Source organism: Thermosynechococcus sp. HY596 (genome assembly GCF_030518715.1).
Classification (GTDB): Bacteria; Cyanobacteriota; Cyanobacteriia; order Thermosynechococcales; family Thermosynechococcaceae; genus Thermosynechococcus.
In genome coordinates, this window is record NZ_CP130346.1 from 393,752 (window position 1) to 450,690 (window position 56,939).

57 protein-coding genes (2 of these 57 running past the window's edge) are annotated in these 56,939 nt (G+C 53.9%); 36 read left to right on the forward strand and 21 right to left on the reverse strand.

Annotation, left to right across the window (positions count from 1 at the left end; translation table 11 throughout):
* A protein-coding gene (locus QYC28_RS01990; protein WP_149817701.1) for an ABC transporter substrate-binding protein crosses the window boundary here: on the forward strand, positions 1-324 show its 3' end. 1,425 nt of this gene lie to the left of the window's left edge; 324 of the gene's 1,749 nt are visible here — the last part of the coding sequence; its start codon lies off the left edge, out of view; it ends in the stop codon at positions 322-324.
* Here the strand turns inward: QYC28_RS01990 and mazG are convergent.
* A complete protein-coding gene (gene mazG / locus QYC28_RS01995; protein WP_310834796.1) occupies positions 321-1,442 on the reverse strand; it encodes a nucleoside triphosphate pyrophosphohydrolase in 1,122 nt (373 codons plus the stop codon). The genes QYC28_RS01990 and mazG overlap by 4 nt on opposite strands.
* A gap of 139 nt (positions 1,443-1,581) precedes the next feature.
* Here mazG and hslO point away from each other — a divergent pair, with 139 nt between their 5' ends.
* Entirely contained in the window at positions 1,582-2,481 is a 900-nt protein-coding gene (gene hslO / locus QYC28_RS02000; protein ID WP_149817703.1) for an Hsp33 family molecular chaperone HslO, read from the forward strand.
* A 26-nt stretch (positions 2,482-2,507) separates the two neighbouring features.
* On the forward strand, positions 2,508-3,881 hold the full coding sequence (locus QYC28_RS02005) for a 1-acyl-sn-glycerol-3-phosphate acyltransferase (RefSeq protein ID WP_149817705.1): 1,374 nt from the start codon (positions 2,508-2,510) through the stop codon (positions 3,879-3,881).
* A gap of 6 nt (positions 3,882-3,887) precedes the next feature.
* Here the strand turns inward: QYC28_RS02005 and QYC28_RS02010 are convergent, their stop codons facing one another.
* The 6 genes from QYC28_RS02010 to QYC28_RS02035 all read right to left on the reverse strand — a co-directional run bounded on the left by QYC28_RS02010 (position 3,888) and on the right by QYC28_RS02035 (position 8,852).
* The gene (locus QYC28_RS02010) at positions 3,888-4,574 is read right to left on the reverse strand and encodes a 1-acyl-sn-glycerol-3-phosphate acyltransferase (protein WP_286649818.1); all 687 of its coding nucleotides are present in this window, start codon (positions 4,572-4,574) and stop codon (positions 3,888-3,890) included.
* A gap of 122 nt (positions 4,575-4,696) precedes the next feature.
* The gene (locus QYC28_RS02015) at positions 4,697-5,263 is read right to left on the reverse strand and encodes a DUF2808 domain-containing protein (protein ID WP_149817709.1); all 567 of its coding nucleotides are present in this window, start codon (positions 5,261-5,263) and stop codon (positions 4,697-4,699) included.
* 150 nt (positions 5,264-5,413) lie between these two features.
* Positions 5,414-5,695: a hypothetical protein gene (locus QYC28_RS02020; protein WP_149817711.1), complete on the reverse strand. Its 282-nt coding sequence runs from the start codon at positions 5,693-5,695 to the stop codon at positions 5,414-5,416.
* Positions 5,696-5,760: 65 nt separating this feature from the next.
* Positions 5,761-6,546: an HAD family hydrolase gene (locus tag QYC28_RS02025; protein ID WP_149817713.1), complete on the reverse strand. Its 786-nt coding sequence runs from the start codon at positions 6,544-6,546 to the stop codon at positions 5,761-5,763.
* Positions 6,547-6,581: 35 nt separating this feature from the next.
* Positions 6,582-7,280 carry an FxLYD domain-containing protein gene (locus tag QYC28_RS02030; RefSeq protein ID WP_190278163.1) on the reverse strand — a complete coding sequence of 233 codons (699 nt, stop codon included), beginning with the start codon at positions 7,278-7,280 and terminating at the stop codon, positions 6,582-6,584.
* A gap of 120 nt (positions 7,281-7,400) precedes the next feature.
* The gene (locus tag QYC28_RS02035) at positions 7,401-8,852 is read right to left on the reverse strand and encodes an ATP-dependent DNA helicase RecQ (RefSeq protein ID WP_302679752.1); all 1,452 of its coding nucleotides are present in this window, start codon (positions 8,850-8,852) and stop codon (positions 7,401-7,403) included.
* Positions 8,853-9,027: 175 nt separating this feature from the next.
* Between QYC28_RS02035 and QYC28_RS02040 the strand changes: the two genes are divergently transcribed.
* Both QYC28_RS02040 and QYC28_RS02045 read left to right on the forward strand, forming a co-directional pair.
* Positions 9,028-9,501: a hypothetical protein gene (locus QYC28_RS02040; RefSeq protein WP_149817717.1), complete on the forward strand. Its 474-nt coding sequence runs from the start codon at positions 9,028-9,030 to the stop codon at positions 9,499-9,501.
* 397 nt (positions 9,502-9,898) lie between these two features.
* Entirely contained in the window at positions 9,899-10,429 is a 531-nt protein-coding gene (locus QYC28_RS02045; protein ID WP_149817720.1) for an NYN domain-containing protein, read from the forward strand.
* A 57-nt stretch (positions 10,430-10,486) separates the two neighbouring features.
* On the opposite strand, the gene petD is transcribed toward QYC28_RS02045, so the two are convergent.
* Both petD and petB read right to left on the reverse strand, forming a co-directional pair.
* Positions 10,487-10,972, reverse strand: coding sequence for a cytochrome b6-f complex subunit IV (petD, locus tag QYC28_RS02050; protein WP_011056640.1), 486 nt, complete (start codon positions 10,970-10,972; stop codon positions 10,487-10,489).
* A gap of 106 nt (positions 10,973-11,078) precedes the next feature.
* The gene (gene petB, locus QYC28_RS02055) at positions 11,079-11,726 is read right to left on the reverse strand and encodes a cytochrome b6 (RefSeq protein WP_011056639.1); all 648 of its coding nucleotides are present in this window, start codon (positions 11,724-11,726) and stop codon (positions 11,079-11,081) included.
* A 190-nt stretch (positions 11,727-11,916) separates the two neighbouring features.
* Here petB and QYC28_RS02060 point away from each other — a divergent pair, with 190 nt between their 5' ends.
* From QYC28_RS02060 to nusB, 9 genes are all read left to right on the forward strand, one after another.
* Entirely contained in the window at positions 11,917-12,258 is a 342-nt protein-coding gene (locus QYC28_RS02060; protein WP_190278164.1) for a hypothetical protein, read from the forward strand.
* Positions 12,259-12,400: 142 nt separating this feature from the next.
* A complete protein-coding gene (locus QYC28_RS02065) occupies positions 12,401-13,687 on the forward strand; it encodes an ABC transporter substrate-binding protein (protein ID WP_149817722.1) in 1,287 nt (428 codons plus the stop codon).
* Positions 13,688-13,689: 2 nt separating this feature from the next.
* The gene (locus QYC28_RS02070; protein ID WP_149817724.1) at positions 13,690-14,181 is read left to right on the forward strand and encodes a YajQ family cyclic di-GMP-binding protein; all 492 of its coding nucleotides are present in this window, start codon (positions 13,690-13,692) and stop codon (positions 14,179-14,181) included.
* 13 nt (positions 14,182-14,194) lie between these two features.
* Positions 14,195-14,734, forward strand: a complete 540-nt coding sequence (locus tag QYC28_RS02075; RefSeq protein WP_149817726.1) for a DUF2854 domain-containing protein — start codon at positions 14,195-14,197, stop codon at positions 14,732-14,734.
* Positions 14,735-14,903: 169 nt separating this feature from the next.
* Positions 14,904-16,859, forward strand: a complete 1,956-nt coding sequence (gene dnaK, locus QYC28_RS02080) for a molecular chaperone DnaK (RefSeq protein ID WP_302680052.1) — start codon at positions 14,904-14,906, stop codon at positions 16,857-16,859.
* Positions 16,860-16,876: 17 nt separating this feature from the next.
* Positions 16,877-18,010: a molecular chaperone DnaJ gene (gene dnaJ, locus QYC28_RS02085; protein WP_190278165.1), complete on the forward strand. Its 1,134-nt coding sequence runs from the start codon at positions 16,877-16,879 to the stop codon at positions 18,008-18,010.
* A 43-nt stretch (positions 18,011-18,053) separates the two neighbouring features.
* Complete coding sequence (locus QYC28_RS02090) at positions 18,054-19,163, forward strand: M48 family metallopeptidase (protein WP_149817731.1); 1,110 nt, start codon at positions 18,054-18,056, stop codon at positions 19,161-19,163.
* 33 nt (positions 19,164-19,196) lie between these two features.
* Positions 19,197-19,868 (forward strand): DUF502 domain-containing protein, encoded by a 672-nt coding sequence (locus QYC28_RS02095; RefSeq protein ID WP_149817733.1) that lies wholly within the window; start codon positions 19,197-19,199, stop codon positions 19,866-19,868.
* A 24-nt stretch (positions 19,869-19,892) separates the two neighbouring features.
* On the forward strand, positions 19,893-20,531 hold the full coding sequence (gene nusB / locus QYC28_RS02100; protein WP_149817734.1) for a transcription antitermination factor NusB: 639 nt from the start codon (positions 19,893-19,895) through the stop codon (positions 20,529-20,531).
* Here nusB and QYC28_RS02105 read toward each other — a convergent pair.
* Complete coding sequence (locus QYC28_RS02105; RefSeq protein WP_149817736.1) at positions 20,510-20,944, reverse strand: hypothetical protein; 435 nt, start codon at positions 20,942-20,944, stop codon at positions 20,510-20,512. The genes nusB and QYC28_RS02105 overlap by 22 nt on opposite strands.
* 258 nt (positions 20,945-21,202) lie before the next feature.
* Between QYC28_RS02105 and QYC28_RS02110 the strand changes: the two genes are divergently transcribed.
* Entirely contained in the window at positions 21,203-21,436 is a 234-nt protein-coding gene (locus QYC28_RS02110; RefSeq protein ID WP_149817738.1) for a hypothetical protein, read from the forward strand.
* Here the strand turns inward: QYC28_RS02110 and aroB are convergent.
* From aroB to QYC28_RS02130, 4 genes are all read right to left on the reverse strand, one after another.
* Positions 21,433-22,539 carry a 3-dehydroquinate synthase gene (gene aroB / locus QYC28_RS02115; protein ID WP_302679753.1) on the reverse strand — a complete coding sequence of 369 codons (1,107 nt, stop codon included), beginning with the start codon at positions 22,537-22,539 and terminating at the stop codon, positions 21,433-21,435. The two genes, QYC28_RS02110 and aroB, sit on opposite strands and share 4 nt — an antisense overlap.
* Before the next feature lie 46 nt (positions 22,540-22,585).
* Positions 22,586-23,851 (reverse strand): AmpG family muropeptide MFS transporter, encoded by a 1,266-nt coding sequence (locus QYC28_RS02120; RefSeq protein WP_149817742.1) that lies wholly within the window; start codon positions 23,849-23,851, stop codon positions 22,586-22,588.
* A 56-nt stretch (positions 23,852-23,907) separates the two neighbouring features.
* A complete protein-coding gene (locus QYC28_RS02125) occupies positions 23,908-26,508 on the reverse strand; it encodes a glycogen/starch/alpha-glucan phosphorylase (RefSeq protein ID WP_302679754.1) in 2,601 nt (866 codons plus the stop codon).
* A 163-nt stretch (positions 26,509-26,671) separates the two neighbouring features.
* On the reverse strand, positions 26,672-27,103 hold the full coding sequence (locus tag QYC28_RS02130) for a hypothetical protein (protein ID WP_149817747.1): 432 nt from the start codon (positions 27,101-27,103) through the stop codon (positions 26,672-26,674).
* 116 nt (positions 27,104-27,219) lie between these two features.
* Between QYC28_RS02130 and murA the strand changes: the two genes are divergently transcribed.
* On the forward strand, positions 27,220-28,539 hold the full coding sequence (gene murA / locus QYC28_RS02135) for a UDP-N-acetylglucosamine 1-carboxyvinyltransferase (protein ID WP_302679755.1): 1,320 nt from the start codon (positions 27,220-27,222) through the stop codon (positions 28,537-28,539).
* Here the strand turns inward: murA and QYC28_RS02140 are convergent.
* The 4 genes from QYC28_RS02140 to QYC28_RS02155 are packed head-to-tail and all read right to left on the reverse strand — an operon-like array spanning position 28,495 to position 33,435.
* Positions 28,495-29,067: a hypothetical protein gene (locus tag QYC28_RS02140; protein ID WP_302679756.1), complete on the reverse strand. Its 573-nt coding sequence runs from the start codon at positions 29,065-29,067 to the stop codon at positions 28,495-28,497. The genes murA and QYC28_RS02140 overlap by 45 nt on opposite strands.
* The gene (locus QYC28_RS02145; RefSeq protein ID WP_149817752.1) at positions 29,067-29,696 is read right to left on the reverse strand and encodes a class I SAM-dependent methyltransferase; all 630 of its coding nucleotides are present in this window, start codon (positions 29,694-29,696) and stop codon (positions 29,067-29,069) included. The genes QYC28_RS02140 and QYC28_RS02145 overlap by 1 nt, the downstream gene beginning before the upstream one ends.
* Entirely contained in the window at positions 29,693-31,501 is a 1,809-nt protein-coding gene (locus tag QYC28_RS02150) for a proline--tRNA ligase (RefSeq protein ID WP_302679757.1), read from the reverse strand. The genes QYC28_RS02145 and QYC28_RS02150 overlap by 4 nt, the downstream gene beginning before the upstream one ends.
* A gap of 53 nt (positions 31,502-31,554) precedes the next feature.
* Positions 31,555-33,435 (reverse strand): hypothetical protein, encoded by a 1,881-nt coding sequence (locus QYC28_RS02155; protein WP_302679758.1) that lies wholly within the window; start codon positions 33,433-33,435, stop codon positions 31,555-31,557.
* A gap of 244 nt (positions 33,436-33,679) precedes the next feature.
* Here QYC28_RS02155 and QYC28_RS02160 point away from each other — a divergent pair, with 244 nt between their 5' ends.
* The 5 genes from QYC28_RS02160 (at position 33,680) to QYC28_RS02180 (ending at position 39,395) form a co-directional block, all read left to right on the forward strand.
* Positions 33,680-34,618 carry a DMT family transporter gene (locus QYC28_RS02160; protein ID WP_399375234.1) on the forward strand — a complete coding sequence of 313 codons (939 nt, stop codon included), beginning with the start codon at positions 33,680-33,682 and terminating at the stop codon, positions 34,616-34,618.
* Positions 34,619-34,680: 62 nt separating this feature from the next.
* Positions 34,681-35,466, forward strand: a complete 786-nt coding sequence (cpdA, locus tag QYC28_RS02165) for a 3',5'-cyclic-AMP phosphodiesterase (protein WP_302679760.1) — start codon at positions 34,681-34,683, stop codon at positions 35,464-35,466.
* 69 nt (positions 35,467-35,535) lie between these two features.
* Positions 35,536-37,221: a B12-binding domain-containing radical SAM protein gene (locus QYC28_RS02170; protein WP_302679761.1), complete on the forward strand. Its 1,686-nt coding sequence runs from the start codon at positions 35,536-35,538 to the stop codon at positions 37,219-37,221.
* A gap of 117 nt (positions 37,222-37,338) precedes the next feature.
* Positions 37,339-37,683, forward strand: coding sequence for a helix-turn-helix transcriptional regulator (locus QYC28_RS02175; protein WP_149817764.1), 345 nt, complete (start codon positions 37,339-37,341; stop codon positions 37,681-37,683).
* 80 nt (positions 37,684-37,763) lie between these two features.
* Positions 37,764-39,395 carry a CTP synthase gene (locus QYC28_RS02180; protein ID WP_149817766.1) on the forward strand — a complete coding sequence of 544 codons (1,632 nt, stop codon included), beginning with the start codon at positions 37,764-37,766 and terminating at the stop codon, positions 39,393-39,395.
* Here the strand turns inward: QYC28_RS02180 and QYC28_RS02185 are convergent.
* Positions 39,378-39,638, reverse strand: a complete 261-nt coding sequence (locus tag QYC28_RS02185; protein ID WP_286626411.1) for a FeoA family protein — start codon at positions 39,636-39,638, stop codon at positions 39,378-39,380. The two genes, QYC28_RS02180 and QYC28_RS02185, sit on opposite strands and share 18 nt — an antisense overlap.
* Positions 39,635-41,812: a CHASE2 domain-containing serine/threonine-protein kinase gene (locus QYC28_RS02190; protein WP_302679762.1), complete on the reverse strand. Its 2,178-nt coding sequence runs from the start codon at positions 41,810-41,812 to the stop codon at positions 39,635-39,637. Before QYC28_RS02190 ends, QYC28_RS02185 begins: the two co-directional genes overlap by 4 nt.
* 384 nt (positions 41,813-42,196) lie before the next feature.
* On the opposite strand from QYC28_RS02190, the gene QYC28_RS02195 reads away from it, so the two are divergent.
* From QYC28_RS02195 to QYC28_RS02225, 7 genes are all read left to right on the forward strand, one after another.
* The gene (locus tag QYC28_RS02195; protein WP_149817772.1) at positions 42,197-43,237 is read left to right on the forward strand and encodes a LysR family transcriptional regulator; all 1,041 of its coding nucleotides are present in this window, start codon (positions 42,197-42,199) and stop codon (positions 43,235-43,237) included.
* A 106-nt stretch (positions 43,238-43,343) separates the two neighbouring features.
* Positions 43,344-43,613, forward strand: coding sequence for a 30S ribosomal protein S15 (gene rpsO / locus QYC28_RS02200; protein ID WP_149821602.1), 270 nt, complete (start codon positions 43,344-43,346; stop codon positions 43,611-43,613).
* Positions 43,614-43,618: 5 nt separating this feature from the next.
* Positions 43,619-44,083, forward strand: coding sequence for a PAM68 family protein (locus tag QYC28_RS02205; protein WP_149817774.1), 465 nt, complete (start codon positions 43,619-43,621; stop codon positions 44,081-44,083).
* A 152-nt stretch (positions 44,084-44,235) separates the two neighbouring features.
* Complete coding sequence (locus tag QYC28_RS02210) at positions 44,236-44,793, forward strand: methanogen output domain 1-containing protein (RefSeq protein WP_302679763.1); 558 nt, start codon at positions 44,236-44,238, stop codon at positions 44,791-44,793.
* A gap of 34 nt (positions 44,794-44,827) precedes the next feature.
* Positions 44,828-45,850, forward strand: a complete 1,023-nt coding sequence (locus tag QYC28_RS02215; RefSeq protein ID WP_149817778.1) for a diguanylate cyclase domain-containing protein — start codon at positions 44,828-44,830, stop codon at positions 45,848-45,850.
* Between the two features lie 147 nt (positions 45,851-45,997).
* Entirely contained in the window at positions 45,998-47,146 is a 1,149-nt protein-coding gene (gene petH, locus QYC28_RS02220; RefSeq protein WP_149817780.1) for a ferredoxin--NADP reductase, read from the forward strand.
* Between the two features lie 203 nt (positions 47,147-47,349).
* Positions 47,350-47,634, forward strand: coding sequence for a hypothetical protein (locus tag QYC28_RS02225; RefSeq protein ID WP_149821604.1), 285 nt, complete (start codon positions 47,350-47,352; stop codon positions 47,632-47,634).
* On the opposite strand, the gene QYC28_RS02230 is transcribed toward QYC28_RS02225, so the two are convergent.
* Complete coding sequence (locus QYC28_RS02230; RefSeq protein WP_302679764.1) at positions 47,631-48,977, reverse strand: isochorismate synthase MenF; 1,347 nt, start codon at positions 48,975-48,977, stop codon at positions 47,631-47,633. The two genes, QYC28_RS02225 and QYC28_RS02230, sit on opposite strands and share 4 nt — an antisense overlap.
* Positions 48,978-49,135: 158 nt before the next feature.
* Between QYC28_RS02230 and msrB the strand changes: the two genes are divergently transcribed.
* From msrB to QYC28_RS02270, 8 genes are all read left to right on the forward strand, one after another.
* Positions 49,136-49,540, forward strand: coding sequence for a peptide-methionine (R)-S-oxide reductase MsrB (msrB, locus tag QYC28_RS02235; RefSeq protein WP_302679765.1), 405 nt, complete (start codon positions 49,136-49,138; stop codon positions 49,538-49,540).
* Positions 49,540-51,720, forward strand: coding sequence for a GAF domain-containing protein (locus QYC28_RS02240; protein ID WP_302679766.1), 2,181 nt, complete (start codon positions 49,540-49,542; stop codon positions 51,718-51,720). The genes msrB and QYC28_RS02240 overlap by 1 nt, the downstream gene beginning before the upstream one ends.
* Positions 51,721-52,006: 286 nt before the next feature.
* Positions 52,007-52,576 (forward strand): cell division protein SepF, encoded by a 570-nt coding sequence (locus tag QYC28_RS02245; RefSeq protein ID WP_286626422.1) that lies wholly within the window; start codon positions 52,007-52,009, stop codon positions 52,574-52,576.
* Positions 52,551-53,372, forward strand: a complete 822-nt coding sequence (proC, locus tag QYC28_RS02250; protein ID WP_149817791.1) for a pyrroline-5-carboxylate reductase — start codon at positions 52,551-52,553, stop codon at positions 53,370-53,372. Before QYC28_RS02245 ends, proC begins: the two co-directional genes overlap by 26 nt.
* Positions 53,373-53,378: 6 nt before the next feature.
* Positions 53,379-53,636, forward strand: a complete 258-nt coding sequence (locus QYC28_RS02255; RefSeq protein WP_190278169.1) for a hypothetical protein — start codon at positions 53,379-53,381, stop codon at positions 53,634-53,636.
* Positions 53,629-54,519, forward strand: a complete 891-nt coding sequence (gene dapA, locus QYC28_RS02260; RefSeq protein ID WP_302679767.1) for a 4-hydroxy-tetrahydrodipicolinate synthase — start codon at positions 53,629-53,631, stop codon at positions 54,517-54,519. Before QYC28_RS02255 ends, dapA begins: the two co-directional genes overlap by 8 nt.
* A gap of 59 nt (positions 54,520-54,578) precedes the next feature.
* Entirely contained in the window at positions 54,579-56,324 is a 1,746-nt protein-coding gene (locus tag QYC28_RS02265) for a ribonuclease J (RefSeq protein WP_302679768.1), read from the forward strand.
* A 356-nt stretch (positions 56,325-56,680) separates the two neighbouring features.
* Positions 56,681-56,939 carry the start of a hypothetical protein gene (locus QYC28_RS02270; protein WP_302679769.1) on the forward strand. 4,577 nt of this gene lie beyond the right edge of the window, so the window shows 259 of its 4,836 coding nt (coding positions 1-259); it begins with the start codon at positions 56,681-56,683; its stop codon lies off the right edge, out of view.

Sequence of the window (56,939 nt, forward strand, 5' to 3'; positions counted from 1 at the left end):
CGCGTGGATGGCCTTTTGCATACGTTCAATCAGCAACCGGCCCCCAACCAACCGCCGATCACGGGTCGAGTCGTGGCTGACTGGGAGCAGCGCATTAGTGATCTCTATGTACAGGGGGCACAGGAACTCAATCTAGAACAGCGCAAGCAAATCTATGCTGAAGCCCAGCGGCTGGCTCAGGAATATCTCCCCTTTATCTACTTGGTGAATCCCCTCTCCCTCACGGCTTTTCGCAATCATGTGGTGGGCGCGAATCCCACCGCTTTAGGGGGAGCGCTGTGGAACCTCGATGAACTGAAAGTGGAAATGGCAGCCATGGATTAGGCCTCTTCGGGTTTGGTCTCCGGTGGCACTTCGGTTCGGTTGTCTGCGGCTAACTGTACCTTGGCCTGTTGCCATAGGGCTTCCAGTTCTTCTAGGGTGTAAGTTTCAAGGGGGCGATCGATGGCAGCCTCAATGCGTTCGAGGCGTTGGATAAAGCGTTGATAGGCCTGTTGCAGCGCATGCACGGGGTCAAGTTGGCACCAGCGGGCGAGGTTAATCACACTAAAGAGCAGATCCCCTAATTCGGCAATCTGGTGTTCGGCATTCCCTTGCAGAAGCGCCTCTTGAAATTCCGCCAGTTCCTCGTAAAATTTCTCCCACGCACCGCTAATGGTCGGCCAATCTAGGCCAGCGCGACTAGCTCGCTCCCCAATTTTCATACCCGCCATCAGGGGGGGCAGGGTACGGGCATAGCGTTGCAGCTTTTGACTCAGGGGGAGGCGGTCTTCAGCCCCTTTTTCAGCCGCTTTGATTTGCTCCCATTGATCGCGCACCTCTTGCGCAGTGGTGAGTGCCACTTCACCAAAGACATGGGGATGGCGGCGGATCAGCTTATCGGTAATCCCTTGAATAACTTGAGCGAGGGTAAATTGATTGGCTTCTTGGGCCAGTTGACTCTGGAGCACAACTTGCAGCAACAGGTCTCCCAATTCTTCGGCGATCGCCCTACTGTCTCCCTCTTGAAGGGCATGGACGACTTCATAGGCCTCCTCAAGAACGTAGGGAATGAGGGTGGTGGGTGTTTGCTGCAAATCCCAAGGGCAGCCTCGCTCAGGATGGCGCAGTTCTCGAACCACGTCAATCAAGCGTTGAAACTGAATCAGTGCCTCTGGTAGGGGGGGTGGCACATACAGTTGTAGCGGGCAGGTGGCCTCCGTTAGTTCTGCTAATTCGCCAAGGGTGAGGAGTGTGCTCTGGTGTTGGGCGTCAATGAGCGTCAAGGGTGTCTCTAAAGGCCAGTGGTGGCGGAGGTGGTGTGCCAAGCGGTGGGCGATCGCCAGCGTCGGAATCTCCGTAATCAGACCCCCTTCAGGCAATTCTGTTGCTTCTGCCAAGACAGTTGCCGCCGACAAAACAGTTAAGGACATGGCCATAGGCGCAATCACTGGACGCTGCATCACGATTGTTTGCCTATCATCGCCAATTTCCTGAGGTTCTTGCTAGGGGTCTCCCAAATGTTGCCCGTCAGGTGGCTGCCCTTAGGGTCAATTGAAAGGAGATAAACTAAGTGTAACGAAACATTTCTTTAGGCTAATCATGGCAGATTTTCTGTTGCGAGCAACGGCTGCGGCTGAAGGCATCCGTGCAGTGGGCGTCATTACCACTCAACTCACCGATGAAGCCCGCCAACGCCACCAACTCTCCTACGTGGCCACGGCTGCTTTGGGACGAACCATGGCCGCTGGCTTAATTCTCGCCTCTAGTTTCAAACAGCCCCAAGCGCGGGTGAATGTGCGCATTCAAGGCAATGGCCCCCTAGGAACGGTTTTCGCGGATGCGGGTGCCGATGGCACGGTTCGCGGCTATGTGCAGTATCCCAGTGTTGAACTGCCCCCCAATGCCAAGGGCAAACTGGACGTGGGTGCGGCAGTGGGTCATCAGGGGTATCTCTACGTCATCCACGATCTTGGCTACGGCTATCCCTATTCCAGCACGGTAGAGCTTGTCTCCGGGGAAATTGCCGAAGATGTCACCTACTACCTCGCCACTTCAGAGCAAACCCCCTCAGCCCTGATGTTGGGTGTTTTTGTTGAAGAGGCCGGGGTGACTGCCGCCGGTGGGTTGATGTTACAGGTGCTACCCAAAGCTGCCAATGATGAACACCTGATCGCCACCCTTGAACAACGGGTGGCCAATCTCAAGGGCTTTACACCCCTGCTACAGGCGGGGCGGACACTGCCAGATATCTTTCAGGAACTCCTTGGGGATATGGACTTGCAAATCTTGCCCCAACGGCAAATGGTGCGCTTCCACTGTGGCTGTTCCCATGAACGGATGCTAGCGGCACTCAAGCTCCTAGGGGAGGCAGAATTAAAGGATATTCTAGCCACAGAGGCGAAGGCGGAAGCCACCTGTCAGTTCTGTAATGCTGTCTATTGGGCGGATCAGCCGATGTTGGAACAGTTGATTGCGGAGTTGGCCACTGCCTCAGTCTAAACTCTTGTTTCTGAGGAGTTTGTGTCATGTCCAGTGTGGTTGCGACTGCCCAACCCCCGTTGGATTTTCTCCCCCAGCGGTTTAGCTATCCAGTTTGGTGGACGGCGGCACGGCTCCTGCCCTTTTACATCCGCTACGGCCTTGGTCTCAATCGGGTGGAAGGGGTGAATGTCGAGACCCTTGCCCGTTATTACGAACAGTTTCAACGGGGGCAGGTACGGCTGCTGATTGCCTTTCGCCATCCTTGTACGGATGATCCTTTGGTGATGGGCTACCTGATGTGGCATCTGTTGCCCCAGACCGCTCAGCGACTGGGGATTCGGCTGCAACCACCGACAAATGGTTATTTTCTCTACGATCGCGGAATTCCCCTCTGGGCAGGGGAGCAAATTGGTTGGCTCTTTTCACGGTTGGGGGGGATTTCCATCATGCGCGGCAAGCTCGATAGCCAAGCCCTGCGATCGGCACGGGAGTTACTCTTGGAGGGACGATTTCCCCTAGCAGCAGCGCCGGAGGGGGCAACGAATGAACACAATGAACTGGTCGCACCTTTAGAGCCGGGCGTGGCACAACTGGGATTTTGGTGTCTGGAAGATTTAACTAAGGCGGGGCGATCGCTCCCTGTGGTCATTCTCCCCGTTGGCATTCAGTACAGCCTCAGTCAGCCCTCTTGGGAACGCATGGGTTGGCTGATGACTCAACTGGAAAACCGCCTCGGCTGCCCCACCAATAGCGACAGTACCCAGCCAGAGGAACTCTACCGCCGCCTGCTCAATTTGGCGATGCACCTACTGGATCGCCTAGAGACCTTTTATGCCACGTCCTACCGCCAAGTCTTTCCAGAGCTGCCCCCCTTTGACTCCCCCAATGCGGAATTGGCGGCACGAATTCAGCGACTCCTCAACAGTGCCCTTGTAGTGGCAGAGTCCTACTTTGGTCTTAAGGCCAGTGAAGATTTTGTGAGTCGCTGCCGACGGATTGAGCAGGCTGCTTGGGAACGGATGTTTCGCGGTGATTTGGCACAACTGTCTGCCGTAGAGCGCTGTCTAGCCGATTGGTTGGCCGAGGAAGCCAATGTGCGATTACGTCATATGCGTCTTGCGGAGCGATTTACCTCGATTACGGGTAGCTATATCCGTGAGAAATTCACGATTGATCGCTTTGCCGATGTGGCACTGATTCTCTGGCGGACGTTTGATTGGCTCGAGGGAAAAAGCCCAAATGTGAATCGCTTGGTGGGCTTGCGGCAGGTGCGCCTCAGTGTCGGAGACCCGCTCAATTTAGAGAGCTATTGGCCGCTGTATCGGCGCGATCGCCAAGGGGCACGTCAGGCCGTCAAGGAAGTCACTGATCAGATTCGCCAACAATTTGAAGCCTTGATTGTGCCTACGGATTCTTAGAGGGATTCAAGCCAAGCACAGGAGCGATCGCCCCTCTTGAAGCTGCTGCAGTGCCCTCAAAAGATCACTCGTCAGTTCTTGGGCAGCACTTTTTGGGTGGGTGACATCGTAATTGCCCGTACTCAAGGGGGCACCAATGATCACCTTGACCTCACTTCCCCACTGCGGATAGGGCTGAGCATAATCGAGTAAAATCGGCAGAATCTGGATCGCTTCTTGACAGCGCTGAGCTGCCTGAAGGGCTAAACGCGCCAAGCCCGGCTTTAGGGGATGAATCTGGCGATCGCGAAAGATATTGCCCTCAGGAAAGACCACCAACGCCTGTCCCTGCCGCAGAAGTTCCACACCTGTCCGCAAGGCACTCACCGAAGGCGCTTGGGTATTGACGGGAAAACCACCACACTGACCAATCACCCAGCCTTGCAGTCCCAGCATTTCATCGTGGGAGACCATGTAGTAGAGGTCGCGGCCACTCACCCGCCGTCCCGTCACATAGGGAATAATGAGCGCATCCCAACGGGAACGATGGGTGGGTGCCAAGATCACAGGCCCCCTTTTGGGTATCTGCTCCTGCCCTTGCACCTCAAGGGTACGAAAATAGCGCCGCAGGACAATATCCCCCACCAGACGGTACATCAGGGGAGTGAGGAGAGGCGAAATGTGGGGGAATGAGGACTTGACAGAATCTAGCATCAGGCGTGAAGAGTGAACCGGCTGTGACACACAAGGACTAGCCTAGGGCGATCGCCCGAATCTGGCTAGGGATGGCGAACCAGTTCGCAAATTGGCAAATTGAGTCCCAGTGAGTTATTGGCTTAGTTATTGGCAATACTCAGAATCCAAGTCCCGATATAACGCATCAGGGGAATATCGCCGGGGGAGCCAATGCGCGCATTGAAGTAGTACATCCCGCCATGATTGGGATTGCGGACATTGTTCAAGACAACTTGTACTGGCGTACCTGCGGGAATGACCTCTGCGGGCACAATGTCAATGACGCGGTTATCGCGGTCAAGGGACACCTCCGCCAATTCAATTTTTTGGCCAAGATTACGGCGGAATTGAAAAAAGCGATTCCCGCGATCGCCCCCTACCCGCACCTCGATACCCCTAGGATCAATAATGCCATTGTAGTAATCGGGATAAGTAATGTTAATGCGATTAATCGCGACTTTTTGTTCACCCAAGCGCAGCCAGTAGCGATCGCCCATAAAACCGGGGGTGCCGTTTTCTAGATGGTATTGGAGTTGCTGCCGTCCACTAGGGCCATCTCCCCAAGTAAACGTAAAGCCCTGATTGGCTTGGGCTCGCACAAGGGCAGGGGTCACAAGACCAAGACTACACCCCAACAGAATCAGAACCGGTAGGAAACGCTTCACCATAGACAACCCTATTACGACACACCACAGATACCTGACTTTCAGACGGGGAGGATTCGCTAGACGTTCCCCTACGGATCAGTCTGCTTAGTATCCTAACGGCAAAGAATCACCATTGCGAAGAAAAATTAAACTTTGTTGAGAGATTTTTCCTTAGTTGCTGGTTTGCTGTACGAGCTGGGCAAAGAATCCCCCACGACTAGTCACACTGGAGGGAGCATCCTTATCAGCCATTTGCACAGCCACAATTTCTGAGGTGAGGACAGTTAACTTCTTGCCCACTTGGCGATCGCACGTCAGTTCGAGGACAGTCGGGGTGCCACTGGCCATCGCCTGCTGAATTTGCTGATAGGCTGCTGTCGCTGCGGCACTTTCCTTGCGTTCAATGCTCACGGGCATGGGGACATGACGCAGAATTAAATCAATCGTGTACATTGCGTTCTTTAATCACTCAGGCTAGGTTCGTATATTCTTCACTGTAAAACGCTGTGGCCAGAAAATCATCGGTGACTCAATGTACTTGTCCACTGTTGGTGGAGCGATCGCAATAGGGGCACATCGACATAGGTCGTCCAACCCACCTCACCGTGAATCACTTGAAAGGGGTAGTCGGGTTCCCCTAAGCAATCCAAGACAAGCGCTGCATCCCGAAAATCATGATCCTTGGTGTAGTCGGTGATCGTGATAATGGTCGCTAGGCGACTGGCGGTGGCTGCCTGAATCCCATTGGCGGAATCCTCAAAGGCAAGGCACTCTTGGGGCGAGAGGCGCATTCTTTCAAGGGTGTAGAAGTAAATATCGGGCGCAGGTTTCTTGGCGGGCACCACATCCCCAGCGGCAATCACCTCAAACCAACTGACGCCATCAGCAGCAAGGGCATTTTCAAGGAGTGCGGTGACATTGGCAGGGGTGGTTGTGGTGGCGATCGCTAAACGTAATCCTGCTTCACGGGCTTCAGTGAGCAGCCGTTTCACCCCCGGCCGCAGGGGAATCGCCCCTTCTGCCAATAGCTCCGTATAGTAGCGGGTCTTCGCCTTGTGCAGGTCGGCAATCAGGGCATCCAAATTTTGGGGACGTAGCCAATCGGGACGAAAGCGATCAAGGTAATACTTCATCCGCTCCTTACCCCCCGCCACCGCCAGCAGTTGACCATAGAGGGGAATATCCCACTCCCAATCTAGGCCTGCCGCAGCAAAGGCTTTATTGAAGGCAATGCGATGGCCGTCCCGCTCAGTGTCCGCTAAGGTGCCATCCACGTCAAAAATCAGGGCTTTGAGGTGAGCCATAGAGGGTTTTTACTCTACCCCTTTTAGGGGAAAACTTAATGGAATGACTGTAATTTTACCAGTCGTGCTCGCACTGCCTGATGATTGCCCACGGGTTCACGGAAGTGCCAAGTTTCCTCAGGACCAAGGCCATAAACCTGTACCGAAACGGCACCGACCCGCTGCCCGGCCTTGTCAAAGAGTTCAAAATCCGCCTGAATCATGCGAAAGTGCTCTTCACTGTAGTTTTTCAGAACGCCCACAATAAACGGTGCACCGCCCTCGAGGTGCCACTTAAAATCGGCCATGGTGACGCCTTGTTGCGCAAGGGTACCGCCAATCAACTGCTGCATGCGTTGCTGTTGCTGCCACTGACCGAGATGATAGCCAAAGATCACTAGTAAACTCACAACCCCAGCGGCGATCGCCACCACCCACGGAGCTGAGGAAGCATACACAGGGGCAGCTAGGGCTGGGTTGGGGGGGCGTAGATCAATCACCTCTTCCCAATCGGGTTTAGGCGACCCTTGAATGCGGCCAATAATTTTAATGCGGGCAATATCGTCGAGGTGAAACTGTCCCAAGCGGGATTTGAGGAGATCCACCAAGGCAGAATAGTGGGCAACGGTGCCGGGGGGCTTATTCAAAACAATGTTTAATTGGTTGCGAAACTGATTGACTTGAACCACAACGGCATGTTCTGAAAGAACGTCCTGAAGGATTTCGCGAATTTGCTCAACTTGTAGTAGCCCCATGCCCGCAACCCCTACCTTGTGGCAACAGAATGACTGTTGGGCAACCTTTGCTTACTGATGGTAAATCTGCCATTCTATGTGCCAGTGTACACAAAGTCCCAGTGATACAAATCTGTGAATTTACAGTATTTTACAGGTGCGGTTCGCAGGCCGACAGCGATCGCAATGGCCACAACGCAATCCCCTTGCCTCAGTGGCAAAACCAAAGGCTTGGAGGAGAAACTGCCAGCGGCAGCCGCGGTGATAGAGAAACTCTTGCATCAACTGTTCTTGAGTGTCTTTGGGCGGCGGTGGCACCTGTGCTAAGGGTTGACGGCAATAGTGAAAAGGGTCTTGCCAGCGGAGTGCCCCCTGTTGATGCAGTAATGCTAGGGTCAATTCCACCTCAGGAAAGTGTTGTCGCAGTTGCGGAAGATTACCCCTGAGGGGCAGATGCGTCTGAAGTGCCATGGCGCGATTGTAGGTATCTTGACTTTGGCGCTGAAAAAAGTGCCAACGCTGTTGGTCTTCGCGATCTAAACCCCAGCGATCGCTCACCAAGGCCAGTGCCTGTGCTGGTTGGCCATCTCGCCCAGCGCGTCCCACCTCTTGGAGGTATTCACTGAGTTGCAGGGGTGGCTGATAGTGGCAAATCCAACGCACATTGGGTTTATTCACCCCCATACCAAAGGCATTGGTACAGACCACAAAGGGCAGCTTATCCTGCAACCAATCGCTCTCGATTTGGCGTCGCTGTGCTGCCGGCAGTCCGCCATGGTAAGCGGTGGTGCGGTGCCCCTGCTCCTGAAGCCAAGTGGCAAGGGTTTCACAGTCGCGGCGGGTGCGGGCATAGATCAAGCCTGAGGTTCTGCCCTGCTGCTTGAGAAATTGCTGGAGGCAATGGCGGCGATACCCCCGACTCCACACAGAGCGTACGGCTAAATGGAGATTGGCACGATAGGGGCTGTGAATGATCTGCACAGGCTGCTCTAGACCTAAAACCTCAATGAGGGTGCGCTGGGTCTTGGGATCGGCAGTGGCAGTAAAGGTAGCGATCGCCAGCCGCGGGTGCAGTGGTTTACATTGGCGCAGGGCAGGCCGCACGGTTCCCAAGCGACGATAAACAGGTCGAAAGCGATCGCCCCACTGTACAAGGCAATGGGCTTCATCCACAATCAAGCCATTGAGTTGAATCGGTGCTGCACAGAGGTGCTGCCAAAGGGGGGTGGAAAATAGGGACTCCGGCGAAAGATACAGCAAACGGTAGTCCCTTAGGTGCGAGAGAATCTGGCGGCGTTGGCGGCTGGGCAGTTCACTATGATAGGCTGCGGCCGCCAGACCCCGTTGCCGCAATTCAGTGATCTGATTTTCCATGAGGGCAAGCAGCGGCGAGATCACTAGCGTCAATCCGCCCTGCAGCACTGCTGGCAACTGAAAACAGAGACTTTTGCCCGCTCCAGTAGGGAGGACAATTAAGGCATCCCGCCGTTGTAAGAGTGCCGTCATCACCTCTGCTTGAGGCGATCGCAACTCAGAATAGCCCCAGTATTGTTGTAGGGCGGCCTGTATGAGATCTATATCGGCATCCGGCATTGCACTGGCTTAAGCCTTGATGAGAAGTCTCAGCGTTGCAAAAAGCGGCACAGTCTTCTGGGAACAGCAAGAGGAGTGAATTTAGAATAATTTTAAGCAAGAAATCCTAGGATGCCTAAGACCCTTTAGGCCTATCACTGTTGCCGAAGTGTAAAACGCTTATGGAGATGAACCTATGGGCATGAAATTTGTGCCGCTGGTGTGCGTGGCAATGTTGGCAGCGGTGGTCGCTCCGGCAACTGCCCAAAGCCGCCGCCAACCCATCAATCCCCAACAATTTCCCATTAGCCAACCTACCCTACCCCAAGCTTTTGAGCGTATTGATGGCAGTCAGGGGTACTGGCAAGATGATTCGATCGCAGGAGATGCTGCTTTTACATTTGGCGCTCCCACTTTTCGCGATAATGATATCGTGAATCGAGGACGGCGGATCAACTACCTTTCCACCGATGCTTGGTACCAGCAAAGCAACCAACCACCGATTCGCACCCGCGATCTCGATAGCCCCTTCTGCACTTCAATGTATGGTACTCCCTTCCCCTGTAACTTGATGGTGGAGTCTCCCTTACCACCACCGCAACCGCCCTTCTTGACCCCCCCACCCCCCCCAGCGGTGATGCCAGCTCCGCCGGTACGTGCCCTGTATTAAACGCAGTGAACAACATGAAGGATTGGGGGCACTGCCCCCTTTTTTGGTGTTTAAGGGGCGATCGCCAAGGAAAAAACTATAGCATCCGCTATGCAGTTCTATTAAAATAGATTGCAGTGGTTAAAAAGCATTAATAAATGTTTTCTTTTTCTTAAAAGTGTTCCCACTGAACCATTAGCGAACTTTTATTTTTCTGATTACGAGCGATCGCAAAACTTATCGTATATTTCCTTTTACCTTCTTTTTATCTTGTTACCTGTTGAAGGACTAGCTCTTGCTCTCTTGAATCCTGTCAAATTCTCTCCTATAGAATGTATAAAACCCATCGCCTATTCAAACTTCTATCAACGGTTCTTCTATTACACATACATCACTGATCTATAGGTTCTCCCTAATTATGCTTACCCATCAAGAACGGCTCTCAATTTTTATCGATGGGAATAATATGTTCTATGCCCAGCAGAAAAATGGCTGGTTTTTTGATCCCCGTCGTGTTCTCGAATTCTTCACCCGTGATCCCAACATTGTATTGGTGAATGCCTTTTGGTACACCGGCCTCAAGGACATGCAAGATCAGCGTTCGTTTCGCGATGCCCTCATTAACCTTGGCTATACCGTACGCACAAAACTGTTGAAGGAATATTACGACGAGACCCTAGGCAAGTATTACCAAAAGGCCAATTTAGACATTGAAATTGTGATTGATATGTTCAACACCGTCGGTCAGTACGATCGCGTGGTTCTCTTTAGTGGCGATGGCGATTTTGAGCGGGCGATCGAACTCCTGCGCTCCAAAAACACCCACATTACGGTTGTCTCCACCGAAGGCATGATTGCCCGTGAGCTGCGCAATGCCACCGATCGCTACATTGATTTGAACGAAATTCGGCCTTTTATTGAAAAAACTGACTCGCAAAATCCCAACTAAAAAGCGCATCCAGCGATCGCCAGATGCGCAAGCAAATGAAGTGTTTTCTTAAGATGCCTAGAACAGGCCGAGAGTCAGCGACTTATCCAAGGGGAAAGCAGCACCAATCCCCAGCCATAGCGTCACCAATGTGCCAAAGAGGAAGACCGTCATGGCCACAGGACGACGGAAAGGATTCTGGAACTTGTTGACACTTTCAATGAAAGGAATCAGCATCAAGCCCAAGGGAATGGAGGCATTCATGAGCACCCCCAGCAGCTTGTTGGGCACCACCCGGAAAATCTGGAAGGTGGGATAGAGGTACCACTCCGGCAAAATTTCCAAGGGGGTGGCAAAGGGATCCGCTGGCTCACCGACCATGGCAGGATCCATCACCGCTAGACCGATCACAAGGGCGATCGTGCCCATAATCACCACGGGGAAGATATAGAGCAGGTCATTGGGCCAAGCGGGTTCGCCATAGTAGTTGTGGCCCATGCCTTTTTTCAGTTTTGCCCGCAGCGCCGGATTCGTTAAATCAGGCTTTTTCAAAACTTTTGCCATAAATCAATCGTTCTCCTAGAGGGTCAGCAAGGGGGGAGATTACTTGGAGCATAACAAGGGAAACCGCCGAGAATAGCAGGCCCTGTTACATTTCTTGATGCTTGGCTTACAGGGGACCCGAAATGCCCTGCTTACGAATCATCAGGAAGTGCATCAGCATAAAGACGGCGATCGACCAAGGCAGCACAAAGGTGTGCAAGCTATAGAAGCGAGTGAGGGTCGCTTGACCGACACTTTCACCACCACGCATCAGTTCCACCAGTTGATCACCCACCACGGGAATTGCCGCAGGGATACCAGAAACGATTTTGACCGCCCAGTAGCCCACTTGATCCCAAGGCAGGGAGTAGCCCGTGACACCAAAGCTGACGGTAATCACCGCCAAGACCACACCCGTCACCCAAGTGAGTTCGCGGGGTTTCTTGAAGCCACCGGTAAGATAGACGCGGAAGACATGCAGAATCATCATCAAGACCATCATGCTGGCGGACCACTTGTGAATGGAGCGGATCAACCAGCCAAAGTTGACCTCATTCATGATGTACTGCACAGAGGCAAAGGCTTCAGCCACCGTCGGTTTGTAGTAAAACGTCATGGCAAAGCCCGTGGCAAATTGGATTAAAAAACAGGTGAGGGTAATGCCACCCAGACAGTAAAAAATGTTTACGTGGGGCGGTACATACTTGCTGGTGATGTCGTCAGCGATCGCCTGAATTTCGAGGCGTTCCTCAAACCAGTCGTAAACTTTGTTCATAACAGTGATTAGTCCTGCGAAACCGCTGCTTTACTTTGAAAAATGTAACATATGCCCTCTCAGACTTTCCATATTCAGTTGATTGCTGCCACCCACCGTCCGATAATAAAGTCTCAACAGCTTCAGGATGCTGACTTGAGGCTGTCTCCTCTGCTACCTTACTCACAACGACCGCTTGGGAGGCTTTGAGATGAATCTGTTGAAGAAACTCTTTGGTGCGATTTTTGGCCTATTGGGGGCGATCGCGAAACTCTTTGGTTTGGGCAAAAAGGGCGAGTTTTACATTGAATTAGATAAGAGCACGGCGGCCCCTGCCGCACCGCCAACCCCTACTAAAGTGGTAGAACCTGCCCCGACCCCTGAACCTGCTACTGCCCCTCAACCCGCTCAACCCGTTGCCACAGCTCCCGCAGCACCCACACCGACCCCTGTCACCCCCAGTGTTCCCTACACCCGGTTTGCGCGGCGTCGTCCCGGAGCCAATATGGCTGCCTTCTTGAATATGGCGCGGCAAGTTCGTCCCTCTACCTAGGACACCTCATCCACAGAGCATTGGATGCAAAGGGGCTGTTGATGTGGGAATGCCCCTTTTTTTGTGCAAGGTATCCTCTCTGCGCATTGCAAGATGCCCCCAGTTGCAGTAGGATGCTGGCAAATTACGAGGGTGTACAACTATGGGTCAAAAACCGTCAAGCGGATGGGCAGCCGCCAAGGTTTTTGCAGGCTTACTTCTCCTCTTTACCATTGGCGCCTGCGAGGCGGACACCACCACCACAACCCCAACGGGTGAGGGACTGCGCATTGGCTCATTATTGCCCTCAACCGGTGACTTAGCCTCCGTGGGAACCCCTATAGCTGAAGTTGTCCCCCTGCTGGTGGAAACGGTGAATGCCTGTGGTGGTGTTAATGGCCAGCCCGTTACGCTTATTGCTGCTGATGATCAATCCAATCCTGCCTCTGGGGCAGAAGCGATGACGAAGTTGGTGGAGATTGACCGAGTTGCCGGAGTCGTTGGTTCCTTTGGCAGTAGTGTCTCCAATGCCGCCGCCGATATTGCCACCCGCGGTCAAGTGATGCTAATTTCCCCCGGCAGTACGAGTACACTCCTGACTGAACGCGCCAAAAAAGGAGACTTTAACGGCTATTGGGCACGCACTGCTCCCCCCGACAATTACCAAGCCCAAGCCCTTGCCCAACTGGCCAAAGAACAGGGGTATCAACGAGTCGCCACTGTGGTGATCAACAATGACTATGGCCGCAGCTTTGAGCAGGAATTTACCCGCGCCTTCAAAGCCCTAGGGGGCACAGTGATCAATGAAGACCGCCCGACCCGTTATGATGAGCGGGCAACCACCTTCACGACAGAAGCTGCTGCTGCCTTTGGCGGCAAGCCCGATGCGGTAGTGGCGATTTTGTATCCCGAAACAGGGAGCTTGCTTTTGAAATCCGCCTTTGAGCAAGGTCTCACCCAAAACGTGGCCATTCTCCTCACCGATGGCGTCAAGTCCGAAAGTTTCCCTGAGCAAGTGGGCCGTACTCCCGATGGCAAATACATTATTGCCGGTGCCAAGGGAACCGTTCCTGGCGCCGATGGTCAAGCCCTGCGTCGCCTGCGAGAACTGTGGCGTGCTAAAAAAGGGAGCGATCTGCCGGCCTTTGGTGCTCAGACTTGGGATGCCGCCGCGCTCCTTGTACTGGCTGCACAGGCCGCAGGACAAAATACGGGTGAAGGGATTCGCAGCAAATTGCGAGAGGTGGCTAACCCTCCGGGCGAAGCAGTGGATGATGTGTGCGCCGCCCTAGCGCTGCTGCGGGAAGGCAAAGAAATTAACTACCAAGGCGCTAGTGGCAATGTCGATATTGATGAAAATGGCGATGTTGTGGGGGTGTACGACATTTGGCAGGTCACGGATGACGGTAAATTAAAGGTAATTGGTCAAGTGAATCCCCAAAAACCCTAGGCATGGCAAGCACCTTTTCCTTTGATATTGTGAGTGACTTTGACTGGCAGGAGCTGGTCAATGCAGTGGATCAAACGGAGCGAGAGATCAAAGCCCGCTATGACCTCAAGGATACCCAGACCACCCTTGAATTAACCAAAGAGGGACTGACGATTCACACCAATAGTGAATTTACGCTCAATTCAGTGCAAACGATTCTGCAACAGAAGGCGGCGAAGCGGCAGTTGTCTCTGAAAATTTTTGACTATGGGCCTGTGGAAGCAGCGGGTGGTCAACGGGTGAAACAACTGATCAAGTTGCGCCGTGGCATCCCTTCAGAACTGGCCAAGGAAATTAGCAAACTCATCCGCAATGAATTTAAGAAGGTGCAGGTCTCGATCCAAGGGGATGTGGTACGGGTCAGTGCCAAATCAAAGGATGATCTACAAGCGGTGATCCAACGCCTGAAAACTGAGGATTACCCCGTGCCATTACAATTTACAAATTACCGTTAGTGGTTCAAGGGTCATGTTGGGGTCTGTATCGCTGGGAACGTTGGGGTTAATTGTCGGTTCACTGCTGACGGTGGTGGGAGTGGTGGCCTATGCCACGGGGAATGCCACCTTGAATCTAGCGGGCTTTTTCTACGGTGTGCCCCTACTCTTGGGCGGCTTGGCACTCAAAGCGGCGGAACTCAAGCCGGTACCCTATCGTGAAGCCCCGACCCCAGAGGCGATCGCTGGCCGTGCCCAAGCAACCCCCACCCAAACCCAAATCCGTAAGGATGTCACCCGCTATCGTTATGGCCAAGAAGCACACCTAGATAGCACATTGGCCACTTTAGGCTTGAGTCCCTCGGATGCTGAGCGTCCTGTCTTGGTGGCGATCGCCGAGACCTTAACGGACGGTGCCTATACATTAATTTTAGAATTTGACTCCCCGGCGGTTCCCCTTGAGGTGTGGCAATCGAAGCAAGCCAAGATGCAGACATTCTTTGGCCCCAATATTCGGGTAAGTATTATGGATCAGGGAAACAACCGTGTGGCGGTGGCACTCATGCGCGAGTAAGGCTGTGGTCAACCCTGTTCCAGTTGACTAAGATGATTGGTAAACCGTTTTGCCTTGAATTCAGGTGTTACGATAGCATCATCATTGCGGCATTCTAGCCTAAAGAGTAAGACTTTTTTGCAAGCAGTCTCCTCCTAACAACGCATTTTTGGAAACGGCGATTACGGCTATGGGTAAAGTCATTGGCATTGACCTTGGAACCACCAATAGTTGTGTGGCAGTCTTAGAAGGGGGGAATCCCGTCGTAATTCCCAGTGCAGAGGGCGGGCGCACCACCCCTAGTATTGTTGCCTTTGGCAAATCGGGCGAACGGTTGGTGGGTCAACTGGCGAAACGGCAAGCGGTCACCAATGCCGAGAACACGATTTTCAGTATCAAACGGTTTATTGGTCGCCGCTGGGAGGAAACCGCTGAAGAACGGGCGCGCGTGCCCTATACCTGTGTGCCGGGTCGCGATGGCATGGTGGATGTGCAGATTCGCGATCGCACCTATACCCCCCAAGAAATTTCCGCCATGATCCTGCAAAAGCTGAAGCAGGATGCGGAAGCCTATCTGGGGGAACCCGTGACCCAAGCCGTCATTACTGTGCCAGCCTATTTTAGTGATGCGCAACGCCAAGCCACCAAAGATGCGGGGGCGATCGCCGGCCTTGAGGTAATGCGCATTATCAACGAGCCAACGGCAGCCTCCTTGGCCTACGGCATCGACAAGCAGGATCAAGATCAAACCATTTTGGTTTTTGACTTGGGCGGGGGCACCTTTGATGTCTCGATTCTGCAACTAGGGGATGGCGTCTTTGAGGTGCGCTCCACAGCGGGGAATAACCACCTAGGGGGCGATAATTTTGACGAATGTATTCTTGATTGGCTCTTGGCCTGTTTTAAGGAGCAGGAGGGGATCGATCTCTCGAAAGATAAAATGGCACTGCAACGCCTGCGGGAAGCCGCCGAAAAAGCCAAGGTTGAGCTGTCGGGAACCCTGAGCACTTCCATTAACCTGCCCTTCATTACGGCTGATGAAACGGGGCCTAAGCACCTTGAAATGGAACTCACCCGCAGTAAGTTTGAGGAACTCTGCGCCCACTTGGTTCAGGCCACCCTCGAACCCATGCAGCAGGCGATCGCCGATGCGGGTCTGACTGTTCAGGATATTGACCGCGTCTTACTCGTCGGTGGGTCTACTCGTATTCCTGCGATTCAGGAGTTAGTGAAGCAATTCTGTGGCAAAAATCCCGATCGCTCCGTTAATCCTGATGAAGCCGTTGCCGTAGGGGCAGCCATTCAAGGGGGCATTCTGGGCAAGGAAACAACGGTCAAAGATCTCCTGCTGCTGGATGTCACGCCCCTCTCTTTGGGGTTGGAAACCCTTGGCGGTGTCTTTACCAAAATCATCGAACGTAATACCACCCTCCCCACCAGTAAGACGCAGACCTTTTCCACCGCTACCGATGGCCAAACGGTCGTGGAAATTGCTGTCTATCAAGGGGAGCGCCCGATGGCAAAAGACAATAAACAACTGGCCTGCTTTGAACTCACCGGCATTACTCCCGCCCCTCGGGGTGTGCCGCAAATTGATGTCACATTTGATATTGATGCCAACGGTATCCTGAGTGTGTCTGCCGTCGATCGCGCCACCGGTCGCCAGCAAAGTGTGCGCATTACCAATCGCGGTGGCCTCAGCACTATGGAAATCGAGCGCATGCGCCAAGAGGCAACGATTTATGCCCAAGCCGACCAAATCAAGAAAGAGATTGCCGAATTGCGCAACCAAGCCGACGCCCTGCTGTACAGCTATGAATCAACCATCAAAAACCATGGCATCACATTAACTCCTGATCTACGGGCGCGCATTGAACCAGTAGTTCAGAGTATGCAGGCAGCAATGGTGGATGACAATATTACTCTCGATGAAATTCGCAAGCGGATGGAAGCCCTGCAGCAGGCCTTGGTGACCTTGGGAACGGTGGTGTATCAACAAACCGCAGGCGGTTCCATGATGACCTCAACCCCGACAATGGGGGGTGCTACGATTAGTTCCCAAGCCACTCAAGTTTTAGATAGTGAGGCCACAATAATCAGCGATAATGAAGAAACAGTTGTTTCAGATTATGAAGCGGTTGATTAATTTAGGTAACGGTGGCTATGGCTCGTGATTTCTATGAGATCTTAGGTGTCTCACGCTCTGCGGATGCTGAAGAATTAAAACGAGCCTATCGGCGCTTGGCTCGCAAGTATCACCCCGATGTCAATAAAGAACCGGGCGCTGAAGAAAAGTTCAAGGAAATCAACCGCGCCTACGAGGTGCTCTCGGATCCCCAAGCGCGAGCCAACTACGATCGCTTTGGTGAAGCCGGGGTCAGTGGCGTCGGGGCTGCTGGCTTCAGTGACTTTGGCATTGGTGACATGGGCGGCTTCGCCGATATTTTTGAAACCTTCTTTGGGGGTGGATTTGGTGGATTTACCAGCAGTGGGCGGCGGTCACAGGGGCCAACCCGCGGTGAAGATCTGCGCTATGACCTCAAACTAGAATTTCGCGAAGCTGTTTTTGGCGGTGAGAAGGAAATTCGCATTAATCATTTGGAAACCTGTAAAACCTGTCAAGGCACAGGGGCCAAACCCGGCACACGGCCAGTCACTTGTAGTACCTGTGGTGGCATCGGTCAAGTGCGGCGATCGGCACGCACTCCCTTCGGCAGTTTTACCCAATTGACCACCTGTCCGACCTGTGGCGGTTCGGGGGAAGTGATTGAATCTCGCTGTGAGTCCTGTGGCGGCCAAGGCCACATCCAAGTCAGTAAAAAGCTGAAAATTACGATTCCTGCGGGGGTGGATAATGGCACCCGGCTGCGGGTCTCAGGGGAAGGAGATGCCGGTCTGCGCGGAGGCCCTCCCGGCGATCTCTACGTCTATCTTTTTGTCGAACCCGATCCCGAGTTTCAGCGCGAAGGCAACAACATCCTATCGCGGATTAAAATTAGCTACCTGCAAGCGATTCTGGGCTGTCGGATTCCCGTGAGTACCGTGGATGGCGAAGCAGAACTGAAGATTCCCGCAGGCACCCAACCCGGTACGGTGTTCATCCTAGAAGGCCGAGGCGTCCCCCGTGTGGGCAATCCTGTGGCGCGGGGCGATCACCTCATTACCGTTGATGTCGAAATTCCCACCCATATCACCCATGAAGAGCGAGAACTGCTGGAGAAATTGGCCAAGATTCGCGGCGAGCGTATGGGCAAAGGCGGTCTAGAGGGCTTCCTCGGCAGCTTGTTTGGTGGTTAGGGCGTGTTGCCTAAAATAGAAAAAACCGTTGGGGGCGCCGGCCATGCTGACTGAGGTTTTGACAGCACTGGATCAAGGAAATTTTCAACAGGCAGAAAAATTGCTGGCCACCTTGCCTCCTGAGGATCCCCGTGTCCTCCTGTGCCGAGGTCAACTCTATCTCAAGACAGAGCGGCTAGAGGAGGCGGAGTCAGACTTTCGCCAATTACTGCGGCTGAACTGTGGCCCCAAGCTGACGCAAATGGCTCGGCGTGGCCTCGAAAAAATTGAGCAAATTCGCCAACAGCAGCGGCAACAGGCCATTTTAGCAACCCATGCCGTGGTGGGAGTCGAGCAGCAGGGCGTTCTGGTCTTGGAGGGGGTGGCTGCCTCTGAGCAGCGGACGATCCTCGCCCGTCTTTTGGCCACCATGTTTAAGATTGACCCCTACACGGCGCGACTGTTGATTCCGTCGCGGGGCTGGCGTTTGATCCGCACGGGCAATTTTGCGGAACTCAGGGTCTATTGCCAAGAACTGAAACAGCAGGGGTTTACCCTCTTTTGTGTCCCCTTTGAGGCACTGACAGCCACACCCGTCTTGCAGGTGCGTTATTTTGTGGCCTTGGAGCCACAGCCGCGTGTGGTGTGTACCACTTCGCTCTCGCCAGAGCCAGTGGCGTTAACGTTTACTTGGTCGCAGGTGAGCCAGCGGGTAGAGGGGTTGCTGCCGATTTTTGAGCAGGTGTTCGATCGCGATCGCCAAGGAAAAGTTACCCGCAAAGAACAAATTCAGGATCATGCCCAGTGCTGTGATCTCCACCTCTTTCAGCAAAATCAAATCCTGCGCTTTTATCGCGGCGGTTACCAGTTTCACCAAGGGATTCCCCTCAATCAAGTGGCAGAGGTGATCCAGAGTGATTTGGATTTGGATCAAAATACCTCATGGGTGAAGTGGCGGCAGTTATCGAGTCTGTGGCAGCAGCACTGTGGCGATCGCCCCGTGTGGCAAGACTTTACCAGTTTTGCCGAAACCGCCTTGGACTTTACGGAACTCCTGAGTAAAATTCCCCCCCACATTAACCTCTTTCGCCGTGAGGAAAGTCCTTGGGATGCCGCCTTCATGCTCTACAGCAGTTTGGCCTTTCACCGTGACCGCAGTGGCAGCAACCGCTAAGCTAGAAACAGAAGTCTGCTCGTGCGAGTATCTGTGCTGCACCGACTCCAACAAGCAATTAAAAATGATCTCATTGCTGGTCTGCTGGTGGTGATCCCGCTGGCAACAACGATTTGGCTATCGATTTCTGTTTCCAGTTGGGTCTTGGATCTCCTCACCCGTATTCCTAAGCAGGTGAACCCCTTCAAAACATGGCACCCCCTGTTGGTGGATCTGCTCAATGTGGCGGTGGGGATTGTTGTGCCCTTAACAGGGATCTTGCTCATTGGCTTGATGGCACGCAATATCTTTGGCCAGTGGCTGTTGAACACAGGTGAGAGCATTCTCAAGCGCATCCCCTTGGCGGGCACTATTTATAAAGTGCTGCAACAACTCCTAGAGACGATTCTGCGGGACTCGCGCGATCGCTTTCGCCGAGTAGTGCTCGTAGAATACCCGCGGCCGGGTCTGTGGGCCGTGGCCTTTGTCACTGGCACGATTAATGGTTCATTGCAAACGGTTTTTTCCGAGCCAATGTTGAGTCTATTTATCCCCTCATCGCCTAACCCCACCACCGGTTGGTATGTGATTGCCAGTGAGCGGGATGTGCGAGATTTGGATATTTCGATCGAGGATGCCTTTAAGCTGATTATTTCCGGGGGGATTGTCACACCGGGATCAGTTCCGACCTCGACCCTGCCCCCCGCCCCTGCGTCGTTGCGTTAAGAACTCGTTTTTGAGGATTTACCCATGATTACTGCTCGTCGTGTTGCCCGTGAATTGGCGTTGCTCAGTGCCGCTCAAGTGTTACGCCAACCGAAACTGCTCGATGAAAGTGACTGCCGCAGCTTGATCCTGATGGCGGTACGGACGCTGGCGAGTGATGTGCGCGATACCCTCGAACAGGCCGGCACTGAACTCAGTGAAAGTCAGCGACTGCTCAACCATAGCGAGTTTCAGTTGCCCCACCTCAAAAAGGCACAGATGGTGCTTCAAGATGCCCTCAATCGGGCGGAAAAGGGCTTGAACAAAATAGGTGCTGCCCTCGATTTACCCGAAATTCTCTACTTTGCCCATCAAGAGGAAGTTCAAGCCTACGCGATCGCCCTACTGCGCTGTTTGCAGCGACACCAAACGGAGATTCAAGAACTGGTGAATCGCTCAATGGTGGATTGGCAACTGGAGCGACTGACACACTTAGATCGCGCCATTATTGAAATGGCCGTCGCAGAGATGCGCTATCTTGACGTGGCCAAGCCAGTGGCCATCAACGAAGCGATCGAACTGGCCAAACGCTACAGCGACCAAGGTAGTCATCGCTTTATCAATGGTGTGCTGCGGCGGATCAGTGAAGCCCTTGACACGGCTCAGGCGGCCACTGGTAACTGAAACGACTGCCACAATTGCTGCCGCCCCAACTCCACATCCTCAGGCCGACATTGCCAGTGGGGATGGGCACTCATCACTAAACTTTCGAGGGTTTCGCGATCAAAAAGATGCCAAACAGGGGCACCGTCAACATGGTGGGCGATCGCCAGCAGATTTTCAGCCACGCAGTGAATTTCTAAACAGGTGGCTGCTCGCTGAATTTGCAACTGCTGCCCCGGTAGGAGCGATCGCACCGCGTCCATAATCTCCCGTAGTTCCGAGATGCTCTGGACACAGACCCCCGGAATGGCCACCCGCTGCTGGGGATCCCCATTGACTTGCAGCCAATAATGACGGCTGGGATCAATTCCCAGAAGCCAAGGATCAACATCATCTAAGCGATAACGGGGAGCCAAGGAGAGTCCGTGCATCATTTATCCATTTCCTAAATCACAGCATTGATATCTAGCGATCGCAAGGGATCACTCTCGTATATGTAGTGTGATAAGTCTCCTTTATTTGATCAATCAAAGTTAATAATGCTTAATTTTTTGCCCATAGTTGTTAACAAAGCGCCGTTTTGCCACCAGCGAGATCACCGTTTTGTTACGGCAGCTACGGTTATCCGAGAGAAAACGGTTAAAATGAAGTTAAGAATAGGTTAACCCCTGAGAAAAAAGGATAGGTAAGCAATGAATAAATACGAATTTTTACATCCCCACAGCCGTTACCACGGTGAGTTTACACCCGAAAACTTTTTATTTGATGCCAACTTACAGGAGTTTGCGACCCAAGTGAGCTACATTTCCGGTCTGGAAAACAGTGGCAAGCTTTCCCCTCAGGAAGCCTATGAGCAAATTAAACGCCTTTGGAAAGAACTGAAAGCAACCAAAAAAGCGCTGCTAGATACTGCGCCCCCTAGCTAGGCTTGGAGGCGATGAAGCGTCTCCCGAATCAGTTCGGTCGGCACCTGATCAAAAATGTCCACATGGCCAATGGCAGTGGGGAGAATAAACCGCACCTGTTGTGCCTGAACCTTCTTGTCATGCTGGAGGAGTGCCAGCAGTCCCTCGACATCAAAGTGAGGCGGGATCGTTGTCGGTAGTTTTGCTTTGAGAATCAATGCCCGTTGGGCGGCGGCGGCTTCTACTGACCAATACCCCAAGGCCACCGCCAGTTCTCCAGCGGCAATCATGCCAATGGCCACAGCCTCGCCGTGGTTCAAAAGACGATAGTTGCCCATACTTTCAAGGGCATGGCCAATGGTGTGCCCGTAATTCAAAATAGCCCGCAGTCCGGCTTCGCGCTCATCCTTGCTGACCACATCCACCTTCGCTTGGCAGGAACGCTGCAGAATTTGGAGCAACTGCTCAGTAGGCAAAGCAGCCATGCGATCCAAGCGCGGCAGCTGACTCAACAAATCAAACAGCTCAGTATCCCAAATCACACCATACTTAATCACCTCTGCCATACCAGCCCGGAATTCTCTGGGGGGCAGGGTTGCCAAAACATCGGGATCAATGACCACAAGACGGGGTTGATGAAAGGCACCGATGAGATTTTTGCCCTGGGGATGGTTCACCCCTGTTTTCCCGCCAATCGCCGCATCCACCATCGCCAAGAGACTGGTGGGAATCTGAACCACGGCAATCCCCCGCAGCCAAGTGGCCGCTGCAAAGCCAGTCATGTCGCCAATGACGCCACCGCCAAGGGCAAAGAGGGTGGAACCCCGCTCTAAACGCTGACTCAGGGCCGCATCATAGATCTTTTCGACGGTTCTGAGGGTTTTGTAGCGTTCCCCTGCTGGCAGAATACAGGGGGTGACCTGCCAGCCTGCTTGCGTTAATGCCTCTTGCACATCCGTGCCGTAGTGCTGCCAAATTTGCGGATTGGAAACGATGAGGGCGGGTGCTTTCGGCGTCAACGGCGTATATTCGGCCAACAGTGCAGGCAACTGCCGCCGTGTGTTGACACCAATGGCAATGCGGTAGGCGTGCTCACCAAGGGGAACGGGAATCAGCGTCGTCATTGTTGGATTTGCTGGGGACAACTACATTAAGTATCTTTAAGTATTTTCAGTCATCACTGCCGGGGCGGGGAAAGGCTGGCTTCGCTTGCCAAGGGGCAAAAAACGGCAGGAGGAGAAGTGCCGGTAGGGCAGCACCAATCGTAAAGAGAAAAAAGAGCGGCCAGCCCATGATCTCTGCCGCTTTACCCGCGGGCGCTGCCAACACATCCCGACTAAAGGCAAACAAACTGGAGAGCAGGGCATACTGTGTTGCACTAAATTGAGGGTTGCACAGGCTCATTAAGAGTGCCGTTAGAGCCGCGATCGCCAGTCCGGCACAGAAGTTATCAATACTAATGGCGGCCACCATCACCGTTGGATTGGCACCCACATTGGCCAAAACAAAATAGGAGACATTGCTAGAAGCTTGCAATCCCCCCATGATCCAAAGAGCACGGTGAATACCGATTTGACTGATGGCCGCCCCGCCGGCAAGGGCACCAACAATGGTGGCAATCAGCCCGACACCCCCTTGCACCGCACCAATTTGGGTTTGGCTAAAGCCCTGCTGCAACAGGAAAGGGGTCATCATGTTCCCTGTGAGGGCATCCCCCAAGCGGTAGAGGCAGATAAAGAGCAGAATAATCAGCCCCGTTCCCCAGCCGTAGCGCTGGAAAAAATCAAGGAAGGGGCGAATCACTGCTTGCGCCAATGAAGGAGGAGCCGGGGGATGGACTTCGGGTTCCGGTGCCCAAAGGGTCGTGACCATGCCCACGAGCATCAGCAGCGCCATCAGGACGTAAACCACGGGCCAAGGCAGTTGATCGGCAAGAATCAGGGCTAGGGAACCCGTGACCAAGAGCGCAATGCGATAGCCAAGGACGTAAATACCCGCACCCGCCCCCATTTCAAGGGGTTCTAGGACATCGGCACGGTAGGCATCCACCGCAATATCTTGGCTGGCGCTCAAAAAAGCAATGGCGAAGGCATTCACTGCCAACAGCCGCAGGCTCGTACTGGGATCCTGTACCGCCATTAGGGCGATCGCCCCCAAGAGGAGCACCTGAATGAGCAGTAACCAGCCCCGCCGCCGTCCCAAAAAGGGAATTGTATAGCGATCTAGCAAGGGTGACCAGAGAAACTTCAGTGAGTAGGGCAACCCCACGAGGCTAAAAAGGCCAATGGCGGTCAAGTCAATGCCCTCAACGGTCATCCATGCCTGCAGTGTTCGGCTGGTGAGAAACAGGGGTAACCCTGAGGAAAAGCCCAACAAGAGCAGGGCCGCCATTTTGCGACTTTGAAACACCCGTAGAGCTGCGCCGATTCCCGCCATTCATGTCGTTCCCCTGCTTGAGACTTGCCCTAGTGTAGAGCAAAAGGGGCAGTCACCTAAAGACTACTGGCTTGATTGATGCGACTGGGGCGAAAAGCGGGCCGACAGGTATCTAGGGAAACGGGGACGGGTTTGACGTGCCAGATGTCTTTGCAGTACTCCGCAATCGTGCGATCGCTAGAGAATTTGCCCATGCGCGCCACATTGAGAATAGACATCTGTGTCCAGTGGCTCTTCTCGCGGAAGGCTTGGGCAACCCGTTGCTGACAGTCCACATAGGATTGGTAGTCCGCCAACAGCATATAGGGATCTTCGTTGAGCAGGGAACTGACAATCGGTTCGAATAGCCCCGGCTCACGCGGATTGAAGTAGTCGGAAATCAGGCTGTCAATCACTTTCTTGAGCATTGGGTTGCTGTTGTAGTACTCGCGGGGATTGTAGCCCTCAGCTTTCAGGCTCATTACCCCTTGCGCCGTCAAACCAAAGAGGAAGAAGTTCTCTGCCCCCACCTCTTGGCGAATTTCCACATTTGCCCCATCCAGAGTACCAATCGTCAGGGCGCCATTGAGGGCAAATTTCATATTGCCGGTGCCGGAGGCCTCCTTACCAGCGGTGGAGATCTGCTCTGAAAGATCAGCCGCAGGATAGGTCATTTCCCCAAGGGAAACGGAATAGTTACTGAGGAACACGACCCGCAGACGGCCATTGACATCCCGATCATGGTTGACCATATCCCCCACCGCATTGATCAGCTTAATGATCATCTTGGCCATGAAGTAGCCGGGGGCTGCCTTGCCACCAAAAATAAATGTGCGCGGCTGAATGTCAATGTTGGGGTTGGCCTTGATTTGTTCGTAGAGGGTAATAATGTGGAGCACCGCCAAGTGCTGCCGCTTGTACTCATGGATCCGCTTCACTTGAATGTCAAACAGGGAATAGGGATCCACTTCAATCTGGTTGTGGCGCCAGATGTACTCCGCTAGGCGTTCTTTGTTGGCTTGCTTGATTTGCTGCCACTTGGCCTGAAAGGCGGGATCCGTGGCGTAGGGTTCTAGGCCGCGCAGCTCTTCAAGGTGGGTAATCCAGCGATCGCTCTTCAGTGTTTCGGTAATCAGGCTGGCCAAGCGGGGATTACTCATCAATAGCCAACGGCGGGGGGTAATGCCATTGGTTTTGTTCTGGAACTTGTTGGGGTACATCTCGTAGAAGTCCCGCATCAGCTCCTGCTTGATCAGCTCTGTGTGCAGTTCGGCGACCCCGTTGACCGTATGGCTGCCGACACAGGCCAAATGCGCCATGCGCACCTGCTTGGGATGACCTTCCTCAATCAAGGACATGCGTGCTAAGCGGGCAATGTTGCCGGGATAGCGTTGGCGAATCTCGTTGAGGAAGCGGTAGTTAATCTCGTAAATAATTTCAAGGTGGCGCGGCAGTAGTTGCGCAAAAAGTTCCACCGACCAGCGTTCAAGGGCTTCCGCCAGCAGGGTATGGTTGGTGTAGGCAAAAGTGCGCTGGGTAATGTCCCACGCTTTTTCCCACGGGAGTTGGTACTCATCCACCAGCAATCGCATCAGTTCAGCCACCCCAATGGCGGGGTGGGTATCATTGAGCTGAATGGCTACTTTGTCGGGGAAGGCGTCAAAGCTGGTGTGCCGCCGCAGGTAAAGGCGAATAATGTCCTGCAACGAACAGGAGACAAAGAAATACTGTTGCCGCAGGCGCAGCTCCTTGCCTTGGGGAGTGTTGTCGTTGGGGTAAAGAACCTTCGAGATATTCTCACTAAAGGTTTTTTCCGAGACCGCTTGGGTGTAGTCACCGGCGTTGAACACCTGAAGGTTAAAGTCCTGCGCTGCACGAGCACTCCACAGACGGAGCGTATTCACCGTATTTTTGCCATAGCCTGGAATTGGCGTATCGTAGGGCGTGCCAAAAACGGTAGTGCTAGGAACCCACCGCACCCGGTAGTGCCCTTGGACATCGGTGTAGGCTTCGGTGTGGCCGCCAAACTTAACTTCGACATTGTAGTCGGGCCGGGCAATCTCCCAAGGGTTACCAAAGCGCAGCCAGTTGTCGGGGACTTCGTGCTGCCAGCCATTGGTGATGATTTGCTCGAAAATCCCATACTCGTAGCGAATGCCGTAGCCAACAGCGGGAATTTCGAGGGTGGCTAAGGAGTCGAGGAAACAAGCCGCCAACCGTCCTAGGCCGCCATTTCCTAAGCCTGGTTCAGGTTCGCGATCCATGAGTTCATTGAGATCTAAGCCAAAGTCGGTCATGGCCTGTTTGGTTTGCTCATAGAGGCCGACGTTAATCAGGTTATTCAGGAGCAAGCGACCAATGAGAAACTCTGCCGACAGGTAATAGACCACCTTCGCATCCTGCTCAAAATAGGTTTGGGCAGTTTTAATCCGTCGATGCAGCAGGCGATCGCGCACCGTGTAGGCCAGTGCCATGAAGTAATCGTAGGGCGTGGCAAACATGGCATCCTTGCCTTGGATGTAGTGCAGGTTATCCACAAAGGCGCGCTTCAGGGTTTGCACTGTCATCCCTGTGCGATCGCTCTCGATATACAAATCGCAGTGTTCGTCGTTGGCAGCAGGGTTGGTGTGGGAAACTGAATAAACAGGATGACCGTTAGGAGTGGAGGAACTATTCATGCAACCTGTGGCTCTGAAGGAATCGGAAATAACTTAACTTAAGGCTAATACAGATTTGTGAAATGTACATTAGATTACCGCTGCGGGAATTTTAATAATTGATTTATCTGCCTTTACATTTTTTTAATCTTCTCAAAGAGTGATCCAATCCCTTGGACAATCCCTAATCAAACCAACCAATTTCTGCATCGCCAAGGTGAGAGGCATTGGGATTGGGGATGGGAATTTCATTGACAAGGGGCTTAAATCCCACATCCTCAAAGCGGTAGGGCTGAGGCACCGTGAGTTGGCGAATGACTTCTTTGGCCTCTTCAAATTCGGCTTCTAGAGCCTGATGGCGGGTTTGGAGGTCCTGAAGCTCAGTTTCGAGGGCTTGGGCGCGATCGCGCCACGTTTGCACTTCCTGTTGCAGTTGCTCTATCTGGGTGCTGTGAGCGGTTTTCTCAGCTTCTGCCGCTGCTAACGCTGCTTTGAGGGTGGCCAGTTCTTGCTCTAGTTCTGCCTTGGTGGGCTGGTGTCGACTCCGCTTGCTGGGCGCTTGACTTTGTTTGGCTGCCTCTTGCCGCAGTAGATCGCTGAGGTTTTGGTGTTCCATCAAATGAATGATTAAATTACTTGCACAATCACAGTCTTTCTCTTGTTGATCTTTGCATAAAATTCGCACTGATAGGATATAATCGCTTGGAATTCTTTTGGCTGTGAGAGTGAAATATGCTAACCTCGACCGCAACGCCGCTGACCACAGAGCAGGCACACCTCAAGATTCAGGGGGGGTATCAGTTATCGGGGGAGGTGAGGATTAGCGGAGCCAAGAATTCAGCATTAGTCTTGATGGCGGGGGCACTCTTAGCAGCGGATACAACAATTCTCCATGCAGTGCCTGACTTGGCGGATATTCGCCGCCTAGGGGAAATTTTACAGGCATTGGGGGTCAAGGTACAACGCCTTGGGAGTGAGGCGATCGCCATTGATGCCACGGAATTAAATACCAATGATCCCCCCTATAGTTTGGTCAGCCAACTGCGGGCGAGTTTCTTTGCCATTGGTCCATTGGTGGCACGGTTGGGGATTGCTCGTGTTCCCTTGCCTGGCGGCTGCGCTATTGGCGCTCGTCCGGTGGAACTGCATGTGCGCGGTCTGCAAGCGATGGGAGCCGAAGTCACGATTGACCACGGTGTTGTTACCGCCAGTGCCCCCAAACTGAAGGGAACCCGCATCTATTTGGACTATCCCAGCGTTGGTGCAACGGAAACCCTGATGATGGCCGCCACCCTTGCCGAGGGGGAAACCACGATTGAAAATGCCGCTCAAGAACCGGAAGTGGTGGATTTGGCCAACTTTTGTATCGCCATGGGGGCAAAAATCTATGGCGCAGGCACCAATTCGATTACCATTGTTGGGGTCGATCGCCTCCACGGCACTGAATACGAAATTATCCCCGATCGCATCGAAGCGGGCACATTTCTCTTGGCGGCTGCTGTCACTCGCTCGGCCATTACCCTCGCACCCGTGATTCCTAGCCACCTGACTCCCGTTATCGCCAAACTTGCAGAAATGGGAGCAACGGTTGAATTTCCCGATCCCACCCGTGTCCGCTTTACCCCTGCTCTGCACTACCGTGCCACCGACATTGAAACGCTCCCCTACCCCGGTTTTCCTACGGATATGCAGGCCTTGATGATGACATTGCTGGCCATCAGTGAGGGGAATAGTTTAGTCAGCGAAACGGTGTTTGAAAATCGCTTTGGCCATGTGGCTGAACTGAATCGCATGGGTGCCGATATTCGCGTCAAGGGAAATCACGCCGCCATCCGAGGGGTGCCCCATCTTTCCGGTGCACCGGTAACAGGTACAGATTTACGTGCCACAGCGGCTTTAGTTGTTGCTGGACTGGCTGCCCACGGCGAAACCCACGTCTATGGCTTGCAGCACTTAGATCGGGGCTACTGGCAAATTGAAGCCAAGCTGCGGGGTTTGGGTGCACAGCTAGAGCGTTATGTTCCGAGTACAGCCCCTTCTCCAGTTTTTTAGCCCGTCCTTGGGGGCAACTGCCATCTCGGTTCCTATCCCCCCTGTCCATTGCGCCATCACATTCGCCAGTACTGCAGCTACGGTGGGCGTCCAATGTTCCCATGCGCTAAGGGGCAAGGCCAATGCCCCCCAATAGGCACCAAAAAGACAGCTTAAGAGAAAACCAGCGCTGGGTTGCTGCTTGATAACAATTTCATGGGCTAATTCTAAGTCCCAAGGGGCGATCGCCAAGGCATAGCGGATCACCTCTCCTCTCTCTAGAGGTACGGCCAAAGGCTCAGGTGCCCAAGCCGCCGCGAGGTATTCATGGAGTAGGGTCTGAATCTCCTGCAACGCCGCGGGGACTGAGATCAAAGGTTGATCCCATGATGCCAACAACTGCGGCAGCTGAACGGGCCACTCCCCTTGGTTGGGGGTTAACCATTGGTGGGGTAGTGTCTGGGCTAGATAGATATCCTCTTTAGCGATGCCCCACAGAAGTCCAAGGAGGGCACCGCGAAACTGCTCATAGACGCCTCCTCTGACCATCACGCCGACTGCTTTTGACCCACGACAGCATAGAAGGGATCGGTGAATCCCAGCCAAGGCCAGCGACGGGGCAGCTGGGTTTTTACCACCTTGAGGGAGGGAATGCTATCAATGTAGGTTTGCACCAAGCGCACGCGATCGCCCTCGGTACCCTCGCGCCACGCCTGAATCGCCTTCTCAAAAAACATGCGATTCGAGAAGCTGACAATGACCACCCCTTGGGGTTTGAGGATACGGGCAATTTCTGTAAAAGTGGCCTCAGGATACTGGAGGTACTGCACCGACACCGCCATCAGCACGGCATCAAAACTGGCCTCCTCTAGGGGCAAGGCCAACGCTTCATTGAGGTTCTGGACAAAGTAGCGATCCAGCCGAGGGTTGCGGGCTAGCTCCGCCGCATTCATCCCATGACCCACCACCTCCGCAAAGGATAGCTCTGGTGGTAGATGGGACACCCAACTACTCATTAAGTCCAAAACCCGCATTTGTGGCTGCAGGTATTCGCGGTAGAGATTTGTGAGGCGCGCCAGAAAGAAATCATCCACGTGGGTAACAAAGCGCGGCGCCGCGTAAAAGAGAGCATCGCTGCGGCTATCCAGTTTCGTGCGCTGGTAGGGATTGAGAATCATCGACCTAACTGCTGAGCAATCTCCTTTTGAAGATAACGAACAACTTCGCTGATAGGGAGGGTGGATTTGGCACCGCTTGCGCGGATCACGAGTTCCACTTCACCATTGGCGATCGCCCGCCCCGTCACTAGGCGATAGGGAATGCCAATGAGATCCGCATCTTTGAATTTCACCCCTGCCCGCTCATCGCGATCGTCGAGGAGCACCTCAATTCCTGCCGCCTGAAGTTGATCGTAGAGGTCAGTAGCCACCTGCATTTGCTGCCCATCCTCGATGTTGGGAACGACAATGATCACCTGATAGGGGGCGATCGCCAGCGGCCAAATGATCCCCTGAGCATCGTGGTGCTGCTCCACTGCCGCCTGTGCCAAGCGGGAAACCCCAATGCCATAGCAGCCCATCACCAGCGGCACCTCTTCCCCCTGTTCATTGGTGTAGGTGGCCTTCATCGCCTCAGAATACTTTGTCCCCAACTGGAAAATATGGCCAATTTCAATGCCACGGGCCGTCTCTAGGTGCTGTGTTGGATCGTGGCAGGCGCGATCGCCGGCTTGGGCTTTGCGCACATCGGCGACAATGGCCGGTAATGGACAGGATTTGCCCCAATTGACACCGACACGGTGCTGTTGATCGCGATTGGCTCCTGTAATAAACCGCTTTAACTCCGTTACGGTGTGATCGGCAATGCGAATCCAGTGGGGAATGATCTGGGGATCGGCTTTAATAACGCCGTCCTCTATGTCAGGGCCAATGTAACCAAAGGGAATGGGGGTGGCTGCCCACTCTTGGGCGGTATTGGCATCCGCCACCCGCAGATCTAGCAATTTCGTTGCTCCGTAGTTGGGCGCAAGGGAAGTGAGGGTGTTGTGCAGCTTGACGCTATTCACCTCTTGATCGCCGCGAATACTCACCAACACCAGACCCACCCGCCCATTATCGAAAACCGTTCGATAGAGGACATTTTTGACAATTTGCGTCGGATGGCACTGCAAGTGCTCAACAAGGGCATCAATGGTTGCTGTATTGGGGGTATCTAGTGTCGCCACCTTTTTGTAGGTTGTGGGCACCGCGTCAGGGGGCAGCGAAACGGCCTTTTCCACATTGGCGGCATATTGGCCGTCAGCCGTATAGAGCACTTCATCTTCGCCGGCGGCAGCCAGCACCATAAACTCATGGGATCCCGATCCGCCAATGGCACCCGAATCCGCCTCTACAGCTCGAAACGTCAGGCCACAGCGCTGAAGAATACGGCTATAGGTGTCGTACATCACCTGATAGGTTTCTTTGAGGCTGGCCACATCGGCATGGAAGGAGTAGCCGTCCTTCATAATGAATTCTCGTCCCCGCATCAGACCAAAGCGGGGGCGAATCTCATCGCGGAATTTGGTTTGAATTTGGTACAGGTGAACGGGCAACTGACGATAGGAGCGAATCAAGTCCTTAGCGAGGGCGGTGATGACCTCTTCATGGGTCGGCCCTAGTCCCAACTGCCGCTCAGCGCGATCGGTGAGGGAAAACATGATCCCTTCGGCCTTGGTATAGGTATCCCAGCGTCCCGACTCTTGCCACAGTTCAGCGGGTTGCAATTGCGGCAGCAAACATTCCAAGGCACCACTGCGGTTCATTTCCTCACGGACAATGGCGCTCACTTTTTGCAGCACTCGCCACATCAAGGGCAGATAGCTATAGATGCCACTGGCAATCCGTCGAATATACCCCGCCCGCAGGAGCAATTTGTGGCTGGGAATTTCCGCTTCCGCTGGATCCTCGCGAAGCGTGACAAAAAGCATTTGCGAGAGGCGCATAGCTGGGCTACCGATACTGAACAGAGCCTCTATTTTACGATGACCAGCGATCGCTAGGGGGTAGCCGTTGGTTCGGGGTCTGCTGCTGGCGGTTGAATGGGTGTCGGCGTCGGGGCAACCGTGGCCTCAGGTGTCGGTGCAGGACTGGCAGGGGTAGGAGCAACGGTGGTTTCAGGGGTGGGCGTAGGCGTTGGAGATGTCTCAGGTGTCGGCTTAGGAGCAGCAGTGGCTTCAGGGGTGGGTGTGGCCGGCGGCACTGATTCTGGTTCGGTTACTGGTTCAGAAGTCCTTTCAGGGGGACTGGGGGGGCTTTCCCACCAAGCGGGCGTGGGTGCTGCCTGTTGACGTTGGCGCACGCTGAGTTCATAGTCCCACTGCCAGATGCGATTGAGGGCTTCACGGTAGAGAGCGCGATCGCGACCAATTTGCTCAGCGGTTTGAATGGCTTCCTCTAGTTTGCCTTCCCGTGCCAAGCGAATCGCTCGATCGAGAATCGGACGATCCTCAATTTCTTCCAGTTTTTCCTGCCACTCGTTGCGGTAGTTGGCCACTACAGAAGCAAGCATAGCATTGTTGGGGAAGTATTGCAGAACCCCTAGGGCGGCCTGATACTGTTTCTGTTCTGCGAGGGCGATCGCCGCATGGAGCAAGGGCTGCTCATCAATCGTACGCAGATCCCGCTGCCAAAGGGCAATCAAACCTTGGGCTTGACCCCGTTCCGGCTGACCAAGGGGCACCTGCCGAGCTTGAGCAATGGCCAAGGCATACCCCCAGCGCAGATGAGAATTGGCGAGCCACGATGCCCACTGAAGATGCTGCTGGTTGCGCAACTGCTGCTGCCATGTCTTGAGGTAGGCCTGAGCCGATGCATAGAAGGGATCCGTGGTGGGAATCTGCTGCACGCGAGCGATCGCTTCCCAGTAGCCCAAAACCGTTCCCTTGGCCGCAAGGGCTTTGGCCTGCCCCAAGATGACAATCGGGCGATCGTGGTAGGACACATCGAGAGCGGGGGCAATTTTTTCAATGAGGGCTAGGGCACCCTCGCGATCGCCGGCCGCTAGGCGTTCTTCAGCGTACACAAACACTTCGGGAATCCAACGGCGAATATCCGCTTGGGCTTGGGAATAAACAACCGCCTCGGGGGGAATTTGCAGAGCCAGCATGACCGCCTCGGCCAGTTCATTGGCTGTTAACCAAGCCGCCAAATCCCGTGCCTGTACCAATTGCACCCACGCATCCTGTTCTTGGGAGATACGCACCGAGAGCTTTTGGGCCTGTTCGCGCCAGTAGTCGGTGCCCAACTGGTTCATCAGTTTCACTTGCAGTAATGCCAGCCCCCAATCCTGCTGGCGCAGTGCCGCCTCCGCCGTGGCCAACAAGTTTCCCCCTTCTCCCACATTGGTTGCGCTCAGTAGCTCTTGGGCTTGGGAGTAGCTGGCTGCAGTGGTGGGGATTTTTTTCAGCAGCAGCGTTGCCAGTTCGATGTTGCCTTGGCTCAACTGTTGGCGGGCAATCACGAGTAGGGCGGCTGACCATTCATCCACGCGCCGCTTCGCTTGGGGAAAAAGGGGGTGATCTTCGGGCCACTGACCGACGGTTTCAATGGCTTGAGCAACAGAGGGTAAGTTGCCGTGGAGGGCGGCTTGATCGGCACAGTAGAGGCGATCGCCATCGCTCATGACGAGGCCGGGGCGACGACAATCGGGCAAGGGGGGTAAAACCAATAGCCAAGCACTGGCGGTCATCAGGGTTGCGCCGGAGATTAAAAAGGGGATGAGCCAAGGCCACCCCTCATAGGCCATGAGTCGTTGGCGGTAGGTTTGCCAGCGGGAGGGCAGAGATGCAGTGACTGTTGTCCCCACAGGGGCGATCGCTAGCTCCGCTGACTTAGGAACCCGCCGCAACCACCGTTGCCAAACCTCTAGTGCTTTCATTTCCTGCTGCGGCTCCTCACCCACTGCCTCAAATTTCCCTAGGATACTAGGGAGGTCGTTAGAACTTTTATAGCAAATCAACTTGGCAATTCCCTCCTGAAGTTGCCGTTTCCCACGGCAGGATTATAATTTAAGGATACGAATCGCAATAATCCTTAACATTTCTCCTGATTTTGCAACGCCTGTGACCGCACTCTGGCAACGCTTGATTTTAATCTCCCCCTTTTTCTTTTGGGGAACTGCCATGGTGGCCATGAAAGAGGTGATGCCCCATACCTCGCCGCTGTGGGTTGCCGGTGTGCGCCTTGTGCCCGCAGGCCTTCTGGTGTTAGCGGTGGCGATCGCCCTCGGTAAGCCCCAACCCAATAGCTTACGGGCGTGGGGATGGATTAGTCTTTTTGCCCTTGTGGATGGCTTTTTATTTCAGGGGTTTCTGGCCACTGGCTTAGCAAAAACGGGAGCCGGGCTGGGTTCTGTCATGATTGACTCCCAACCCCTTGCAGTGGCATTGCTGTCCCGCTGGCTATATCAAGAGCGCGTTGGCGGCTGGGGCTGGCTGGGGCTATTTCTTGGCTTAGTGGGCATTAGCGGTATTGGTCTAGGCGATGATCTCTTGACGTTGCTCCATCAACCCAGCGCATGGCAAGGTATTCCTTGGGGACAGTGGTGGCAGCGAGGTGAACTGTGGATGCTGTTGGCTGCTCTCTCAATGGCCGTGGGAACCATTCTCATGCGTCCCTTGGCACGCTATACAGATCCCATTGTGGCTACCGGCTGGCACATGGTCTTGGGCGGGTTGCCCCTCTTGCTCTTGCCGAGCCTGAATACCCCAGCACCTTGGGCGGCTCTACAGTGGCCGGATGTCTTTAATTTGGGCTATGCCACCCTCTTCGGTAGTGCCCTGTCCTACGGTGTCTTTTTCTATTTCGCTGCCAAGGGGAATCTGACTAGTCTCAGTGCCCTGACCTTTCTCACCCCAGTATTTGCCCTCACCTTTGGGCATTGGTTCTTAGGGGAAACCCTGAGTCAGGTTCAGTTGGTGGGGGTGGGGCTAACGCTCATGAGCATTTACATCATCAATCAGCGCCAAGTGCTGGGGCGGTGGTGGCAACAACTCCCCTTACCCGCCCGCTTGCGGGAATCGGCAACTTCGGTCAGCGTTAAAGTAGTCGATCAAAAGTAGTCGATTAACCTCAGTCAAATAGGTCGGTTTCCTGCCCAGCGTCCCCACACCCCAGCAAGTCTATGAATGATCCCTTTCACCTGATCCAGTTATCAGATCTGCATCTATTTGCCACAGATGAAGGCAGACTCCTTGGCCTGCCCACGGCTCAATCCCTAGCTGCTGTTTTAGGGGTAATTCACCGTCATGCCCCTGCTGCCCTGCTGTTGACGGGAGACTTGGCACAGGAACCCGTTGCCACCACCTACGACCGTTTGGCCACTGCTTTCAGGGACTTTACCTGTCCCGTATATTGGATTCCCGGTAACCATGATGAACCAAGGGTAATGCTGCCGGCGTTGGAACGTCCGCCGCTGAGGGGCGATCGCCAGATCAATCTTGGGACTTGGCAAGGCCTGCTCCTCAGTTCCCAAGCGGATGGCAAAGTCCATGGTGAATTGCGTCCTGAAACCTTAAGCTGGCTAGAGGCAACCTTGAGTCGCGCGGGCGATCGCCCCACATTCATTGCCCTGCACCATCCCCCCTTTGAGACCGGTGCCCCTTGGCTCGACAGTAGCCGCCTACAAAACCCTGAGCACCTTTTTGCTGTCTTGGATCGCCATTCGCAGGTGAAGCTTGTCCTCTTTGGTCATATCCATCAGGAATTTGCCACCGAGCGGCAAGGGGTGACGTATCTCGGCTGCCCCTCCACCTGTATCCAGTTTTTGCCTCGCGCCCCTGAATTTTCCCTTGAACCCATTGGTCCCGGTTTTCGTCATCTGTTGTTATACCCCGATGGCACCTTTAGAACCCACATTGAACGGGTCGAGATTCCCCTCACCTTGGACTTTAGTGCCAAAGGGTACTAAAACCTAGGCGATAGCCGCATTTGTAGGCTATACCTATTGAAAAGTGCGTGTAGGTAGGAGTGGTGGGCTATGAACCTCAGTCGGAACACCGATGAGATTAAACTGGTTCCCGAGATGACCGGTGGTCGAGTCCCCTATACCCCCCGCAACCATCGCCGTATTCTCTGCATTTTCCCCCGCTATAGCCGCTCCTTTGGTACGTTTCACCACGCCTACCCCCTCATGGGCACGGTACGCGCCTTTATGCCACCCCAAGGGATTTTGTTGGTGGCCGCCTATCTTCCAGACTCTTGGGAAGTGCGCCTGATTGATGAAAATGTACGGCCAGCAACCGATGCTGACTATGCTTGGGCTGATATTGTCATTACTAGCGGCATGCACATTCAGCGGCCACAAATTTTAGAAATCAACGACATTGCCCATCGTCACGGTAAACTCACTGCCCTCGGCGGGCCTTCGGTCTCCAGTTGTCCGGAGTACTATCCCGATGTGGATATTCTCCACCTAGGGGAACTGGGGGATGCCACCGATAAAATGATTGCTTACTTTGACGAGTACGGCAGCCAGCGCCCGCCCCAACAACTGATCTTTGAAACCACGGCACGGTTACCCTTGAGTGAATTTCCTGTGCCTGCCTACCAGCACGTGCGCATGGAAAATTACTTCCTCGGCAGTGTGCAGTTTTCCAGTGGCTGTCCCTTTCGCTGTGAGTTTTGTGATATTCCCGAACTCTATGGCCGCAATCCGCGCCTGAAAACGCCGCAGCAAATCCTCAAGGAACTGGATACAATGCTGGCTTCAGGAAATCCGGGGGCGGTCTATTTCGTTGACGATAACTTTATTGGCAATCGCCGCGCCGTCATGGAACTGCTGCCCCATCTGATTGACTGGCAAAAGGCCAATGGCTACCCGCTGCAATTTGCCTGTGAAGCGACCCTGAACATTGCCCAAAGCCCAAAACTTCTAGAAATGATGCGGGAAGCCTATTTCTGTACGATTTTCTGTGGCATTGAAACCCCGGAACCTGAAGCGCTCCACGCCATCCACAAGGATCAAAACCTAAGTATGCCGATTTTGCAGGCGGTGCAAACCCTCAATCGTTACGGCATGGAAGTGGTTTCTGGGATCATTATTGGCTTTGATACCGATACACCCCAAACGGGCGATCGCATTCTTGAATTTATTCGCGCTTCCCACATTCCCACTCTGACGATTAACCTGCTGCACGCCCTACCCCGTACCCCCCTCTGGCGTCGGCTGGAAGCAGAAGGCCGCCTCAACCATGACGAAAACCGCGAATCCAATGTTGAGTTCCTGATGCCCTACGAAGAAGTAGTGGAAATATGGCGCCGCACCATCACCACCGCCTATGAACCGGAGTTTCTCTACGAGCGGTTTGCCTATCAAATGGAACACACGTATCCCAACCGCATTGCAGTGCCGAATAGCCCAGCTCGCCTCAGCCGCGAAAATATCCTGCGGGGACTGCGGATCATGAAAAATCTCCTCTGGCACGTGGGGCTTTGGGGGAGCTACCGCAAGACGTTCTGGAAGCTGGCAGGGCCTGCCCTGAAAAAAGGCCAAATTGAACAAGTGATCCACGTGGGTGTGGTGGGGCATCATCTGATTAACTTTGCCCAAGAATGTGCCCGTGGTGATGAGGCGGCGTCCTTCTATGCCCAACGGCTACGGCAAAAAAACACAACGGCCACCTCGCCCAAATCGGCCATCAAGTTGCCAGTGAAGCTGCGCTAACGCTCCTCGCAGCATTCCCCATCCCTAGGATGGGCTGCTTTATTTACTGTACAGTCATATAATAGAGTTATTAAGCTAAGTTATCTTGATCTGTGTCTCTAGTGTGCGATATCCCCTATGGTTGACCTCCCCTCCCCTGACTTGCTCACCCACGTTGCCGAGTATTTCAAAGTGCTGTCGGAACCGAGTCGCCTGCAAGTGCTCTGTGCCCTAAAACAGGGACGGCGCAATGTCTCGGAGATTATTCAGGAAACGGGGTTGGGGCAGGCCAATGTCTCAAAGCACTTGAAAACCCTTGCTCAGGCGGGTCTGGTGCGGCGACAACCCCAAGGGGTTACCGTCTATTACGAAATTGCTGACCCGACGATCTTTCCGCTGTGTGATCTGGTGTGCCAGCGGCTGAGGCAGCGCATTGAGGAGCAATCCCAAGTCGTCAAGGAATTGGTGCACAATTTCTCCTAGGCGCCATGCCCCAATATGCGAGAATAGTTGCGTAGGTTTTGATGAGTATGGCCTCTGCGGCTTAGCACTAGCATTCAGCAATGACGAAATATGTTTTTGTGACTGGCGGTGTCGTCTCCAGTATTGGGAAAGGAATTGTCGCCGCTAGTCTGGGGCGTCTATTGAAATCGCGGCAGTATTCCGTGTCAATTCTCAAGCTTGATCCCTATATCAATGTGGATCCGGGCACAATGAGTCCCTTCCAGCACGGGGAAGTGTTTGTGACCGACGATGGTGCCGAAACGGATTTGGACTTGGGGCACTACGAGCGCTTTACGGATACACCCATGTCCCGCCTCAATAGCGTCACGACGGGATCCATTTACCAAGCGGTGATTAACAAAGAGCGACGCGGCGACTATATGGGGGGAACGGTGCAGGTCATCCCCCACATTACGAATGAGATTAAAGAACGCATTCTACGGGTGGCGAAGGACAAAAACCCCGATGTGGTGATTATTGAAATTGGGGGAACCGTTGGCGATATTGAGTCGCTGCCCTTTCTAGAGGCCATCCGTCAGTTTCGCACGGAGGTGGGGCGGCACCATGTGCTGTTTATGCATGTAACCTTGGTGCCTTGGATTCCCTCGGCAGGGGAGATGAAAACAAAACCCACCCAGCACTCGGTCAAGGAATTGCGCTCCATTGGGATTCAGCCGGATATTCTGATCTGTCGTTGCGATCGCCCCCTTGTACCGGGCATCAAGGAAAAGCTCTCCCAATTTTGTGATGTCCCTGTGGAATGTGTCATTCCCTCGCCGGATGCCAAAAGTATCTATGAAGTGCCTCTGCTGCTTGAGCGCGAAGGGTTAGCCACCCAAGTTTTGAGTCTTTTGAACTTGGAGCAACGGCAACCGGATCTCAGTCAGTGGCAGGCTCTGGTGGAGCGGCTCTACCGTTCCCATACCCCCTTAGAGGTGGCGATTGTGGGCAAATATGTCCGCCTCAGCGATGCCTATCTTTCGGTGGTGGAAGCCCTGCGGCACTCGGCGATCGCCCTTGATCAGGAACTGCGTATCCGCTGGGTCAACTCCGAAGAAATAGTTGAAAATGGCGTAGAAAATGCCCTCAGCAATGTCGCGGCGATTGTTGTGCCGGGGGGGTTTGGTATTCGCGGCGTCGAAGGCAAAATTGCAGCCATTCAGTACGCCCGTGAGCAAGGAATTCCCTTTTTGGGGTTGTGCTTGGGGATGCAGTGCGCGGTGATTGAGTGGGCACGCCATATTGCCGGTTTAGAAAATGCTAACAGTGCTGAGTTTGATGCCAATACCCCCCATCCGGTGATTCACCTGTTGCCTGAACAGCAGGACATTGTGGATTTGGGGGGAACGATGCGCTTGGGCTTGTATGCCTGCCGCCTAGCCCCCAATTCCCTTGCCGAAAAGCTCTACGGCGAAACGGTCATCTACGAGCGGCACCGCCATCGCTACGAGTTTAACAATGCCTATCGCAGCCTCTTTTTAGAAACGGGCTATCAAATTACAGGCACCTCTCCTGATGGCCGCTTAGTAGAAATTATCGAGTATCCGGCTCACCCCTTCTTTATTGCGGTGCAGTTTCACCCCGAGTTTCGTTCCCGCCCCAATGCGCCTCATCCTCTCTTTTACGGCTTGCTGGCAGCGGCAGCCAAGAATTCTAATCGTGACAATTCACAGTTAGTCCCAAGCCTCTAGATTTCGCAGCGGTTCCACAAGGATAGTGCTGGCATCTGTTGCCCGTATGGCCACATCGGTCAGGGCACCCACCCGTACGGCCAAGGTTTGACTGAAGGGGGCACGACGCAACAGGGTGACGGTTTGGCCGACGGTAAACCCCACGGCAGCAAGGCGCCGTTGCCAAGCGGGGGTTCCCTCAATGGCAGTAATCCGCGCCGAAGTACCAAGGGGGAGGTCAGAGAGCACCACAGGATAATTCATGAGACGGGTGAAGCAGGTGTCGCCAAGCGCCGGACCTCTTGAAGGGCTTCCTTGGCGGAGGGGTAGCGATCGCTAAAGTTAAATTTCACCATCTTATTGAGCACTGCCGCTAGACCTTCACTCACTGTGACACACTGCTGCCAATCCACTTCACCCGTGCGCGGATCTCGCGGTAGATCGCGGGGTTTAATACCCGTTAAAGCCTGCAGCACAATCATGCTGACAGCGTAAATATCACTGCTGAGGGTGGGCTGACCGGAGAGCTGCTCTGGCGGAGCATAACCCATCGTACCAATGACCACGGTGCTCCCTTGGGTTTTCTCCACTTCTTGGGGTTGAATTTGCTTCACTGCCCCAAAGTCAATCAGCACCAGCTTGCGATCGCTGGCACGGCGAATAATATTATCGGGCTTAATATCGCGGTGAATCACATAGTGACTGTGGACAAAACTCAGCACTTCCAAGATTTCCCGTAGGAGTTGAATGGCCTCAGCTTCCGTGTGTTTGCGTTGCAGTTCCTCACTTAGGGAAGCACCATCAATAAACTCCTGCACCAGATAGAATTCCTGATTTTCCTCAACATAGGCCAGCAAGAGGGGAATTTGATCGTGGCGTCCTAGCTTTTCAAGGATTTCTGCTTCGGTATGAAAGAGCCGTCGCGCCACCTGCATAAAGCGCTCATCGGTGCGTCCCGGTCGCAAATGCTTGACCACACAGAGGGGGTTCCCCGGTCGCTGGGTATCCTGAGCCAAATAGGTGCGGCCAAAGCCCCCTGACCCCAAGACTTTTTGGATTTTGTAGCGACCACTGAGGAGAGAACGGGGTTTGCCGGTAATTTCTGTGGGTTCTCGCAGGGCTGCATTGAGGGCTGCCGTATCCTCGGCCATCAGCGATCGCAACAGTGCCAAGGCTTTTTCCTGTTCCTGTACTTTTTCTTGGAAAGATTTTTGCTCCTGCTGCGCCTGATAGCTAACGTAGCCGACCATACCCATACTGCTGAGCACTAGGGCGATCGCCGGCGGCACCACGGGAATCCAGCCACTCCCCATGACAAAAATGCCAAAGCCACCACCAAAAAGGACAATTAGCCCCCCCACTACCGCGCCCCCCAACCCCAGGGGTTGCCGCAACCACCAGCCAAGGACACTGCCCACCCCAGCCCACAGCAGAATCCAGCCGAGCACCACTGGCAGCGGCCAATACCAAATGGGACTTTCGCCGTCGAGAGCCGCACTCAGGAATTGACTCACCATCTGGCCATGGACAACCACCCCCGGCATTTGCTGCGTCACAGCATCACTACCGCTATAGGGGGTGAGGAAAATATCCTTGATGCTCGGCGCAGACACCCCAATCAAAACGACGCGATCGCGAATCAGGTCTTCGCTCACTCGTCCGGTCAGTACATCCGTTAGGGAAACCGTTGGCCCCACTGCGTTGCGTGAGCGGTACTTCAGCAGGGTTTGCATGCCGCGATCGTCCACCCCCACATAGCCACCGGCATCGCTGCTGAGGAGGGGAAAATGCACATCATTGAGGGTCAAACCCTTGTCATCGAGTTTGATAGTCTGAGCGGGGTCTTGTTCTAGGTAGCGCAGTGCCAGCATCAAGGCAAAGGAAAAGGGCGTTGTACACCGCTGTGCTTTAGGATTGCTGATCACAAATAGATTGCGGCGAATGACACCATCGTTATCGAGGGGGATATCGGCAAAGCCCACTCGCTCTGGCACCTGTGCTGCGGGAATACTGGGTGGTGGTGGCACTTCGGGTTGCTCCGCTGTTTCCCCCGTTGATTTGCACACTGGAATAATGCGCGGGTTGATGCGAATCATGTTTTGCAACTCGTCGTGGCCGGGGGGGTGGGGCAAATCGCGGAAAATATCCAAGCCAATGGCACGCGGGCTAGCGGCATTAAGGCGGGTGAGGAGATCGGCAACGGTAGCATCCGGCAGGGGCCACGTTTTTTGGGCTTGAATGTCCTGCTCCGTCACCAGCACCGTCAGGATACGCGAATCAGGGTCACGGGCGGGTTGCGATCGCACATAGAAGTCATACAGACTCAGTTCCGACGGCTGAAGCAGTCCCAGTTGGCGCACACCGATCACCACAGCGGTTACTCCCAGTGTGGTGGCAACAACCGGCATCGGCAGCCATTTTGGCCAAGGGTAGGGCACGATTTCAACTCCTCGCGCAATTGTGCAGCGGCGCCCCGAGAGCATCGCTAGACCGATTTTAGCGAACCGCCATCTTCCCTTTCCGCTGCTGCTAGGGGATGAGCAACGGGATAGGGGGTTAAGAAGCAGCCAATAGAGGCAACTGTTCTCTTGGTGCTAGATGGCGATCGCTCGCTCCCCAGCGCAATAATGTAACAACATGTAACAAAAGTCAGCGATCGCGCGGGGGAAACTGAACCCTTACAATAGGTTTCAGATGTGCTATTTTGCGTCACTGGCAAGCCAAACTCAGCTTTCTTGTGCGGGGATAGATATCAATTGGGCATGATTCCTGATAAGTTCAGAAAAACGCCTCTTAGTGGCACGCCTATGGCCTCAATGCCTATGTCCGAACTGCCCTTTTCCCTTGATCAATTGCGAATCCTGAAGGCGATCGCCCTCGAAGGAAGCTTTAAGCGAGCCGCTGACAGCCTTTACGTCTCCCAACCCGCAGTGAGTTTACAGGTGCAAAACCTTGAACGCCAACTGGATGTTCCCCTCTTTGATCGCGGGGGACGCCGTGCCCAACTCACCGAAGCCGGACAACTCCTACTGGCCTACGGCGATCAAATTCTCTCCCTGTGCCATGAAGCCTGCCGTGCCATCGAAGACCTACAAAAATTGCAGGGGGGGACATTGATCATTGGAGCCAGCCAAACCACCGGCACCTACCTGATGCCCCGCATGATTGGCCTGTTTCGCAGCAAATATCCCGAAGTCGCTGTTCAACTCCATGTGCATTCCACCCGCCGCACCTGCTGGAGTTTGGTCAACGGTCAAATTGATCTAGCAATTATTGGCGGCGAAGTCCCCTCAGAACTGAGCGAGCAAATTACCATCACCCCCTATGCGGAGGATGAACTGGCACTGGTCTTACCCGTGGATCATCCCTTGGCTAGTGCCGAAACCCTCACCAAAGAAGACTTGTACAAGCTGGGCTTTATTGCCCTCGATGCCCAATCCACCATTCGCAAGGTGATTGATCAGGTGCTGCAGCGCGCCAACATTGACCCCCGCCGCCTGAAGGTGGAGATGGAGCTGAATTCCATTGAGGCGATTAAAAACGCCGTGCAGTCGGGCTTGGGGGCTGCCTTTGTCTCCATTTCCGCCATTGAGAAGGAGTTACAACTGGGGAGCCTGCGGCGGATAGGTATCGAAAATGTGGTGGTGAAACGCACCCTGTCACTGATTACCAATCCCAATCGCTACCGATCGCGGGCAGCCGAGGTCTTCTGCCGTGAAATTCTCACCCAATTTGCCACCTTTGCCATTGATACAGAACTGACAACGGCCAAGTCCCCCATCTCCGATAGTGAAAAACCCCTTAAGGAACTGCTGACGATCGCCCCCCTTGAGGAAAACAGCACCAATGTCAGTAATTCTTAGGGCAACGCAGTGGCAGCCAACAGGCAGAATAGTCGCGCTCAGGAGAGTTTATTATTTCAAAAGATCGGAGTATGATAATAGATCGCGCTATTCATAACTGATGACCATGGCCCTGCAACACGACGTTAAACAAGAAATCATCAACACCTACCAGATTCACGGTACCGATACTGGCTCTGCGGATGTCCAAGTTGCCATCCTCACAGAGCGGATCAAGCAGCTTTCTGAGCATCTCAAGGCGAATAAAAAAGATCACGCCTCTCGCCGAGGACTGCTGAAAATTATTGGCCGTCGCAAGCGGCTACTGGCCTATATCCATCGCCACGATGCCCAGCGCTATCGCCAACTCATTGAACGTTTAGGAATTCGGGGTTAAAGACAATGGCAAAACGGTCGGATCTGCCTTTTGAGCCTAAAAAGAAAAAAGGAGCAACCAAGCCTGCCAAAGCTCCTGCTGCCGCAGCCGTCCGTTCTAATGCCCCAAAATCCCCAGCCAAGCCAGCCAAAAAAAGTACAGGCATTCCAGAAATTGTCAGCCAACGCATGGTTACCCGGATGGCAATCTGCTGCGGTACCCCCACGCTTTTGGGATTGATGACGTTTCCCCTCAGCTATTTCATTGTCCATGAGGGCTGGTTTAAGTTGCCTAATGTGGCCGTTGTCATCGCTAGTCTCGGTCTCTTTGGCCTTGGGGCGCTGGGGCTGAGCTATGGGATTCTTTCTGCCTCTTGGGATGAGCACGAGCAGGGAAGTTGGCTCGGTTGGCGAGAATTCCGCACCAATTTTGGTCGTGTGATCGAGAGTTGGCAGGCCTATCAAGCCCAGCGATCGCAAAATGCCGAGTAAGCGCACCCCTTGAGGCGAGGAGTAGCTTCTGATTAAAAAATCAAAAAAGTATAAAGAATTCTTGATAAATTCTAGTTGCTTTTCTCGATATTATTTACTATACACTCATATAGCGAGGGTCGCTTAACCGCGGTTCCCTGAGGACATTACCCATGACAGCCACTGAACCGTCCCCTGTTGAGACTCCCATAGAGATAGGGAATCTGCAAATCAGCCTACAGTCCTCGAGCTTTCTGCAAAGTTTGCTGGGGTTGGTAGCGGAGACGCTAGAAGATGTCGTGGGTCTCGATGATGCCTCTGGGTTTATTGCCCTTGTAGGGCAGCAAATGGGCAATCAAATCAACGCTCTCTACACTCAAGCCCTTGGCGATCGCCCCCTTGATGCCAAGACGATTGCCCAAATTCTTGTGGATCTCAAAAATCGCATTGAAGGGGGATTTTTCCTGATTGAGCAGGATGAGGAACGTATTATCTTAGGGAATCAGCGTTGCCCCCTTGGCAGTGGCGTGGTGGGTCATCCCTCGTTGTGCATGATGACCTCAAATGTGTTTGGCGTGATTGTGGCGCACCATTTGGGCTATGCCAAGGTCTGTATTGAAAAGGCGATCGCCAATGGGGATCAAGGGTGCCACGTGGTGATCTATACCCAACCTACTGCTGCGGCCTCAGCGGCCAAGGGGCGAGAATACTATCGCATTGAGTCAGTCTAAGCCAGTCAAGTCCTTACATTCCGGCGGGGTTAAGATGAGCGACTTTACACTCGATATTGGCGCATGGATCGATCTGTTGCCAGAGCCAACGCTGGTCATGAATGTCCAAGGCAACATTGTGGCCATTAACCCCAGTGGCCGTGAATTTTTTGGCAGCAGTGTGCTCAATTGCAACCTTCGGGAACTGGTCGCCACCCCCCCAGAGAAACTCAATAAATGGCTGCCCCTCTGGCAACAGGCGACGCAAATGGTGCCCGGCACTCTTCGAGGTCCCCAAGGACAAAAAATCGAAGTGGAAGCCGTGGGTATCCACCGTTGCCAGCCCCCCTTGATTCTCCTGCGCCTGTTTCGCCAGCCCCGTTTTCTGCGACAGTTCATCGTCCAACGGCAGCAGTTTCAGCGCTTGCAAGAGCAAATGGCTCGGCAAACAGCTCTAATTGTGGAGCTACAGCAGCGGCAAAAACAGCTAGAGGCGGAAAATCGCCATCTCCAAGGGGTCTCCCAGCAGGACAGCCTGACCAAATTGGCGAATCGGCGTGCCTTTGAAGACGGTCTGCGGTCGGCTTGGCGGGAATCGGCCACCACCCATCTTCCCTTTGCCATTGCTCTGCTGGATATTGATCACTTCAAGCGCTACAACGACACCTACGGCCATCTGGCGGGCGATCGCGCCCTGCAACGGGTTGCCCATGCCATTAAATCCCAAGTGCGGGAAGCTGATCTCGTGGCTCGCTATGGCGGTGAAGAGTTTATTCTCCTGTTGCGCCACACCCACCATGACGTTGCCATTTGCGTTTTAGAGCGGATTTTTAACTACATTCGCAGCCTAGGGATTCCCCATGCCAGTTCACCAGTGCAACCCTACCTCACCGTCAGTGCCGGCATTTGCACCGTGAGCGCCACCCTTAGGGACTGCCCAATGGCGGAGCTGCTAGCGACTGCTGATGCTGCCCTGTACGAGGCCAAACGCTCAGGGCGCGATCGCTATGTGTTACAAACCTATGCTTGGATGAGTGCGCCTGTCTCTTCCAGCCAAGAAATTCAGCCCTACCCCTAGGGAAAGCCCCTGTAGCTGCCTCTGCTAGATATAATGTGGGTGGCCAAAGCACGGCAATCCCGTAGCCGAAACGTGATAGTTGATCGCGGTTGGGACGTTGTGTTGCAGAATGTAAAGCTGAGTAAATTTTTGGAGATCGTGTAGCCCATGTACAATGCGACGAATTCTGGCAGTCGGATGTTTCGCTATGAAGTGGTGGGACTGCGACAAAATGCCGAAACCGATAAAACCGACTATGCCATCCGCAACAGTGGCAGTCAATTTTTCAACGTTCCCTATGACCGCATGAATCAGTTTATGCAGCAGATTACCCGCTGGGGGGGCAAAATTGTGAGCATTCAACCCCTCGATGGTACGGCTGCCACCACGGAACCCGTATCCAATAATAGTGCTGCCCCAGTTAAAGAAAAGAAAGTTGATATTCCCGTCAATATCTATCGTCCCAATAATCCCTGCGTTGGTAAGGTCATTTCCAATGAAGAGTTGGTGCGCGAAGGGGGCGAGGGAACCGTCAAGCACATCATCTTTGACATCTCTAGTACTGAGTTGCGCTATCTCGAAGGCCAAAGTATTGGCATTATTCCTGCGGGTACTGACGCCAACGGCAAACCCCACAAGCTGCGCCTCTACTCTATTGCCTCGACCCGCCACGGCGACTTTCAAGATGACAAAACCGTCTCCCTGTGTGTGCGCCGTCTAGAGTACAAAGACAAAGAAACCGGCGAAACCATCTATGGGGTCTGTTCTTCTTACCTGAACCAACTGCAACCTGGCGATGAAGTGAAAATCACCGGGCCTGTCGGTAAAGAAATGCTCCTGCCCGATGATCCAGAAGCAACGATCATTATGTTGGCAACAGGAACGGGGATTGCTCCCTTCCGTGCCTTTTTGTGGCGCATGTTCAAAGAAAATAATCCAGACTATCAATTCAAGGGTCTGGCATGGCTCTTCTTTGGCGTTGCCTATACCGCGAATATCCTCTACAAGGATGAGTTAGAAGAACTTCAGGCGAAGTATCCAGATCAGTTCCGCCTCACCTATGCCATTAGCCGTGAGCAGAAAACCCCCGACGGCGGCAAGATGTACATCCAAGGTCGCATTGCTGAGCATGCGGATGAAATCTGGCAACTCCTTCAGAAGAAAAACACCCATGTCTATATGTGTGGTCTGAAGGGCATGGAGTCGGGTATTGATGAAGCAATGGCAGCAGTGGCAGCCAAAAATGGTGCCGACTGGCAAGAGTTCCTCAAGGGCACGCTCAAAAAAGAAGGCCGTTGGCACGTGGAAACCTACTAGGAAGATCAGTTGGGGGGCGATCGCCCCCTTTTTTCCTCAATGCCAATTGCCCTTTGGATCTGTCAGGATAGAAGTAAGTCGCCTGATGGAGCTGTTCCTGAAAGATGTTTGGCGTACGGTTGCTAGAATGTAGCCTATTTAACGCCAAGTCATGAGCATTCTCGTATTCTTCTAATGGTATGGTGAGTACCCAGCGATCGCCTATGATTTATCCTCGCTTTCTGCGCAAAGCCTACCGTAAAGAACCCATCTCCGCCTTCCTTCTGCTAATGGGAGGGGTGGATTCGACCATTGGTGGCTTGGGGGGCTACAACGGTCTGCTGCTATTGGGTCTAGGTTTGATGGGCAGCGCGCTGCTCTATCGCCTGCTCCAGCGATCACCCGAACGTCCTCTCCCTGAGAAAGTTCCCCAGTATGCGCTGCCGCCCCAATCCTCCCAGCCCTTGCCGATGCTGACGATGAGCAAAAAACAGCCCCCCCTGCGCTAGGCTAAAGCAGAGATCATCGTCTGAAATTTCCACAGGATTTCCTGCCATTCCCGTTCCGGGTGAGAGCCTTTGACAATCCCCGCCCCAGCAAAAAGATGGGCAGAGTTGCCCTGAAGGTGGGCAGAGCGAATTCCGACAATGAATTCCCCTTCTCCGGTGGGTGTCACCCAACCAAGGGGGGCAGCATAACCACTGCGATCAAAGGGTTCCAGTTGCCGCAGCCAGTACTGTGCCCGTGAAGCAGGATACCCTGCCACTGCTGGCGTCGGATGTAAGGCCGCCACCCCTTGGAGAATATGAATGGGTTGCGGCAGCGGGGCCTGAATCAGCGTTTGCAGATGTTGGATATGACTTAGCTCAAGGATACGTGGTTTGGTCGGCACCTCACAGGTCATGCCCAACTGTTGGAGGGTTTGGCAGAGAAATTCAACAATGACCTGATGCTCGTAGCGCTCCTTGGGGCTGTGGTAAAGGCCATTGCGCAGGCTTTGATCCTCCTGTTGGGTTTGCCCGCGGGGACGGGAACCCGCCAAAGCATCGGCACAGAGAACGCCATCGGCAATCTTGACCAAGCGTTCGGGACTCGCCCCCAAAAAGACCTGCTGCCGCTCTTGGCCAACACTAAAGATGTAGCAATTGGCGTACTGCTGACGCAGGTTTTGCAACGTTCCCAGCCAGTTGAACCCCTGAGGCTGCTCTAGGGTGAGGGCAGCGGCCAAAACCAATTTTTCGAGGTCTCCCTCCTCAAGGAGCTTGAGAGCCTGCTGGACACTGGTAATAAATTGCCCGTATTGCTCAGTTAGAGGCGGTAGGGCGATCGCCAGTGGTGGTGGACAGGGGGGTGGATCAGCCAGAATGTGGGTCAGTGCCCGCTGCACGAGTTGCCAGTCTTGCCAGAGGCGATGGGGTGTACTGGTCTCTAAGGCACAACTGAGGGTGAGCCAAACCTGATCCAGACGCTGAATCACCTGCCAGCGGGGTAAGACCCCCCGGTTAGAGCCTAGGTGATCCCAAAAACTAAATTGACAGAACAGGCGCGGTTCGGCTGGAGCGATCGCCCACACGCGGCTGAGAGTTTGTTCACTAAAACGCTGGAGTTCCACAAACCGTTGATGTCCCTGAACACTGCGGGTCGCCACCGCACCACAGGCAGCAACAATCTCTCCCGCTTGCTCAAGGTAAAAATGCTCACTTTCGCCACTGACTTGCATCAGCCCAGCCAATAGGATCAGGGGATCAACGGTGGGTAAGGAGATGCCTAAACTCAGGAACTGACAATTGGCCTGCTGTGCTGCCTGCATTCCAGCGCTGACCTGAGTATAAAACTCGGACTCAGAGGACAAATCAAAAGTAAGGGGCAGCGAAACGGGCATAACCAAACAAGGTCAAGATTGCCCTTACATTTTCCCCTTGGCAGGGAACCTTTGGCAAAAAGACTGGAACTTCCCTGTCTGCCTAAGTATGCTGAGGAGTAGGATCACTGTCTATTTCTGAGGCAAGCATGGCTAAGGTTGTGAAAACAGATGTGGAATGGCAAGCTCAACTTACCCCTGAGCAGTACTATGTCACCCGCAAGAAGGGAACGGAGCGTGCCTTCACGGGCTGCTACTGGAACAACAAAAAGCCCGGACTCTATCGCTGTGTCTGCTGTGGCACGCCGCTCTTTCGCTCTGAGACCAAGTATGACTCTGGCAGTGGCTGGCCGAGTTTTTGGCAACCCCTTGACCCCAAAAATATCCGCATGGAGCGGGATCTGTCCCATGGCATGGTGCGCACGGAGGTTCTCTGTAATGTCTGCGATGCCCACCTCGGCCATGTCTTTGAGGATGGCCCGCCACCTACGGGACTGCGCTATTGCATTAACTCAGCGGCACTGGAATTTATCCCTGACGCTGCCGCCTCTTGATGACCCCCGTGATTGAACAACTGCAAAGTCTCAACCGCATTTTGGTAGAACTGGCGCGGCGGCAGCCGTTCCACGGGGCAAACTTTGAGGAGATTTTGCAGGACATTCTCTGGACGAGTGCCCGTAGTCTCAATGTGGCACGGGTGAGTCTGTGGTTTTATGGGGGCGATCGCCAGCAAATTCAATGTGTGCAGTTGTTTCAGCAGTCGCCCCAGGCCTTTACGGTGGGGATGACCCTCACCGCTAGTCATTACCCCGACTATTTTGCTGCCCTCGAACAGGAGCGCACGATTACGGCCCATGACGCTTGGCACGATCCCCGCACGCGGGAGTTTCGCAAGACCTATTTAGAACCTCTTGGCATTACCTCGCTGTTGGATGTGCCCATCTGGGTTGAAGGGAGCATGATTGGCATCCTCTGCCACGAACACATTGGTTCACCCCGCCAGTGGACCATTGCTGAAGAGCAGTTTGCCGCTTCCCTAGCGGATCTGGTGTCCTTGGTGGTGGAAAGTCGCGATCGCCACCGCGCCCTCAGAGCACTAGAGGAAAGCGAAGCCCGCTTAGCCACCTTCTTTCAAGCCACCTCTGAGGCAGTAGTCATCCATGAGCAGGGGACAATTCTTGATGTCAACGCCGCAACTGAACGGCTGTTTGGTTATACGGCTTCAGAACTAGTGGGGCAGTCGGTGTTGTTGCTGACCCATCCAGAGGCGCGATCGCTGATTTTAGAGCGAATTCAGCAGCCCATTGATATTCCCTTTGAAGCCCTTGCTCGCACCAAAAGTGGTGAAGCACTGATTGTTGAGGTTCAGGGAAAATCCATTCTCTATCGGGGGCGCTGGGCGAGGGTGGTGGGAATACGGGATATTACCCAACGCAAAACCGCTGAACAGAACGTACAATTGGCTGCCCAACGGCAACAACTGCTGGCGGAAATTGCCCTCCGCATTCGCCAAACGCTGGAACTGCCAGAGATTCTCAATACCACAGTGGTGGAAGTGCGCCGCTATCTCCTCAGCGATCGCGTGTTTATTGTCTCTTTTGATCCGAGGACAGAGGAGATTCAAGTGGTGGCGGCGGCGATGGCGCCCCAATGGCACACGAATCTTGAGGTTCTCCTGCAAAACGTGCATTACCGTTCACGGCTGCTGACCACACCGGCCACACTCTCCTGCGAGCGGGAAATGCTTGATCCCCATCTGCGACAGGTGTATGCAGCGCACCATATCCAGTCTTGTCTGCTGATTCCGATCCAACATCAGCCCCAGGGCCCGTGCTTTTTACTGGGAGTCCACCAATGTGACCGCCCGCGAGAGTGGCAGCCCTACGAGCGCGCTTTTTTGGAGCAGTTGGCGACTCAGGTGGCGATCGCCCTGCAACAGGCAGAACTTTATCAACAACTGGCGGCCTTAAATGCCAACTTGGAACAGCAGGTGGCCGAGCGTACCGAGCAGTTGCAGCAAAAAATGCGTGAACTAGAGGAACTCAACCACCTCAAGGATGTCTTTTTGCACGCCGTATCCCATGATTTACGCACCCCTGTCCTAGGTACCCTGATGGTGATTAACCATCTCTTGCAGAACAACACCAGCGACACGATTCCTGTGCCCCGCAGCACCTTGACCTGTATTCAGCATAGCCAGCAGCGGCAACTACATCTGATTGAAACACTGCTGCATATTCACGTGGATCAGCAACCTTCCCTCTCTTTGGCGATCGCACCCACATCCTTAGCCACGCTTGTCAAGGCGATCGTGGCGGAGCTACAACCGCTGCTCCAGAAAAATAAAGCCACCGTAAAGCTTCAGATGGCACCAACCTTACCCCTAGTTCGCGCTGATCCCATCCAACTGCGGCGGGTCTATGAGAATTTGATTAGCAATGCCCTGAAACACAATCGCCCCGGCCTAACAATCACCCTCACAGCAGAGGTTCAGGAGGACATGGCTTACTGCACCGTTCAGGATAATGGGGTCGGTATTGGCTCTGACCAGCGATCGCGCCTCTTTGATCTGTATTACCGTGGCCGGGAAAGTCACCATCGCACCGGTATTGGTTTAGGGCTATACCTGTGTCGGCAAATTATTACGGCCCATGGTGGTGAGATAGGGGTTGAAGACAACCACCCGCAGGGGGCTACTTTTTGGTTTCGCATTCCCATAGCCAGACCAACATAAGGCATCATTACCCTTGACAAACCCAAGGCAAAAGCGAGACACTTAAGGCCAACCTCATCTTTTTGTCTCGGTTTCCTGTAAAATGGCCAGTTGAACCTTCCTGTTTTAACTCAACTCTCGTGGCCGTTTGTGCATAGGTTCCCTTTTAGCCACGAAACTAGGATTGTTAAGACATGAAACATATTCATTTGGTTTTTATCCCTCTGACCTGTCGCGGTGACTCAGCTACGGCATGTCAGAAAATTCTTACAACTCATACATTTATTGGGAGCAATAGTGAGTCGTTATGTTGGGCAAACTCCGTGACCTCATGGGCCTAACCCCAGAGACTGACATCTACGATGAGGAATACCCTCAAAGAACGGCACGAACACTAACCACGGAATCCGACGTGGAATCGCTGCCCGCATCGCGGCCAACCCTGAGTCACGACTGTGACGCCAGTCCGTCTCCCTCAGTTGCCACTGGCTCAGTGCCGACGGGATCAGCTCCTTCGAATGTGATTGGGATGCCCAATGCCGGTCGTTGGTGGGGGGCAGTGGCGGAAGTTTTGGTGATGCAGCCCCGCAGTTTTAGTGAAATGCCTGAGGTGATCAAGGCTCTTAAAGAGCGGAAGTCTGTGGTGCTAAATCTGACCTTGATGGAGCCGGAGCAAGCCCAACGCTCAGTGGATTTTGTTGCTGGTGCCACGTTCACGATTGATGGCCACCAAGAGCGCATTGGTGAGAGTATTTTCCTCTTTACGCCAAGCTGTGTCCAAGTGAGTACGCAAGTGGGGGGAGTGCGCCCAGCCGCAACACCGGTTGCCCCATCACCAGCTTGGGGAATGGATGCCCAACAACAGCGCAGTGCCTAGGGTGCCTGCCCTGGGGATCATTGGCTGTGGCCGCATGGCGGAGGCAATGCTTTCGCGGTTGCTTACCAACGGTCTCTTGCCAGAGCAGGTGTGGGTATCGGCGCGATCGCCCCAGCGGCAGCAGTATCTAGCCCACACCTATGGGGTTAGGGTGACAACGAACCTAGAGGTCGCTACCGCCGAAACGCTCCTACTGGCGGTCAAGCCACAGGTCTTTGCCGATATTGAGTCAGAACTGGCGGATACGCCGGTAGCTCAGGGCACTGGCGTTGCCCTTTCCATCATGGCAGGGATTAACAGTGGGCGGCTGCGGCGGCTTTTTCCCCAGCGGTTGATCTTTCGGGCGATGCCGAATACACCAGCCCAAGTGGGCGCCGGCGTGATTGCCCTTGCTAGCGATAGTGCAGCGACTGAAGCAGAGATCGCAAAAATTAAGAATTTGTTAGGTGTGCTAGGGCAAGTGGTGGCCGTCAGTGAAGGGCAAATGGATGCGGTCACTGCACTTTCTGGCTCAGGGCCTGCCTTTATTGCCCTTATTGTGGAGGCCTTGTGCGATGCGGGGGTGGCGGTGGGCTTGTCGCGATCGCTGACACAGGAACTCGTTTATGGCACAATAGCAGGCACAGTACAATTACTTAATGAGCGCGGGCTGCATCCAGCGCAACTCAAGGATGCGGTCACCAGTCCTGCGGGGACAACCATTGCGGGTCTCGAAGTACTGGAAGCTGCTGGTGTGCGTGGAACCCTCATGCAAACGGTAAAAGCGGCCTACGAGCGTGCCCAAGCCCTCAACTAAGTGCCTATGCCCAACTCTCCCACAACCGCTGCCCCCCCCGCCATCGAAGGCTTAGATGGGAAGGTGGTGTTCATTGACTACTTTGCCTGTGTCACTGCCATCACTGCCTTGAGTTTGAGCCAAATTTGCTACTGGCGTCTGTTGTCTCCCCTGTTGGGGATTCGCCGTCGGAGTGGTGGTGGGGGCGATCGCCGGCGCGTGTACAGCCGCGCGGTCACAATTCGGCAACTCAACAGGACTTGGCTGAGGGTGGACTGTGACTGACTTTGGACGTGTGATTACCGCCATGATTACGCCATTTACAGCCGATGGCGCGATCGCCTACGATGTGGCGGCAGAACTGGCACAGCACCTTGTGGCCAATGGCTCCGATGGTATTGTTGTTTGCGGCACTACCGGCGAATCCCCCACCCTCACTTGGGAAGAGGAATTTCAACTCTTTCAAACAGTGCAGCAGGCTGTGGCAGGCAAAGCCAAGGTGATTGCAGGTACGGGTTCCAACTCCACTCGTGAAGCCATTCATGCCACGGCAAAGGCCGCAGAACTCGGCCTCGATGGTGCCCTCTTGGTGGTACCCTACTACAACAAACCCCCTCAAGAGGGTCTTTACGCCCATTTTCAGGCGATCGCCAAGGCAGTGCCGGACTTTCCCCTTATGCTCTACAACATCCCCGGCCGCACAGGGCAGAACCTGCTACCAGAAACAGTGATCCGCCTTGCTGACTACCCAAACATTGTTGCCATCAAAGAAGCCAGCGGCAGCCTTGATCAAGCCAGTGCCCTACGTGCTGCCCTACCGCCGACCTTTCGCATTTACTCCGGCGATGATTCCCTAACGTTGCCATTGCTGGCCGTTGGTGGTTATGGTGTCGTCAGTGTGGCCAGTCACCTTGTTGGTCGACGGATTCAAGAGATGATCCAAGCTTTTATCCAAGGCGACACAGCGACAGCGACTGCTATTCATTGTCAACTATTGCCCCTGTTCAAGGTTTTATTTGTGACGACGAATCCGATTCCGATTAAAGCTGCCCTCAGCCTGCAAGGTTGGGCGGTGGGTGCTCCCCGACTGCCCCTCACATCTGCGAGTGACGCTGTGATTAGCCAATTGAAGCCTGTTTTAGATGCTCTTGGCCTACTGAAGTCTTAAGACAACGCTGGGCATTTCCCAAGCTGCACCTTTTTTGTTGTTTCATCGTAAGGAGACCTATGAGTCAATCCGCTGCAACTGCTGCCCTAAAAATTATTCCCCTCGGTGGGCTGCATGAAATTGGTAAGAACACCTGTGTTTTTGAATTCCAAGATGAAATTATTTTGCTGGACGCAGGGTTAGCCTTTCCCACCGATGGCATGCACGGGGTCAATATCGTCCTGCCCGATATGACGTACCTGCGGCAAAACCGCGACAAAATCAAGGGAATGATTGTCACCCACGGCCACGAGGATCACATTGGTGGCATTGCCTTTCACCTCAAGCAGTTTGATATTCCCGTCATCTATGGCCCGCGTCTTGCGATGGCACTGCTCCAAGGGAAGCTGGAAGAGGCAGGGGTTGGCGATCGCACCGAACTGCGCACGGTACAGCCGCGGGAGATGGTGCGTTTGGGCAAAAACTTCCTTGTGGAGTATATCCGCAATACCCATTCCATTGCCGATAGCTTCTCCGTGGCGATTCATACCCCCATTGGCGTGATTATCCACACCGGGGATTTCAAATTTGACTTTACCCCCGTTGATGGCGAGTGCTTTGACATTCAGCGGCTAGCGGAGCATGGGGAGAAGGGGGTTCTCTGTCTCATTAGTGACTCCACCAATTCGGAAGTGCCCGGCCACACCCCCTCGGAGCGATCGGTGTTTCCCAACTTGGATCGTGCCTTTAGCCAAGCAGAGGGGCGGATTATTTTTACCACCTTTGCCTCTTCGGTACATCGCCTGAGTATGGCTTTAGAGCTGGCTCAAAAATATGGCCGCGTGGTTTCGGTCTTGGGGCGATCGATGCTCAATGTCATTGCCCATGCGCGGCAGTTGGGCTACATTCGCTGCCCAGACGATCTCTTTGTGCCACTGCACATGATGCACAAGTACCCCGATCATCAGGTGATGTACCTGACCACTGGCTCCCAAGGGGAACCCCTATCTGCCCTGACGCGGATTTCCAAAGGGGAACACAACAAAATTAAAATTCGCCCCGGCGATACTGTGATTCTCTCAGCTCACCCTATTCCGGGGAACACGATTGCCGTGGTCAACATGATCGATCGCCTGATGATGCAAGGCGCCAAAGTCATCTACGGTCGCGAACAGGGCATTCACGTCTCTGGTCATGCCTGCCAAGAGGATCAAAAGCTGATGCTGGCGTTGACCAAGCCCAAGTTCTTTTTACCCGTACATGGCGAGCACCGCATGCTGGTGAAACACGCCCAAACGGCTCAGAGCATGGGCATTCCCCCGGAGAATATGGTGATTATTGACAACGGCGATGTGGTGGAACTTACCCGTGACTCGATTCGGGTCGTCGATAAGGTGCCTGCTGGCATTGAGTTACTAGATCGCGGTGGCATCGTCAAAGCCCATGTGCTGCAAGAGCGACAACAACTGGCTGAGGAAGGCATTATCACCGTGGCGGTGGCGGTGGGTACTGATGGTAGCCTGAAGGCCACTCCTGAAGTCCACCTGCGGGGCGTGGTCACGGCGATTGAGCCACAGGCTTGGCAGGCTTGGGTACATGCCACGGTCGAAACCGCTTTGAGCGATCGCTGGAGTGAATATGCCCGCAACGGCGATATCGATTGGGCAGGGGTCAAAGCCCACATTGAACGGGAACTGGTGCGACTGGTGCGCCGTGAACTTCAGGGCAATGCCTCAGTCCTATTGCTCCTACAACCGATCGAAGTCACCCCCACGGTGACCACGGGAATTCGGCGGCGTCGCAGCACGGCTTCTGTGGTTGGCTAGCATCAAGCCCCTTGGGCAGGAGAAGGTGCCTATTTTGTAGGGCATCCCTGCCCGTTTATTTTTGTTGCCGCTGCGCTAGCTAGCGTTGAAACGATCGGGGGCTTTCAGTTGATTTCTTGCCGAGCAATAACCCCTCAACACGTTCAACTGATTAGGAAGCAACTCAACCATAGTTAACAACTAAAGCTAGAATTACAATAACAGACTAGTACCAATATCACAAATAAAAATTGTGGCGCGCAATGGATATTGATGATTTTGATGTTAATTCGATGACTACTGCAGCTCAGCATCCTGACCCTTGTGTACGTCGGCAGGTAGCGCAGTCTGCTACTACTTCACCAAACATTTTACGGATGTTGGCCAATGACCCCGATAAAAAAGTGCGCCTTGCGGTTGCTGCCAATGGCAATACCCCTGCTGAAGTCCTAGAGGCTTGGCTATCGGAAGCTCAAAGCAATAAACCGTTAGCAGAAGCTCTTGCCAAGAACCCCAGTGCATCCCATGCTCTCCTGACAACTTTAGCACAACATCCAGCGGCCAATGTCCGCCGTAAAGTGGCGATGAATCCCCAGACCCCTCCAGCGACCCTCTATAAACTAGCTGAGGAATTTC

Coding starts and splice junctions, on each gene's coding strand:
- mazG (WP_310834796.1), bottom strand. CDS start 1,442: ATGCAGCGTCCAGTGATTGCGCCTATGGCCATGTCCTTAACTGTTTTG.
- hslO (WP_149817703.1), top strand. CDS start 1,582: ATGGCAGATTTTCTGTTGCGAGCAACGGCTGCGGCTGAAGGCATCCGT.
- QYC28_RS02005 (WP_149817705.1), top strand. CDS start 2,508: ATGTCCAGTGTGGTTGCGACTGCCCAACCCCCGTTGGATTTTCTCCCC.
- QYC28_RS02010 (WP_286649818.1), bottom strand. CDS start 4,574: ATGCTAGATTCTGTCAAGTCCTCATTCCCCCACATTTCGCCTCTCCTC.
- QYC28_RS02015 (WP_149817709.1), bottom strand. CDS start 5,263: ATGGTGAAGCGTTTCCTACCGGTTCTGATTCTGTTGGGGTGTAGTCTT.
- QYC28_RS02020 (WP_149817711.1), bottom strand. CDS start 5,695: ATGTACACGATTGATTTAATTCTGCGTCATGTCCCCATGCCCGTGAGC.
- QYC28_RS02025 (WP_149817713.1), bottom strand. CDS start 6,546: ATGGCTCACCTCAAAGCCCTGATTTTTGACGTGGATGGCACCTTAGCG.
- QYC28_RS02030 (WP_190278163.1), bottom strand. CDS start 7,280: ATGGGGCTACTACAAGTTGAGCAAATTCGCGAAATCCTTCAGGACGTT.
- QYC28_RS02035 (WP_302679752.1), bottom strand. CDS start 8,852: ATGCCGGATGCCGATATAGATCTCATACAGGCCGCCCTACAACAATAC.
- QYC28_RS02040 (WP_149817717.1), top strand. CDS start 9,028: ATGGGCATGAAATTTGTGCCGCTGGTGTGCGTGGCAATGTTGGCAGCG.
- QYC28_RS02045 (WP_149817720.1), top strand. CDS start 9,899: ATGCTTACCCATCAAGAACGGCTCTCAATTTTTATCGATGGGAATAAT.
- petD (WP_011056640.1), bottom strand. CDS start 10,972: ATGGCAAAAGTTTTGAAAAAGCCTGATTTAACGAATCCGGCGCTGCGG.
- petB (WP_011056639.1), bottom strand. CDS start 11,726: ATGAACAAAGTTTACGACTGGTTTGAGGAACGCCTCGAAATTCAGGCG.
- QYC28_RS02060 (WP_190278164.1), top strand. CDS start 11,917: ATGAATCTGTTGAAGAAACTCTTTGGTGCGATTTTTGGCCTATTGGGG.
- QYC28_RS02065 (WP_149817722.1), top strand. CDS start 12,401: ATGGGTCAAAAACCGTCAAGCGGATGGGCAGCCGCCAAGGTTTTTGCA.
- QYC28_RS02070 (WP_149817724.1), top strand. CDS start 13,690: ATGGCAAGCACCTTTTCCTTTGATATTGTGAGTGACTTTGACTGGCAG.
- QYC28_RS02075 (WP_149817726.1), top strand. CDS start 14,195: ATGTTGGGGTCTGTATCGCTGGGAACGTTGGGGTTAATTGTCGGTTCA.
- dnaK (WP_302680052.1), top strand. CDS start 14,904: ATGGGTAAAGTCATTGGCATTGACCTTGGAACCACCAATAGTTGTGTG.
- dnaJ (WP_190278165.1), top strand. CDS start 16,877: ATGGCTCGTGATTTCTATGAGATCTTAGGTGTCTCACGCTCTGCGGAT.
- QYC28_RS02090 (WP_149817731.1), top strand. CDS start 18,054: ATGCTGACTGAGGTTTTGACAGCACTGGATCAAGGAAATTTTCAACAG.
- nusB (WP_149817734.1), top strand. CDS start 19,893: ATGATTACTGCTCGTCGTGTTGCCCGTGAATTGGCGTTGCTCAGTGCC.
- QYC28_RS02105 (WP_149817736.1), bottom strand. CDS start 20,944: ATGATGCACGGACTCTCCTTGGCTCCCCGTTATCGCTTAGATGATGTT.
- QYC28_RS02110 (WP_149817738.1), top strand. CDS start 21,203: ATGAATAAATACGAATTTTTACATCCCCACAGCCGTTACCACGGTGAG.
- aroB (WP_302679753.1), bottom strand. CDS start 22,539: ATGACGACGCTGATTCCCGTTCCCCTTGGTGAGCACGCCTACCGCATT.
- QYC28_RS02120 (WP_149817742.1), bottom strand. CDS start 23,851: ATGGCGGGAATCGGCGCAGCTCTACGGGTGTTTCAAAGTCGCAAAATG.
- QYC28_RS02125 (WP_302679754.1), bottom strand. CDS start 26,508: ATGAATAGTTCCTCCACTCCTAACGGTCATCCTGTTTATTCAGTTTCC.
- QYC28_RS02130 (WP_149817747.1), bottom strand. CDS start 27,103: ATGGAACACCAAAACCTCAGCGATCTACTGCGGCAAGAGGCAGCCAAA.
- murA (WP_302679755.1), top strand. CDS start 27,220: ATGCTAACCTCGACCGCAACGCCGCTGACCACAGAGCAGGCACACCTC.
- QYC28_RS02140 (WP_302679756.1), bottom strand. CDS start 29,067: ATGGTCAGAGGAGGCGTCTATGAGCAGTTTCGCGGTGCCCTCCTTGGA.
- QYC28_RS02145 (WP_149817752.1), bottom strand. CDS start 29,696: ATGATTCTCAATCCCTACCAGCGCACGAAACTGGATAGCCGCAGCGAT.
- QYC28_RS02150 (WP_302679757.1), bottom strand. CDS start 31,501: ATGCGCCTCTCGCAAATGCTTTTTGTCACGCTTCGCGAGGATCCAGCG.
- QYC28_RS02155 (WP_302679758.1), bottom strand. CDS start 33,435: ATGAAAGCACTAGAGGTTTGGCAACGGTGGTTGCGGCGGGTTCCTAAG.
- QYC28_RS02160 (WP_399375234.1), top strand. CDS start 33,680: ATGGTGGCCATGAAAGAGGTGATGCCCCATACCTCGCCGCTGTGGGTT.
- cpdA (WP_302679760.1), top strand. CDS start 34,681: ATGAATGATCCCTTTCACCTGATCCAGTTATCAGATCTGCATCTATTT.
- QYC28_RS02170 (WP_302679761.1), top strand. CDS start 35,536: ATGAACCTCAGTCGGAACACCGATGAGATTAAACTGGTTCCCGAGATG.
- QYC28_RS02175 (WP_149817764.1), top strand. CDS start 37,339: ATGGTTGACCTCCCCTCCCCTGACTTGCTCACCCACGTTGCCGAGTAT.
- QYC28_RS02180 (WP_149817766.1), top strand. CDS start 37,764: ATGACGAAATATGTTTTTGTGACTGGCGGTGTCGTCTCCAGTATTGGG.
- QYC28_RS02185 (WP_286626411.1), bottom strand. CDS start 39,638: ATGAATTATCCTGTGGTGCTCTCTGACCTCCCCCTTGGTACTTCGGCG.
- QYC28_RS02195 (WP_149817772.1), top strand. CDS start 42,197: ATGTCCGAACTGCCCTTTTCCCTTGATCAATTGCGAATCCTGAAGGCG.
- rpsO (WP_149821602.1), top strand. CDS start 43,344: ATGGCCCTGCAACACGACGTTAAACAAGAAATCATCAACACCTACCAG.
- QYC28_RS02205 (WP_149817774.1), top strand. CDS start 43,619: ATGGCAAAACGGTCGGATCTGCCTTTTGAGCCTAAAAAGAAAAAAGGA.
- QYC28_RS02210 (WP_302679763.1), top strand. CDS start 44,236: ATGACAGCCACTGAACCGTCCCCTGTTGAGACTCCCATAGAGATAGGG.
- QYC28_RS02215 (WP_149817778.1), top strand. CDS start 44,828: ATGAGCGACTTTACACTCGATATTGGCGCATGGATCGATCTGTTGCCA.
- petH (WP_149817780.1), top strand. CDS start 45,998: ATGTACAATGCGACGAATTCTGGCAGTCGGATGTTTCGCTATGAAGTG.
- QYC28_RS02225 (WP_149821604.1), top strand. CDS start 47,350: ATGATTTATCCTCGCTTTCTGCGCAAAGCCTACCGTAAAGAACCCATC.
- msrB (WP_302679765.1), top strand. CDS start 49,136: ATGGCTAAGGTTGTGAAAACAGATGTGGAATGGCAAGCTCAACTTACC.
- QYC28_RS02240 (WP_302679766.1), top strand. CDS start 49,540: ATGACCCCCGTGATTGAACAACTGCAAAGTCTCAACCGCATTTTGGTA.
- QYC28_RS02245 (WP_286626422.1), top strand. CDS start 52,007: ATGTTGGGCAAACTCCGTGACCTCATGGGCCTAACCCCAGAGACTGAC.
- proC (WP_149817791.1), top strand. CDS start 52,551: ATGCCCAACAACAGCGCAGTGCCTAGGGTGCCTGCCCTGGGGATCATT.
- QYC28_RS02255 (WP_190278169.1), top strand. CDS start 53,379: ATGCCCAACTCTCCCACAACCGCTGCCCCCCCCGCCATCGAAGGCTTA.
- QYC28_RS02265 (WP_302679768.1), top strand. CDS start 54,579: ATGAGTCAATCCGCTGCAACTGCTGCCCTAAAAATTATTCCCCTCGGT.